The sequence below is a fragment of the Salmonella sp. NW645 genome (assembly GCF_051703725.1).
Taxonomy (GTDB): Bacteria; Pseudomonadota; Gammaproteobacteria; order Enterobacterales; family Enterobacteriaceae; genus Salmonella; species Salmonella enterica.
The window spans coordinates 171,747-228,625 of sequence record NZ_JAMMKR010000001.1 but is presented as its reverse complement, the minus strand read 5'-3'; the positions used below and the strand labels follow the sequence as shown (position 1 = coordinate 228,625).

General features: G+C 48.9%; 55 protein-coding genes and 6 pseudogenes (1 of these 61 only partly in view). 35 read left to right on the top strand and 26 right to left on the bottom strand.

What is annotated here, in order from left to right:
- From fabI to NA389_RS01110, 3 genes and pseudogenes are all read right to left on the bottom strand, one after another.
- Window positions 1–211, bottom strand: partial view of an enoyl-ACP reductase FabI gene (fabI, locus tag NA389_RS01120; protein WP_000506501.1) — the start only. 578 nt of this gene lie to the left of the window's left edge; only the first 211 of its 789 coding nucleotides appear in the window; it begins with the start codon at window positions 209–211; its stop codon lies beyond the left edge, outside the window.
- A gap of 117 nt (window positions 212–328) precedes the next feature.
- Window positions 329–607, bottom strand: a pseudogene (locus NA389_RS01115) (hypothetical protein).
- On the bottom strand, window positions 582–761 hold the full coding sequence (locus NA389_RS01110; RefSeq protein ID WP_031603249.1) for a hypothetical protein: 180 nt from the start codon (window positions 759–761) through the stop codon (window positions 582–584). Before NA389_RS01110 ends, NA389_RS01115 begins: the two are co-directional and overlap by 26 nt.
- Before the next feature lie 34 nt (window positions 762–795).
- On the opposite strand from NA389_RS01110, the gene steC reads away from it, so the two are divergent.
- A complete protein-coding gene (gene steC, locus NA389_RS01105) occupies window positions 796–2,169 on the top strand; it encodes an SPI-2 type III secretion system effector kinase SteC (RefSeq protein WP_001116920.1) in 1,374 nt (457 codons plus the stop codon).
- 465 nt (window positions 2,170–2,634) lie between these two features.
- Window positions 2,635–3,342 (top strand): EAL domain-containing protein, encoded by a 708-nt coding sequence (locus NA389_RS01100; RefSeq protein WP_001268410.1) that lies wholly within the window; start codon window positions 2,635–2,637, stop codon window positions 3,340–3,342.
- A gap of 15 nt (window positions 3,343–3,357) precedes the next feature.
- On the opposite strand, the gene sapF is transcribed toward NA389_RS01100, so the two are convergent.
- Genes sapF through sapC form a run of 3 tightly spaced genes read right to left on the bottom strand, consistent with a single transcriptional unit; the run spans window position 3,358 to window position 6,048 of the window.
- Window positions 3,358–4,164 (bottom strand): peptide ABC transporter ATP-binding protein SapF, encoded by an 807-nt coding sequence (gene sapF / locus NA389_RS01095; RefSeq protein WP_000230462.1) that lies wholly within the window; start codon window positions 4,162–4,164, stop codon window positions 3,358–3,360.
- A 1-nt stretch (window position 4,165) separates the two neighbouring features.
- Window positions 4,166–5,158, bottom strand: coding sequence for a peptide ABC transporter ATP-binding protein SapD (gene sapD, locus NA389_RS01090; protein WP_001128869.1), 993 nt, complete (start codon window positions 5,156–5,158; stop codon window positions 4,166–4,168).
- A complete protein-coding gene (gene sapC, locus NA389_RS01085) occupies window positions 5,158–6,048 on the bottom strand; it encodes a peptide ABC transporter permease SapC (protein ID WP_001146139.1) in 891 nt (296 codons plus the stop codon). Before sapC ends, sapD begins: the two co-directional genes overlap by 1 nt.
- Before the next feature lie 134 nt (window positions 6,049–6,182).
- On the opposite strand from sapC, the pseudogene NA389_RS01080 reads away from it, so the two are divergent.
- A pseudogene (locus NA389_RS01080) lies at window positions 6,183–6,537 on the top strand (Arm DNA-binding domain-containing protein); the annotation flags it as partial.
- Window positions 6,538–6,870: 333 nt separating this feature from the next.
- Here NA389_RS01080 and NA389_RS01075 read toward each other — a convergent pair.
- Window positions 6,871–7,593, bottom strand: a complete 723-nt coding sequence (locus NA389_RS01075) for a hypothetical protein (RefSeq protein WP_001605114.1) — start codon at window positions 7,591–7,593, stop codon at window positions 6,871–6,873.
- A 470-nt stretch (window positions 7,594–8,063) separates the two neighbouring features.
- Between NA389_RS01075 and NA389_RS01070 the strand changes: the two genes are divergently transcribed.
- From NA389_RS01070 to NA389_RS01050, 5 genes and pseudogenes are all read left to right on the top strand, one after another.
- The gene (locus NA389_RS01070) at window positions 8,064–8,246 is read left to right on the top strand and encodes a recombination protein NinG (protein WP_001096568.1); all 183 of its coding nucleotides are present in this window, start codon (window positions 8,064–8,066) and stop codon (window positions 8,244–8,246) included.
- A gap of 131 nt (window positions 8,247–8,377) precedes the next feature.
- Window positions 8,378–8,881: pseudogene (locus NA389_RS01065) on the top strand (pertussis toxin-like subunit ArtA); the annotation flags it as partial.
- 19 nt (window positions 8,882–8,900) lie between these two features.
- Window positions 8,901–9,326 carry a subtilase family AB5 toxin binding subunit gene (locus NA389_RS01060; RefSeq protein ID WP_000727928.1) on the top strand — a complete coding sequence of 142 codons (426 nt, stop codon included), beginning with the start codon at window positions 8,901–8,903 and terminating at the stop codon, window positions 9,324–9,326.
- 58 nt (window positions 9,327–9,384) lie between these two features.
- Window positions 9,385–9,555 (top strand): annotated as a pseudogene (locus NA389_RS01055) (putative holin); the annotation flags it as partial.
- A gap of 158 nt (window positions 9,556–9,713) precedes the next feature.
- A pseudogene (locus tag NA389_RS01050) lies at window positions 9,714–10,016 on the top strand (recombinase family protein); the annotation flags it as partial.
- 230 nt (window positions 10,017–10,246) lie between these two features.
- Here the strand turns inward: NA389_RS01050 and sapB are convergent.
- The 3 genes from sapB to pspF all read right to left on the bottom strand — a co-directional run bounded on the left by sapB (window position 10,247) and on the right by pspF (window position 13,950).
- Window positions 10,247–11,212, bottom strand: a complete 966-nt coding sequence (gene sapB, locus NA389_RS01045) for a peptide ABC transporter permease SapB (protein WP_000583298.1) — start codon at window positions 11,210–11,212, stop codon at window positions 10,247–10,249.
- A complete protein-coding gene (gene sapA / locus NA389_RS01040) occupies window positions 11,209–12,858 on the bottom strand; it encodes a peptide ABC transporter substrate-binding protein SapA (RefSeq protein ID WP_001241628.1) in 1,650 nt (549 codons plus the stop codon). Before sapA ends, sapB begins: the two co-directional genes overlap by 4 nt.
- A gap of 111 nt (window positions 12,859–12,969) precedes the next feature.
- Window positions 12,970–13,950 (bottom strand): phage shock protein operon transcriptional activator, encoded by a 981-nt coding sequence (gene pspF, locus NA389_RS01035; protein WP_001543112.1) that lies wholly within the window; start codon window positions 13,948–13,950, stop codon window positions 12,970–12,972.
- Between the two features lie 170 nt (window positions 13,951–14,120).
- On the opposite strand from pspF, the gene pspA reads away from it, so the two are divergent.
- The 8 genes from pspA to tyrR all read left to right on the top strand — a co-directional run bounded on the left by pspA (window position 14,121) and on the right by tyrR (window position 20,357).
- A complete protein-coding gene (pspA, locus tag NA389_RS01030; protein WP_000511000.1) occupies window positions 14,121–14,789 on the top strand; it encodes a phage shock protein PspA in 669 nt (222 codons plus the stop codon).
- Window positions 14,790–14,848: 59 nt separating this feature from the next.
- The gene (gene pspB / locus NA389_RS01025; protein WP_001274953.1) at window positions 14,849–15,073 is read left to right on the top strand and encodes an envelope stress response membrane protein PspB; all 225 of its coding nucleotides are present in this window, start codon (window positions 14,849–14,851) and stop codon (window positions 15,071–15,073) included.
- Window positions 15,073–15,432: an envelope stress response membrane protein PspC gene (pspC, locus tag NA389_RS01020; RefSeq protein WP_000508936.1), complete on the top strand. Its 360-nt coding sequence runs from the start codon at window positions 15,073–15,075 to the stop codon at window positions 15,430–15,432. Before pspB ends, pspC begins: the two co-directional genes overlap by 1 nt.
- A 22-nt stretch (window positions 15,433–15,454) precedes the next feature.
- Window positions 15,455–15,673 (top strand): phage shock protein PspD, encoded by a 219-nt coding sequence (pspD, locus tag NA389_RS01015; RefSeq protein ID WP_001097607.1) that lies wholly within the window; start codon window positions 15,455–15,457, stop codon window positions 15,671–15,673.
- 75 nt (window positions 15,674–15,748) lie between these two features.
- Complete coding sequence (pspE, locus tag NA389_RS01010; RefSeq protein WP_000913428.1) at window positions 15,749–16,063, top strand: thiosulfate sulfurtransferase PspE; 315 nt, start codon at window positions 15,749–15,751, stop codon at window positions 16,061–16,063.
- 149 nt (window positions 16,064–16,212) lie between these two features.
- On the top strand, window positions 16,213–17,610 hold the full coding sequence (locus NA389_RS01005) for a YcjX family protein (RefSeq protein ID WP_000825862.1): 1,398 nt from the start codon (window positions 16,213–16,215) through the stop codon (window positions 17,608–17,610).
- Window positions 17,607–18,668: a TIGR01620 family protein gene (locus tag NA389_RS01000; protein WP_001294472.1), complete on the top strand. Its 1,062-nt coding sequence runs from the start codon at window positions 17,607–17,609 to the stop codon at window positions 18,666–18,668. The genes NA389_RS01005 and NA389_RS01000 overlap by 4 nt, the downstream gene beginning before the upstream one ends.
- A gap of 147 nt (window positions 18,669–18,815) precedes the next feature.
- Entirely contained in the window at window positions 18,816–20,357 is a 1,542-nt protein-coding gene (gene tyrR, locus NA389_RS00995; protein WP_001235483.1) for a transcriptional regulator TyrR, read from the top strand.
- An 89-nt stretch (window positions 20,358–20,446) separates the two neighbouring features.
- Here the strand turns inward: tyrR and tpx are convergent, their stop codons facing one another.
- Complete coding sequence (gene tpx / locus NA389_RS00990) at window positions 20,447–20,953, bottom strand: thiol peroxidase (RefSeq protein ID WP_000084401.1); 507 nt, start codon at window positions 20,951–20,953, stop codon at window positions 20,447–20,449.
- A gap of 115 nt (window positions 20,954–21,068) precedes the next feature.
- Between tpx and ycjG the strand changes: the two genes are divergently transcribed.
- Entirely contained in the window at window positions 21,069–22,034 is a 966-nt protein-coding gene (gene ycjG, locus NA389_RS00985; protein ID WP_001258075.1) for an L-Ala-D/L-Glu epimerase, read from the top strand.
- On the opposite strand, the gene mpaA is transcribed toward ycjG, so the two are convergent.
- Complete coding sequence (gene mpaA, locus NA389_RS00980; RefSeq protein ID WP_000219102.1) at window positions 22,009–22,737, bottom strand: murein tripeptide amidase MpaA; 729 nt, start codon at window positions 22,735–22,737, stop codon at window positions 22,009–22,011. The two genes, ycjG and mpaA, sit on opposite strands and share 26 nt — an antisense overlap.
- A gap of 189 nt (window positions 22,738–22,926) precedes the next feature.
- On the opposite strand from mpaA, the gene NA389_RS00975 reads away from it, so the two are divergent.
- Window positions 22,927–24,540: a peptide ABC transporter substrate-binding protein gene (locus NA389_RS00975; protein WP_001216560.1), complete on the top strand. Its 1,614-nt coding sequence runs from the start codon at window positions 22,927–22,929 to the stop codon at window positions 24,538–24,540.
- A 96-nt stretch (window positions 24,541–24,636) separates the two neighbouring features.
- On the opposite strand, the gene NA389_RS00970 is transcribed toward NA389_RS00975, so the two are convergent.
- Window positions 24,637–25,566 (bottom strand): aromatic alcohol reductase, encoded by a 930-nt coding sequence (locus NA389_RS00970; RefSeq protein ID WP_000814357.1) that lies wholly within the window; start codon window positions 25,564–25,566, stop codon window positions 24,637–24,639.
- 119 nt (window positions 25,567–25,685) lie between these two features.
- On the opposite strand from NA389_RS00970, the gene NA389_RS00965 reads away from it, so the two are divergent.
- Together NA389_RS00965 and NA389_RS00960 are read left to right on the top strand one after the other, a co-directional pair.
- Complete coding sequence (locus NA389_RS00965) at window positions 25,686–26,591, top strand: LysR family transcriptional regulator (RefSeq protein WP_000359206.1); 906 nt, start codon at window positions 25,686–25,688, stop codon at window positions 26,589–26,591.
- A 275-nt stretch (window positions 26,592–26,866) separates the two neighbouring features.
- Entirely contained in the window at window positions 26,867–27,736 is an 870-nt protein-coding gene (locus tag NA389_RS00960) for an aldo/keto reductase (protein WP_000456775.1), read from the top strand.
- Between the two features lie 90 nt (window positions 27,737–27,826).
- Here the strand turns inward: NA389_RS00960 and bdcA are convergent, their stop codons facing one another.
- Entirely contained in the window at window positions 27,827–28,540 is a 714-nt protein-coding gene (gene bdcA, locus NA389_RS00955; RefSeq protein WP_000171958.1) for an SDR family oxidoreductase, read from the bottom strand.
- Window positions 28,541–28,617: 77 nt separating this feature from the next.
- Between bdcA and NA389_RS00950 the strand changes: the two genes are divergently transcribed.
- Both NA389_RS00950 and NA389_RS00945 read left to right on the top strand, forming a co-directional pair.
- Window positions 28,618–29,208, top strand: coding sequence for a TetR/AcrR family transcriptional regulator (locus NA389_RS00950; protein WP_000208472.1), 591 nt, complete (start codon window positions 28,618–28,620; stop codon window positions 29,206–29,208).
- A 127-nt stretch (window positions 29,209–29,335) separates the two neighbouring features.
- A complete protein-coding gene (locus NA389_RS00945; protein WP_001168013.1) occupies window positions 29,336–29,572 on the top strand; it encodes a YgdI/YgdR family lipoprotein in 237 nt (78 codons plus the stop codon).
- Window positions 29,573–29,785: 213 nt separating this feature from the next.
- Here the strand turns inward: NA389_RS00945 and NA389_RS00940 are convergent, their stop codons facing one another.
- Together NA389_RS00940 and NA389_RS00935 are read right to left on the bottom strand one after the other, a co-directional pair.
- On the bottom strand, window positions 29,786–30,895 hold the full coding sequence (locus NA389_RS00940; RefSeq protein WP_000275497.1) for a hypothetical protein: 1,110 nt from the start codon (window positions 30,893–30,895) through the stop codon (window positions 29,786–29,788).
- 389 nt (window positions 30,896–31,284) lie between these two features.
- Entirely contained in the window at window positions 31,285–32,142 is an 858-nt protein-coding gene (locus NA389_RS00935) for a GyrI-like domain-containing protein (protein WP_077905324.1), read from the bottom strand.
- Between the two features lie 291 nt (window positions 32,143–32,433).
- Here NA389_RS00935 and zirU point away from each other — a divergent pair, with 291 nt between their 5' ends.
- The 4 genes from zirU to NA389_RS00915 all read left to right on the top strand — a co-directional run bounded on the left by zirU (window position 32,434) and on the right by NA389_RS00915 (window position 36,840).
- Window positions 32,434–33,279 carry a two-partner-like secretion system exoprotein ZirU gene (zirU, locus tag NA389_RS00930; RefSeq protein ID WP_000273676.1) on the top strand — a complete coding sequence of 282 codons (846 nt, stop codon included), beginning with the start codon at window positions 32,434–32,436 and terminating at the stop codon, window positions 33,277–33,279.
- Between the two features lie 74 nt (window positions 33,280–33,353).
- Window positions 33,354–35,336 (top strand): two-partner secretion translocator ZirT, encoded by a 1,983-nt coding sequence (gene zirT, locus NA389_RS00925; protein WP_000232049.1) that lies wholly within the window; start codon window positions 33,354–33,356, stop codon window positions 35,334–35,336.
- Between the two features lie 26 nt (window positions 35,337–35,362).
- Window positions 35,363–36,187 (top strand): ZirS family two-partner secretion-like system exoprotein, encoded by an 825-nt coding sequence (locus NA389_RS00920; RefSeq protein ID WP_001666973.1) that lies wholly within the window; start codon window positions 35,363–35,365, stop codon window positions 36,185–36,187.
- Between the two features lie 95 nt (window positions 36,188–36,282).
- Window positions 36,283–36,840 (top strand): redoxin family protein, encoded by a 558-nt coding sequence (locus NA389_RS00915; protein WP_001062618.1) that lies wholly within the window; start codon window positions 36,283–36,285, stop codon window positions 36,838–36,840.
- A 104-nt stretch (window positions 36,841–36,944) separates the two neighbouring features.
- Here NA389_RS00915 and NA389_RS00910 read toward each other — a convergent pair whose 3' ends face one another.
- Window positions 36,945–37,283: an antibiotic biosynthesis monooxygenase family protein gene (locus NA389_RS00910; RefSeq protein WP_000051812.1), complete on the bottom strand. Its 339-nt coding sequence runs from the start codon at window positions 37,281–37,283 to the stop codon at window positions 36,945–36,947.
- Between the two features lie 27 nt (window positions 37,284–37,310).
- The gene (locus NA389_RS00905; RefSeq protein ID WP_000097259.1) at window positions 37,311–37,997 is read right to left on the bottom strand and encodes a B3/B4 domain-containing protein; all 687 of its coding nucleotides are present in this window, start codon (window positions 37,995–37,997) and stop codon (window positions 37,311–37,313) included.
- Window positions 37,998–38,040: 43 nt separating this feature from the next.
- On the opposite strand from NA389_RS00905, the gene NA389_RS00900 reads away from it, so the two are divergent.
- Complete coding sequence (locus NA389_RS00900) at window positions 38,041–38,643, top strand: helix-turn-helix domain-containing protein (RefSeq protein WP_000163368.1); 603 nt, start codon at window positions 38,041–38,043, stop codon at window positions 38,641–38,643.
- 85 nt (window positions 38,644–38,728) lie between these two features.
- Here the strand turns inward: NA389_RS00900 and NA389_RS00895 are convergent, their stop codons facing one another.
- Window positions 38,729–39,760 (bottom strand): mechanosensitive ion channel family protein, encoded by a 1,032-nt coding sequence (locus NA389_RS00895; protein ID WP_000493666.1) that lies wholly within the window; start codon window positions 39,758–39,760, stop codon window positions 38,729–38,731.
- 238 nt (window positions 39,761–39,998) lie between these two features.
- Between NA389_RS00895 and NA389_RS00890 the strand changes: the two genes are divergently transcribed.
- Entirely contained in the window at window positions 39,999–40,253 is a 255-nt protein-coding gene (locus tag NA389_RS00890) for a DUF2534 family protein (RefSeq protein ID WP_000605645.1), read from the top strand.
- A gap of 54 nt (window positions 40,254–40,307) precedes the next feature.
- Here NA389_RS00890 and uspE read toward each other — a convergent pair whose 3' ends face one another.
- The 3 genes from uspE to ogt form a co-directional block, all read right to left on the bottom strand.
- Window positions 40,308–41,255, bottom strand: coding sequence for a universal stress protein UspE (gene uspE, locus NA389_RS00885; RefSeq protein WP_001262138.1), 948 nt, complete (start codon window positions 41,253–41,255; stop codon window positions 40,308–40,310).
- Window positions 41,256–41,405: 150 nt separating this feature from the next.
- Window positions 41,406–42,158: a fumarate/nitrate reduction transcriptional regulator Fnr gene (gene fnr / locus NA389_RS00880; RefSeq protein ID WP_000611914.1), complete on the bottom strand. Its 753-nt coding sequence runs from the start codon at window positions 42,156–42,158 to the stop codon at window positions 41,406–41,408.
- A 195-nt stretch (window positions 42,159–42,353) separates the two neighbouring features.
- Entirely contained in the window at window positions 42,354–42,869 is a 516-nt protein-coding gene (ogt, locus tag NA389_RS00875) for a methylated-DNA--[protein]-cysteine S-methyltransferase (protein ID WP_000945034.1), read from the bottom strand.
- Between the two features lie 257 nt (window positions 42,870–43,126).
- Here ogt and smrA point away from each other — a divergent pair, with 257 nt between their 5' ends.
- The 5 genes from smrA (at window position 43,127) to dbpA (ending at window position 48,244) form a co-directional block, all read left to right on the top strand.
- Complete coding sequence (smrA, locus tag NA389_RS00870) at window positions 43,127–43,690, top strand: DNA endonuclease SmrA (RefSeq protein ID WP_001046799.1); 564 nt, start codon at window positions 43,127–43,129, stop codon at window positions 43,688–43,690.
- A 410-nt stretch (window positions 43,691–44,100) separates the two neighbouring features.
- Entirely contained in the window at window positions 44,101–45,255 is a 1,155-nt protein-coding gene (locus NA389_RS00865; protein WP_000945612.1) for a methyl-accepting chemotaxis protein, read from the top strand.
- Window positions 45,256–45,400: 145 nt separating this feature from the next.
- Complete coding sequence (gene zntB, locus NA389_RS00860; RefSeq protein ID WP_000387370.1) at window positions 45,401–46,384, top strand: zinc transporter ZntB; 984 nt, start codon at window positions 45,401–45,403, stop codon at window positions 46,382–46,384.
- Between the two features lie 275 nt (window positions 46,385–46,659).
- Window positions 46,660–46,842, top strand: a complete 183-nt coding sequence (gene ynaL, locus NA389_RS00855) for a proline-rich small protein YnaL (protein WP_015405931.1) — start codon at window positions 46,660–46,662, stop codon at window positions 46,840–46,842.
- Between the two features lie 28 nt (window positions 46,843–46,870).
- A complete protein-coding gene (gene dbpA, locus NA389_RS00850) occupies window positions 46,871–48,244 on the top strand; it encodes an ATP-dependent RNA helicase DbpA (RefSeq protein WP_000123694.1) in 1,374 nt (457 codons plus the stop codon).
- Between the two features lie 43 nt (window positions 48,245–48,287).
- Here the strand turns inward: dbpA and ttcA are convergent, their stop codons facing one another.
- Together ttcA and NA389_RS00840 are read right to left on the bottom strand one after the other, a co-directional pair.
- Window positions 48,288–49,223: a tRNA 2-thiocytidine(32) synthetase TtcA gene (gene ttcA / locus NA389_RS00845; RefSeq protein ID WP_001156214.1), complete on the bottom strand. Its 936-nt coding sequence runs from the start codon at window positions 49,221–49,223 to the stop codon at window positions 48,288–48,290.
- A gap of 51 nt (window positions 49,224–49,274) precedes the next feature.
- Window positions 49,275–49,481, bottom strand: a pseudogene (locus tag NA389_RS00840) (tyrosine-type recombinase/integrase); the annotation flags it as partial.
- A 429-nt stretch (window positions 49,482–49,910) separates the two neighbouring features.
- Between NA389_RS00840 and NA389_RS00835 the strand changes: the two are divergent.
- Window positions 49,911–51,743 (top strand): DUF4765 family protein, encoded by a 1,833-nt coding sequence (locus tag NA389_RS00835; protein WP_001223407.1) that lies wholly within the window; start codon window positions 49,911–49,913, stop codon window positions 51,741–51,743.
- Between the two features lie 274 nt (window positions 51,744–52,017).
- Window positions 52,018–52,356, top strand: coding sequence for an SMR family transporter (locus NA389_RS00830; protein WP_000159242.1), 339 nt, complete (start codon window positions 52,018–52,020; stop codon window positions 52,354–52,356).
- Window positions 52,357–52,408: 52 nt separating this feature from the next.
- Here NA389_RS00830 and uspF read toward each other — a convergent pair whose 3' ends face one another.
- The gene (uspF, locus tag NA389_RS00825) at window positions 52,409–52,843 is read right to left on the bottom strand and encodes a universal stress protein UspF (RefSeq protein ID WP_001082296.1); all 435 of its coding nucleotides are present in this window, start codon (window positions 52,841–52,843) and stop codon (window positions 52,409–52,411) included.
- Between the two features lie 481 nt (window positions 52,844–53,324).
- The gene (nifJ, locus tag NA389_RS00820) at window positions 53,325–56,849 is read right to left on the bottom strand and encodes a pyruvate:ferredoxin (flavodoxin) oxidoreductase (RefSeq protein ID WP_001193244.1); all 3,525 of its coding nucleotides are present in this window, start codon (window positions 56,847–56,849) and stop codon (window positions 53,325–53,327) included.
- Between the last annotated feature and the right edge of the window lie 30 nt (window positions 56,850–56,879).

The following is a 56,879-nucleotide window of genomic DNA, read 5'->3' as shown; positions in this document are numbered from 1 at the left end:
TACTGGCATCTTCAGCGACATCACACGGTAAAACGATGCTGGAACCCAGCTGGGCAGCAAATTCTTCTACGCGGCCTTTCAGTTTGTCGTTCTGGTAGGTGAACGCCAGTTCAGCTCCTTCGCGGTGCATCGCCTGTGCGATACCGTAGGCGATGGACAGTTTACTGGCCACGCCAGTGACCAGAATGCGCTTACCGGAAAGAAAACCCATAGCTTTAATCCTTATAGTCATTGCTTATTTTTTGCTTTTACGAACAATGGTTAACAGCAACTTTTCAACATTATTCGAAACTAGTCTGAAATTATATCCCACTCCTGGCCCCGTGTGTCACGCTATTTTTCCGCCGCTATCTCCGGCAGGTGACGTTCTAAAACCACACGGTAACGAAGTCCCTGAGGATTTTGAGCACTCCCCAGGGCCAAGCTAGAAGGCCCTACGGTGCAGTATACCAGCTGGTGTAAGGTTCGCCTCATCCAACCAGAGACACCGGGACGGATAGCAAGTACGCATAGCGATGCACCTTCCACCAGACAAATAAAGGTTCTGTAGGAAGCCTGAATATTCATCCGAATGGTTTTCCTCACCTATTAACGATGTTATGGACATGTAACTTTAACCAGCAAATGCTTAACAAAAATAATTTCTTTTTTAGGTGCTGAAGGTTTTCTCTATTTATTGATGCAGAGTAATACTGAATATGAAAAATTTTGGAAATCAGGTGATTACAGTAGTTACAAATCGGGTTTTTATATGTTTGCATGTGTATTATAATAAATTTTCAGAGGATGAGACATATGCCGTTTACATTTCAGATCGGAAATCATAGTTGCCAGATATCAGAAAGGTATTTAAGAGATATCATCGATAATAAAAAAGAGCATGTTTTTTCAACGTATGAGAAATTCATAGATTTTTTCAGGAATATATTTACCAGGCGAAGTTTAATTTCTGATTATAAAGAGATATATGATCTACTGTGCCAAAAAAACGAGCGTCCCGATATTTCGAAGCCTTTCTCGCTACGACCATTTTCGAGGCGAGATGAAGACTGTACACGATGGCGCCCCCTTCTTGGATATATTAAACTTATTGATGCCTCCAGACCTGAAACAATGGATAAATACACTGTAGAGGTATTAGCACATCAAGAAAATATGTTACTACTACAGATGTTTTACGATGGAGTATTAGTGACCGAGACGGAGTGTTCTGAACATTGCGTCGATTTTTTAAAAGAAACGATGTTTAATTATAATAATGGGGAAATTACGCTTGCCGCTTTAGATAATGATAACCAGCCGCCGAGCGAAGCAGGTAGTAATGGAGTCTATGAGGCTTTTGAGCAACGTTTGATAGACTTCCTGACCACGCCCGCCATGGCGTCTGGTGATGAGAGCGGCGATACTGATCAGACGGATGCATCACAACCAGCGGCAATAGAGGCGTTTATTAACTCGTCGGAGTTTAAAAAAAATATCCGCATGCATGATATTGAAAAAAATAAAATAGGTAGCGGAAGTTATGGGACAGTCTATCTGTTAAATGATGAGTTTGTTGTTAAGATTCCAATTAATGAGCGGGGAATAAAAGTGGATGTTAACTCTCCGGAACATCGTAATTGTCATCCTGATCGTGTCAGTAAGTATTTGAACATGGCCAATGGCGACAAGGATTTTTCTCGTTCGGCCATCATGAATATTAATGGTAAAGACGTTACGGTTTTAGTTTCAAAATATATTCAAGGTCAGGAGTTCGATATTGAAGATGAAGATAACTATCGAATGGCGGAGGCGCTTCTTGAATCCCGGGGGGTTTATATGCATGATATAGATAACTTAGGTAATATTCTGGTTAAAGAGGGGGTACTTTTCTTTGTGGATGGCGATCAAATCGTGCTGTCACAAGAATCCCGGCAACAGCGAAGCGTTTCTCTTGCAACAAGGCAACTGGAAGAGCAAATTAAGGCCCGTTACCTGATAAAATTAAAGCAGGCCGAGACCGAAGGAAATACTGAAGATATTGAATATTATAAGTCACTTATTACAGAGCTTGATGAGTTAATCGGAGAGGAAGAACAGACACCTGCGTCAGGAAGACGTTTTAAACTAGCCGCGCCGGAGGAAGGGACTCTTGTGGCTAAAGTATTAAAGGATGAATTAAAAAAATAGCATTTAGTTCCGTTCTTTTCTGCGAATCGCCGGGGTTCATTCGCTACAGATTTGCCGATCAATTATTGAGAGTTGCTATTCGTTTAAAGGTCGTTCAGGGGATCTGGACAGCCTGCAGCGGAGATGCAACTCGCAAGTACGGTTGGTGATGCCGCGCCGCCATAGTGGATGAAATGCCTCGCGATGGTGCAACAACATTAACTCGCCTTGATTTTTCCCCTCTACCTGGCAAGAAGACCCCGGCTTTACGGATGGTCTCATGCCGTCGTATTAGCGTTGTTCGGCGTAGTATGTAAATTTCCTTATAGCAATAGAAGAACATTCTCAAAACATAAAATTAGCAAGTTATCATGAAGTTAACATATATTGTTTTTTTCGATCATTTTTTATATATTGATCGTTTTTATTGATTGATTTGCGTTAAAAGCGCATTATCAGGGAGTTAAGATCAAGTGGAGTGGTCACATGCGCTATTTTTTTATGGCAGAGCCGATAAGGGCAATGGAGGGGGATTTACTGGGTGTCGAAATCACTACCCATTTTGCATCGTCGCCCGCTCGTCCGCTACACCCTGAGTTTGTTATCTCGTCATGGGACAATTCGCAGAAGCGCCGTTTTCTGCTTGATCTGTTGCGGACAATCGCGGCCAAACATGGCTGGTTTCTACGCCACGGCCTGTTCTGTATCGTAAATATCGATCGGGGTATGGCGCAGCTTGTCCTTCAGGACAAAGATATTCGCGCATTACTACACGCCATGCTATTTGTGGAGCTGCAGGTCGCTGAACATTTTTCATGTCAAGATAACGTCTTAGTCGATCCTTTAATACACGCGCTTCATAAACAACCTAATCCATTATGGCTGGGCGACCTGGGCGTAGGGAACGCAACCGCTGCGCCATTAGTTTGCGGGTGTTTTAGCGGCGTAAAACTTGATCGCAGCTTTTTTGTCTCACAAATTGAAAAAATGACGTTTCCGCTGCTTGTCAAACATATCCGGCGTTATTGTGACAAGATCGTGGTGGGTGGCCAGGAAAACACACGCTATTTGCCAGTGTTAAAAACGGCAGGCATTTGGGCAACCCAGGGCACGTTATTTGCTTCCGTTGCGTTAGAAGAGGTTGAAACATTGCTGTTGGGCAGTCGCATGAACACCCTCAGAGAATCGAACTGAGGGTATTTGTTTCGCTTAGCGATCCTTTCGCCATGCGTCAGCGGTCAGCGCCTCGCCAAAATGGCCTGCGATTAAACGACGGGTAAGCTCATGTAGCGGAGAGGCGAGCACATCGGCGGTGCTGCCGCGTTCAACCACTTCCCCCTGATGCATCACTAATACCTGATCGCTAATATGTTTCATCATGCCGATATGCTGCGTGACATAGATATAGGAGATGCCTTGTTTTTCCTGCAATTCAAGCATCAGATTGATGAGCTGCGAGCGCATGGACATATCAAGCGAAGCCAGCGCTTCGTCCGCGATAATGACTTTAGGGCGTAAAATCAGCGCGCGGGCCAGGCCCAGACGCTGTTTCTGCCCCGGCGCCAGCATATGCGGGTAGTAGCTCACATGATCGGGCAATAGCCCCACCATACGCATCGTCTCGACAATCTGTTTGCGCCGCTGTTCCGGCTCCAGATCGGTATTAAGGCGCAGGGGGAAGTCAAGGATCTGCGAAATACGTTGACGTGGATTCAGTGACGTTGAGGGGTCCTGAAAAATCATTCGAATACGTTGGCTTCGAAACGAATAGTCGCCGTAATGCAGGGGATGATCGTCAATAAGAAGCTCGCCGCTGGTGGGTTCAATCATGCCGGCCAGCATCTTTGCCAGCGTGGATTTGCCGGAACCGTTTTCGCCAATAATGGCCAGAGTCTGACGCTCACGAAGCGTAAAGCTTAATGGTTTCACGGCGTCGACGGTCTGGCGGCGAAACCATCCTGTCCGGTAGCGAAAGGTTTTACTCAGGTTGCGCACTTCAAGCAGAGTTTCCACCATATCACTCTCTCTCCATATTCAGCGGAAAATGACAGGCATAGAGATGATTTTTCGCGCCGGTTAAGCGTGGCGTGATAATGCATTCTCGTTGCGCGTAAGGGCAGCGCGGCCCCAGACGACAACCTATCGGTAACTGCTCCAGTAGCGGGATCGCGCCCGGCAGCGTATTCAGACGGCTTTTATGCGGCATCGCACTGCCAAAATCCGGAATCGCGCGGATAAGCGCCTGCGTATAAGGATGATGTGGCGTCGTCACCAGATCTTTACTTGGCGCGGTTTCTACCGTCTGGCCGCAGTATAAAACGTTGATTTTGTCAGCCCACTGACTCAGCATTTGCAGGTCGTGGCTAATCAACAGAATGGTGGTATTACTGTTTTGATTCAGTCGGGTCAGCAGGCGAAAAATTTGCGCCTGCGTCGTTGGTTCCATTGAGTTGGTGGGTTCATCAGCGATCAGGAGTCGCGGTTGATTCGCCAGCGCGATAGCGATCATGACTTTCTGACACTCGCCATCGGTCAGTTCATAGGGAAAACTGCGCATCGCGTCTTTATGATCTTTAATTCCCACCCGGTGCAGTAATTCAATAGCACGCCGTTTACGCCAGCCTAAACGCTGCCACCAGCGGCCTTTATAGGTCCAGGCGGGAATATTTTGCATTAGCTGGCGGCCGACGCGTTCGGAAGGATCAAGGCACGACTGCGGCTCCTGGAAGATCATCGACACATTATGCCCGACCAGCTTACGCCGTTCACGAGAGGAGAGGCGCAGCAGATCGATATCATCAAAACGCATACGGTCGGCAGTGACTCGCCAGTTGTCTTTCGCGACGCCGCAAATAGCTTTAGCAATCAAGCTCTTTCCGGAACCCGATTCACCTACCAGGCCGCGAATTTCGCCTTCGCTTAATGTCATACTGACGCGATCGACCGCTTTTACCCAACCTTCGCTGGTTTTAAATTCAATGGTGAGATTGCGGATATCCAATAACGGCATTATTCCACCCCCGCAATAATCGCACGACGAATCCCATCTCCGAGCAGGTTTACCAGTAAAACACTGAGCGTTATCGCCGCGCCGGGTAGCATAACGGTCCACGGCGCGACATAGATTAACTCCAGCGCATCCCCCAACATGGCGCCCCATTCAGGAGAGGGAAGCTGCGCGCCGAGATCTAAAAATCCCAGCGCGGCGATGTCCAGAATCGCCATCGACAGCGCCCGGGTAATTTCGGTGACCAGACCGGCGGTAATATTCGGTAAAATGGCGAACCACAGAATATTCAGTGTTGTCGCGCCATCCAGACGGGCGGCAATGACGTACTCTTTTTCCAGTTCATCATGCACCATGCTATAGACGGAACGTACCATTCGCGGCAACAGGGCCAGCCAGACGGCAAACATCGCGTGTGACAGATGTGGGCCGGCAAATGCCACGACGATAATCGCCAGCAAGAGCGAAGGGATGGAAAGCAGCGTGTCCAGAATATGGTTCAGCACGGCAGAGCGTAAACCGTGCGTCGCGCCTGCCACTACGCCGAGGACTAATCCACATAGCGTAGCCGCCAGCGTTACGATAAACGCGCCGCCGACTGTGGGCGCCGCGCCGCTTAACAGGCGGCTCAGCACATCGCGCCCCAGATCGTCAGTCCCCAGAAAAAAGGAGACTTCACCATAGCGTGACCAGGAGGGCGGCAGTAGCTGATAGCCCAAAAATTGCTGATCGATACCATAGGGCGCGATCCAGCCGCCAAAAATACACAACAACGCCAGACCGGCGCATCCATACAGGCCCACCATCGCAGGCGCGTCGCTATAAAATTTACGCCAGGCAGTGCGCAGGGCGCCTGGCGGGCGCTTTTCGCTGTAGACGCTATCGTAAGGCATATTTACTCGTTTTATTTTTGTTTACCATGCTTTATGTCTTTTTAAATTTTTAAACATTATCAATTCGTTATCGAGCGTTGGTGTTTTAATTTTGTGCACTTTGAGGTTATCAATTATGCAAAATGTGTAAACTAATGTGCATATCCTCTCATGGAGTGTACACATTGCTTGCCGATACAAAATTAAGAAAGGCTCCTGCAAAAAAAGAGACCAAATCAAGGTCATCTCAGACGCTCATGGTCTCAATGTCAGGCTCTCTACATCCGGCAGTATAACATTCTTTTACCGATACAGATGGAACGGGAACGCTGCTCAACTGACGATTGGCGATTATCCAACCATATCACTATCTCATGCCAGGGAACGCCGTCAGTACTTTAGATCATGGTTAACTGAGGGACTCGATCCTCGTCGCCAGATGGTACTGGAGAAGAAGAAAAAAACAGAAGCGTTAACCGTAAAAGAACATACGACTACTGGGAGAAGTTTTAGCACTGTACGGAATTTGGGCCAGGGTCATTAAGACCGACAGTGGCGGCTGGCGCCAGTTCGGAGTATGGCGCGATCAGGATGTTGCGGTATTAGTCTCTGGGAGGTTCACAATAAGACAGATCGGAATACTCCGGCATGGGGTGTTGCGTCTTAAACCGCTGCAGCGGGTCAGCAGGGGGAATTATATTTATTAGCTCAGATGTGAGCTGACAGTTACCGATTATTTATACAGTAACTGTCAGTTTACAATATCGCAAAAACATTAACAAAAATATAATTTTGATGATAACCCCTTGATCTACCCAAAAGTAATAGAGCTGAGTTTATGATTTAATCTATAGGACTTTCCAGCGTTACTCTTACGGACTTTCTTTTTACAGTGATAGTTGGCGGGATCGTCGTGCTTCTAAGATGTGTAAATGGGATTTCACCAGCATAAAATACACCAGCACCATGGTAACCAGAAACTTTGACATCTATGTAGCCTCTACTCCAGATCTCATTAGCAACCCTCTCTATAAAAGTATCACGTTCTCCAAACACCATTCGTTCAAAGAAACCAGCATTTCTATTCGCTTTATCTATGTCCTCCTTTTTAAAACTATTAGGCTCTCTTTTATCTGCGGAATAACAACTACTAATCCTTATATCCTTTATAACCTCTAAAACTTTATTAGCAACCAGAATATCAACCAGTTGTTTTGCAGAAAAAACAGAGTCGCCACTGGCTAGAACATTAGTGCCTGCTGCACCATGACCGGTAATATAGACCTTTTTAAACGCACTTAATGTGATCTCATCTAGTATGAGGTTTTCTTGCTGCCGTGCAACAATACCTACAGCTGCTCCGCAATTTACATCATTAGTGTATTGTTGCAGATCAATGTGACTCGAAAGAGTTTTATAATGAGTGCTGATTGTTTTTTCAAATTCGGACGCTGCGTCTTTACTTATAAAAACACCAGGATATAAGTGCTTCCCAGAAAAAACTCTGGATATTTGTTGTCCCAGCATATGCAGGCAAGCCGATTTGTTGAAGCCTTTCTCTCCCATTACTAACAAGAAACCACTTTTTTGCTCAACCTGTGAAATATTATAAGCAATATTAGCTACCCTAATAATATCTTTGGCTAGGTTAGTTGCGCCATTTCCGAAGTGGCAGTGCCGGGGGCTGTCCCTCTAATATTGAGAATCGCGGCAGAAATAGGTTTCATCATATTCACCTCTCATGTAGTGATAATGGTTATTATGTGATATTTACTTTTTAATATTTATTTGTTATCACTTACCTGCTGTCCAGTCAATATTAATACATGATTACGCCTATTTTTACATTAATTTTACTGGTGCGGGATTGTATGATCTTGTTATTACTCAACGTAAGCCTCTGTTTATATATAATAAAATTGGAGAAATCTGTTGACTGTATTTTATTTACATTAATATAAATATGCTATGAATTATTACGCATGCATAATCTAACGTTATTAGATGCTATATCCGTAACCGGGTCTGAGGTGAGCATGGCTAAATTACCGCGCCGTAAATGCAAAGTTTGCCGGGAATGGTTTTCTCCTGCTTACAGCAACGTTGTCTGGTGCTGTCCTGAACATGGCGCTATCTACGCGCTGGAACTGCGTGCCAGGCGTATCAGGGATAAATACCAGACGGATAAAGCCGAACGCCAGGCGAACGCCGCAGTTTAAGGATAGGCATTGTGTGATTACGGGGATTTTCGTGCCCGTAAACCAGGGAGGTTTGTTTTTCTAATTTTATCCAGCGAGACGTAAAGTATGACTGAGCTATGGTTAGCACTCGGTTTAACACATTAGGTGGTTTGCCTGATAGTTTCTGTGGGAGGGGGTATGATAAAAAAGTAATATTATTTTTAGTGTTTTTCTGATTATGCAAGTGCCGTTGATTTTGTATATCGTGTTGACTCGAGACCTTCAGATGTGATTTTTCGGGATGGTTTTGCTTCGCACGGTAATAACAGGAATCTTCAGCAACATATAAGAGATGACTCCTGTGCATCCGGTAGTCGAGACAGTACTATATTGCGACTATCTCAGATATTAATGAGTCTTATAATATAGCACGATTATATTACTCCAGAGCAACATTTAGCGGCAGGTTGTACAGATACAGAATCCGTGCAGACAATAGTTTCTACAGCCTTCCGCCGTCTGTTGCTTATATTGAGTTATGTGGTATCCAGTTTGGTCATTTTGAGCGAGTGATGATGCGGTTACAAAGTGAGTATGTATCTGTAAATTCTATCCCAATTGAAAATATCCATGAAGCAGTTGAGCTTGTTTACGAGAGAAATGCAAGTATGGTAAATATTGTTGGAGTGGATTATGAAAAAGAAATTAAAGGTTCTGACTCTTGCTCTTGCGTCATTATCCAGTGTTTGTTATGCAGCTATGGCTGATTATGATACGTATGTGAGTAATGTTCAGATTAAAAACCTGTCTTATGGTGTGTATACGTCAGGGGATAAGGAAACTCAGTTTTTTTGTATCGAACTGAAGCGCGGGAGTGAGGCTATTAGTGTCAATGCCATGTGTAAAGTGGATGTGTACGGGAATCATAAACAGGGGTTTGATAACATGCTAAATATAGCAAAGTATTATTATACAACAGGGGGGGATGTAAGGATATATTATAAAGAGAATGTTTGGCGCGACCCCGATTTCAAAAGTGCATTCTCTTCCAGGGAATTAATTGCGATAACTACTTGTAGCTCATCAAGTTATTGTATGGGGCCTATGTTGACAAATTAAATGTTGCTGGGTATTAAACGCTCTAAAGAACAGGCTTAATCTTGTTGGTGAGACGATTATGTCTGAACCTTTATCAGGTTCCTGTATGGCTGTAGCGATCTGTGGGGCAACGATATTTAGACTGTTTACTGGAGCGGATTTTGGGATTGTATTTTGAGCATTTGCGGGAACGTTGTTCGTGGCAACAATGCCGCAGATACTGTCACCCCAAAGCACTCCTTCAAGCTTCTGACAATTGTGGGTGGTTTGTTTGATGGAGTGCCTCTTAAGATTAGAACTCTCACCATAAAGGCTGCGCATTTACGTGGCCTTTTTCGTATTCAGCCTCACGGGAAACACTCACTACGCGCTTTGTTGGATAAATCCAGCCCGTGAAGCCTGCTCCTTTTAGTCAGGACGTTATCAGAAGGGGACACACTGGTTGTATGGAAGCTTGATCGCCTGGGTCACAGTATGCGTCATCTGGTCGTTCTGGTAGAAGAATTGCGCGAACGCGGCGTTAATTTCCACAGCCTGACCGACAGCAGCATAGACACGTCGACGCCAATGGGGCGATTCTTCTTTCATGTCATGGGCACACTCGATGAAATGGAACGTGAATTGATTGTGGAAAGAACCCGCGCTGGACTGGAAGCGACAAGGGAGAGGGGGTGTAATGGTGGCCGACGACCGAAACTAACATTGGAACAATAGGCGCAGGCCGGGCGTTTGATTGGGGCTGGCGTACCGCGACAGCAGGTAGCGATACGTAGTGAAACCCGGAGGCGCTGATACAGAAGATAAATCTCCGGCAATCATCATCGAAGCATGGACTGCCGGAGAAAGTAGAAAACAAAGTGTATATATTTGTGTACTAAAAAACGAACTTATCACAAAAATAAAAGCATAACTTTTTGATTTAATGATATTTTTATTGTTTCTTATCGTAAGGCATACCATTCCTTATGTTTCAGAGGGTTAGCCATAGCACCCAAAATATCGGAAATCACATTGACCACAATAACCAGCGACCCAATGACCATCACGCCAGCGGAAATAGCGGCATAGTCCTGCTGACGAATGGCGTGAATTAACCATCGTCCCAGCCCTGGCCAGCTGAAAACCATTTCGGTAATCATCGCCAGCGTTAACATGGTTGAAAACTGCAGGCCAAGACGGGGAATGACCGGCGGCAGCGCATTATGCAACACGTGACGGCGTAAAATCGTAAAGCGCGACAAGCCGCGCGTGGCCGCCGCTTTAACGTAGTTCTGATCGTAGACCTCAATAGTGCTGATTCGCATCAGGCGGATCACTTCTGTGGTCGGCGCGACGGAAAGCGTGAGCACCGGTAAAACCATATGTCGTATGGCGCTCATCACCATTTCATCGCGCCACGGCGAATCTGAAATCCAGGCGTCAATGATGGCGAAACCGGTAACCGGTTTAACTTCATAAAGTAGGTCAAATCGCCCGGATACCGGCAGCCACCCCAGCGTGAGCGAAAAGAACAGTGTGAGCAGAAGCGCCAGCCAGAAAACCGGAATTGAGAAACCTAATAGCGCCAGCGCGCTGATAAAACGATCCGGCCATTTGCTACGCGTCACGCCAGCCAGCATCCCGACCGGGATGCCGACCATCAGCGCAAAACCAAAGGCGAGAATGCACAGCTCCATCGTGGCGGGAAACACCTCTTTAAGCTGTTCGGAGATCAGCTGGCCGTTAATGCTGGACACGCCAAAGTCCCAGTGCAGCAGACCGTTGAACCAGAAAACCCAGGCATTCCATAATGATGCGCCTTGTAGCGGCGCGTGCGGCGTAAAATAGCTCAGGCTAAAGCCGATAAAGGTCAGGAAGAATAGCGTCACCAGCAACAGCAATAACCGACGCAGGGTGAAGATAATCATGGTTTTTTCACCTCTTCGTGTTTTTCGCGGGAGACGCCGGCAAAAGACGCATTGCCGAACGGGCTTAACACCAGCCCTTTAATATCGTAGCGGTAAGCCTGCAGGCGTAGTGATGATGCCAGCGGCAGTATCGGCAGCTCTTTCTCCAGGATATTCTGCGCTTCCTCATACGCTTCTATGCGCGAAGCCAACTGCTGCGACGACAGTGCTTTACGCAGCACGCTGTCAAATTCAGGGTTACACCAGTGGGCGAAATTGGTTTGCGAATTGATGGCTGCACAGCTTAACAGCGGTCTGAAAAAGCTATCCGGATCGTTGCTGTCCGTGGCCCAGCCGGATAAGGTCAGATCGTGATTCATATCCATCAGACGCGCCTCCTGAAAACGACCTTCAACCGGTACAATGACCACTTTTACGCCAACCTGCGCCATATCCGCCTGAATAAGCTCCGCCGTTTTTAGCGGACTTGGGTTCCAGGCCTGAGAACTGGTCGGCACCCAGAGATGCAGCGTAAGATTCTCAATGCCCAGCGCTTTTAGCTGTTCGCGCGATTTTTCCGGATTGTACTCCGTAATTTTGGCATCGTTATCGTAAGCCCATGAGGCTCTCGGTAAAATGGAGGCTGCGGTTTCTGCCGTGCCGTAATAAATCGACTGCATCAGGCGCTGGTTGTTGATCGATAAGGCCAGCGCATGGCGCACTGCGGGATTATTCAACGGCGGCTTATCGGTGTTAAAGGCCAGATAGGCGATATTCATCCCCGGGCGCAACGTCAGGCGCAAACGCGGATCGTCGCGTAAAATAGTTAGCTGGCTGGCGGCGGGCCAGGCCAGAACATCGCATTCACCGGTCAGTAATTTTGATAAACGCCCGGTACCGCCGGAGCCTAAATCCACTACTACTTGCGGCATCAGCGGTTTGCCGCGCCAAAAACCATCGTGGCGCTGGAGACGAATAAACTGCCCGGCACGGTACTCCGAAAGCTGGAAAGGCCCGGTGCCGACCGGTTGGCGGTCAAGCAGTTCCTGACGATCTTTTCGGCTAAGCTGCGCGGCGTACTCAGCGGACATAACGGAAGCGTAGTGTGTGGCCAGATGCCATAAAAAGGAGGCGTCTGGCTGCGTCAGGCGAAACTCAACGGTGTTATTGTCCAGCTTACGCACGCTTTTTACATTGTCGGCGAACTGTAGGCTATCAAAGTAGGGGAAGCTACTGCCGTTGATGTTATGCCACGGATGTCGACGATCGAAAATCCGCTGAAAGGTAAAGACAACATCATCAGCATTGAGTTTTCGGGTCGGCGTAAACCAGGCGGTTTTTTGAAAGGAAACGTCGCGGCGCAGGTGAAAACGGTACGTTGCCCCGTTATCCAGCACCTCCCAGCTTTCTGCCAGCTCTGGGACTAAACGATAAGTATAGGGATCGACATCCAACAGGCGGTCATATAACTGGGCGGCCAGGGTATCGACGATGAGGCCGCTGCTCGCTTTTTGCGGATTAAAGGTGTTGACCTGCCCGCTGACACAATACACAAAGCCGCTATCGCGAATATCTGCACTCGCAGTTTGTTCGGGCGCAGTCGCAGCCGTAGCCTGACTACTCAGTAGACCCGCTATCACGATCAGAGACGATAAAACCAGGCGCATAATAGTTAAGTTTTTGAAGTTCAATTTGCAAAGTGTATCGCACTTCGGCCCGCCACGTAAAAATGTCGGTGGATAACTGGCGTAAATGTCGTCAATTAGCCGGAGAAATAGCTAAAGCTGATGCTTTTTAAGCAAGGCGCGAAACTGGTGGTAGGTGAGTGCCAGCAAATCGGCGGCTCGTTTCTGGTTAAATTTCGCCTGCTGTAAGCTACGTTGCAGCAGCGCTTTTTCCTGTTGCAGTTGAAACTCCCGCAACTTGAGCGGCAGGTCGGGCGTGGCGGTTGCCGATGGCAGGGCGGGCGCGGGCGGTTCGGCGGGATGGCGTTGAAAAGGATCGATAACAATTTCATCCAAAGGATGTTCACTACTGCCGTGGCGATACACTGAACGTTCGACTACGTTTTTCAGCTCGCGGACATTACCCGGCCAGGCGTAATGCAACAACGTTTCTTTTGCCCGATCGGTAAAACCGGGAAATAAGGGCAGACGTAGTTCACGACACATCTGAATAGCAAAATGCTCGGCCATCAGCATGATATCGCTCTGGCGTTCGCGCAGCGGCGGCAGTTGTACAACATCAAAAGCCAGCCTATCGAGCAGATCGGCACGAAATGTCCCTTCCTTCACCATGGCGGGTAAATCGGCATTGGTGGCGCATACTAATCGCACATTAACCTGTAACGGCTGGCTGCCGCCGACGCGCTCTAGCTCGCCATATTCAATCACCCGCAGCAGCTTTTCCTGTACCAGCATCGGCGCTGTCGCCAGTTCATCCAAAAACAGCGTGCCGCCATCGGCGCGTTCAAAGCGACCGGGATGACGTTTTTGCGCCCCGGTAAAAGCGCCCGCTTCATGACCAAACAGTTCGGAGTCCAGCAGATTTTCGTTAAGCGCCGCGCAGTTAAGCGAGATAAGCGGCCCCTGCCAGCGTGAAGAGAGATAGTGCAGGCGATTGGCGATAAGTTCTTTACCCGTACCGCGTTCGCCAATAATCAGCACTGGCTTATCCAGCGGCGCGAGCCGGGAGACTTGTTCCAGTACTTCAAGAAAACGGTTTGCCTCGCCGAGCAGGTTATCTTTAAATTCAGCCATGATGAAAATCGCCACTTGTTAGTGTTTTTCACCACTTTATCCTTTTTTGCTGGCGAGGTAAAACGAAACAATTTCTTTATTATCAGTGATATGAAAAGTTGGCACGCAAATTGTATTAATCATGTAGCAGGGCATCGCCCGTTATCAGAACATTATGTGAGGATTGAATTATGGGTATTTTTTCTCGTTTTGCCGACATCGTGAACGCCAATATCAATGCGTTGTTGGAAAAAGCGGAAGATCCGCAGAAGCTGGTGCGCCTGATGATTCAGGAGATGGAAGATACGCTGGTGGAGGTTCGCTCGAACTCCGCGCGTGCTTTAGCGGAAAAGAAACAGTTATCCCGTCGTATTGAACAGGCTACGGCTCAGCAGACCGAGTGGCAGGAAAAAGCGGAACTGGCTCTGCGCAAAGATAAAGACGATCTGGCGCGCGCCGCATTGATTGAAAAACAAAAGCTGACCGATTTAATTGCTACGCTTGAACAGGAAGTCACGCTGGTGGATGACACGCTGGCGCGCATGAAGAAAGAGATTGGCGAGCTGGAAAACAAACTCAGCGAAACACGCGCTCGCCAGCAGGCGCTGATGCTGCGTCATCAGGCGGCGAGTTCTTCCCGTGATGTCCGTCGTCAGCTTGACAGCGGCAAACTGGATGAAGCCATGGCGCGGTTTGAATCCTTTGAACGTCGTATCGATCAAATGGAAGCGGAAGCGGAAAGCCATCGTTTTGGTAAGCAGCAATCGCTGGACCAACAGTTTGCCAACCTGAAAGCCGATGATGAAATCAGCGAGCAGCTGGCGCAGTTGAAAGCCAAAATGAAGCAAGATAATCAATAATGACAATGGCGGCGCCGATACGCGCCGTCGCTCATCAGCTTTAGGTGTAAGGAGAACGCATGAGCGCGCTATTTCTGGCCATCCCGTTAACCATTTTTGTGTTGTTTGTGTTACCGATTTGGCTGTGGCTGCATTACAGCAACCGCGCCGGTCGGGGAGAACTGTCGCAAAGCGAGCAGCAACGCTTACTGCAACTCACAGACGACGCGCAACGTATGCGCGAGCGCATTCAGGCGCTGGAAGACATTCTTGATGCAGAGCATCCGAACTGGAGAGAGCGCTAATGGGTGGAATCAATCTGAATAAAAAACTATGGCGTATGCCGCAAAAGGGCATGTTGCGTGGCGTTTGCGCTGGGATCGCCGACTACCTTGATGTACCGGTAAAACTGGTGCGTATTCTGGTCGTGCTGTCGATTTTCTTTGGGCTGGCGTTTTTTACCGTAGTGGCCTATATCGTTCTGTCTTTTGTACTGGACCCTATGCCGGATAATCTGGCCGCAGGCAAACCGCAGCCGACCAGCGGCGAACTGCTGGATACCGTAGACAGAGAGCTTGCCGCAGGCGAAAAGCGTTTGCGAGAAATGGAACGCTACGTCACGTCAGATACGTTCACACTGCGTAGTCGTTTCCGTCAACTTTAAGTGTTATATCGGGAAGGTGAAGATGAATACTCGCTGGCAACGCGCCGGGCAGAAGGTGAAGCCCGGCTTCAAAATAGCAGGTAAGCTGGTTCTGTTGACCGCGTTACGCTACGGGCCTGCCGGCGTGGCGGGATGGGCGGTAAAATCCGTCGCCCGTCGTCCGCTAAAAATGTTGCTGGCGTTTGCGCTGGAGCCAGTACTTCGTAAGGCGGCGAATAAAATTTCGCAGCGTTACAAATAGCGAGTCTGGTCATAATATTTCGTTAAGCTCTGGCGTATAGTGTGTGCGAAATACATTACGTGTCAGGACGGGAGTATGTTGAAAAAAGGAATATTTGCGTTAGCGTTATTCATAGCCATGCCGCTTTATGCCGCAGAATACTGGATAGATGTCCGCATTCCGGAACAATATCAACGAGAGCATATTCAGGGCGCGATTAATATCCCATTGAAGGAGATTAAATCTCATATCGAAACGGTAGTTCCAGACAGGAACGATACGGTAAAGTTATATTGCAACTCCGGGCGACAGTCGGGCATGGCAAAACAAATGTTGCTTGATATGGGGTATACGCACGCGATGAATATGGGCGGCATCAGTCGTCTTGATATGCCGAAAGTAAAAAAATAGATAATCTATTGCTCAATACTCATACTAACCGCGGCGCTTAATGCGCCGTTGTTGATCTCTCCGGGTAGTTGATAATAACGTTTTTGCACATATCTATAACGCAGGCTCGTTATTATTTTTTTCTTCTCTTCAGGCTCAACAGGATGTCAATGAAGCGACTTAAAACTGAACTCAACGCGCTGGTCAATCGTGGGGTAGACAGGCATTTGCGACTTGCCGTAACCGGGTTGAGCCGCAGCGGCAAAACGGCGTTTATCACGGCGATGGTTAACCAGTTGCTTAATGTCCACGCGGGCGCGCGCTTACCGTTGCTCAGCGCGGTACGCGAAGAACGCCTGCTTGGCGTAAAGCGCGTGCCTCAACGTGATTTTGGTATTCCCCGTTTTACCTACGACGAGGGGATACTTCAGCTTTATGGCAATCCTCCCGCCTGGCCCACACCGACGCGCGGCGTGAGTGAGATTCGGCTGGCGTTGCGCTATCGCTCAAACGACTCGCTGCTGCGCCATTTTAAAGATACCTCGACATTGTATCTGGAGATTGTGGACTATCCAGGGGAATGGTTACTCGATCTGCCCATGCTGGCTCAGGATTATTTAAGCTGGTCCCGTCAGATGAACGGCTTGTTACAAGGACAACGCGCTGAGTGGGCCGCAAAATGGCGGCAACTTTGCGACGGACTCGATCCGCTGGCGCCCGCCGATGAAAACCGGCTGGCGGAGATTGCCGCCGCCTGGACGGATTATTTGCATCAGTGTAAATCGCAGGGATTGCACTTTATTCAGCCTGGACGGTTTGTTTTGCCGGGCGATATGGCGGGTGCGCCAGCGTTGCAGTTTTTCCCGTGGCCGGATGTGGACGCCTTCGGCGAGTCAAAACTGGCGCAGGTGGATAAGCAGACCAACGCTGGAATGCTGCGCGAACGCTTTAACTACTATTGCGAAAAAGTGGTCAAGGGGTTCTACAAAAATCATTTTCTACGCTTTGATCGCCAGATTGTGCTGGTCGACTGTCTGCAACCGCTTAATAGCGGGCCGCAGGCGTTTAATGATATGCGTCTCGCTTTAACGCAGCTGATGCAAAGTTTTCACTATGGTCAGCGGACTCTGTTTCGCCGCTTGTTTTCGCCGGTGATTGATAAATTGCTGTTCGCCGCGACGAAAGCCGACCATGTCACCCTCGACCAACATGCCAATATGGTGGCCTTGCTCCAGCAGCTTATTCAGGATGCCTGGCAAAATGCCGCGTTTGAAGGCATTAGTATGGATTGCCTGGGGCTGGCGTCGGTACAGGCGACCACCAGCGGCGTGATTGAGGTCAACGGCGAAAAAATCCCGGCCTTACGTGGAAACCGTTTGAGTGACGGCGCGCCGTTAACCGTGTACCCCGGCGAAGTGCCTTCGCGTTTGCCGGGGCAAGCGTTTTGGGATAGTCAGGGTTTTCAGTTCGAAGCCTTTCGTCCGCAGGTGATGGATGTTGATAAACCGTTACCGCATATTCGTCTGGACGCTGCGCTGGAGTTTTTAATAGGAGATAAGCTGCGATGAGCGAGCCGTTAAAACCGCGTATTGATTTTGCAGAACCGCTAAAGGAGGAGCCTACGTCGGCCTTCAAAGCGCAGCAAACTTTCAGCGAAGCGGAGTCGCGTACATTTGCGCCTGCAGCTATCGATGAGCGCCCGGAAGACGAAGGCGTGGCAGAAGCGGCGGTCGATGCCGCGCTGCGTCCCAAACGCAGCCTGTGGCGTAAAATGGTGATGGGAGGGCTGGCGCTGTTTGGCGCGAGCGTGGTCGGGCAAGGCGTACAGTGGACAATGAATGCCTGGCAAACTCAGGACTGGGTCGCTTTAGGCGGCTGTGCCGCAGGCGCGCTGATCGTTGGCGCTGGCGTGGGATCGGTGGTCACGGAGTGGCGGCGATTATGGCGCTTGCGCCAGCGGGCGCATGAGCGGGATGAAGCGCGTGAACTGTTACATAGCCATAGCGTCGGGAAAGGTCGCGCATTTTGCGAAAAACTGGCGCAGCAGGCGGGGATTGATCAATCACATCCGGCATTACAACGTTGGTATGCCGCTATTCACGAAACGCAAAACGACAGGGAAATCGTCGGTTTGTATGCGCATCTGGTACAGCCGGTACTTGACGCGCAGGCGCGACGTGAGATTAGCCGTTTCGCCGCGGAATCGACTCTGATGATCGCCGTCAGCCCGTTAGCGTTGGTGGATATGGCATTTATTGCCTGGCGTAATTTACGCCTGATTAACCGTATCGCAACGCTGTATGGCATTGAACTTGGTTATTACAGCCGCCTTCGTCTGTTCCGTCTGGTGTTGCTGAATATCGCGTTCGCGGGAGCCAGTGAGCTGGTGCGTGAAGTCGGTATGGACTGGATGTCTCAGGATCTGGCCGCACGCCTGTCCACGCGCGCGGCACAGGGGATTGGCGCAGGTCTCCTTACCGCTCGACTGGGAATAAAAGCGATGGAGCTATGTCGACCATTGCCGTGGATCGATAACGATAAACCACGTCTCGGTGATTTTCGTCGTCAGCTTATCGGTCAGCTAAAAGAGACGTTACAAAAGAGTAAGTCGTCGCCTGAGAAATGACCTTCCACAGGGCGCTGACTGCCTGGCTTTACGCCGCAGCGCCCGTTTTTCCGCCATGCTGTCAATATTTGTTGACAGAATCCTTCCTGCCAGCCGAATAGTGGCTTATCATCTATTTAATGGTTCATTATTCAGGTGAAGGTTCCCATGCGTCTGGAAGTCTTTTGTGAAGACCGACTTGGTCTGACCCGCGAATTACTTGATTTACTGGTGTTACGTAGCATTGATTTACGCGGAATCGAGATTGATCCCATTGGGCGAATTTATCTTAATTTTGCTGAGCTGGAATTCACCGACTTCAGCAGCCTGATGGCCGAAATCCGCCGTATTTCCGGCGTAACGGATGTCCGTACCGTTCCCTGGATGCCGTCCGAACGTGAACATCTGGCCCTGAGCGCGCTGCTTGAGGCGTTGCCGGAGCCGGTGCTCTCATTGGATATGAAGAGTAAAGTGGAGATGGCGAACCCGGCGAGTTGTCAGCTTTTTGCCCAGATCCAGGAGCGAATGCGGCACCATACCGCCGCACAATTAATCAACGGCTTCAATTTTCAGCGCTGGCTGGACGGTAACCCGCAAAGCTCCCATAACGAACATGTCGTGATCAACGGGCAAAACTTCCTGATGGAGATTACGCCGGTACATTTACAAAACGAAAATGACGAATACGTGTTGACCGGGGCGGTCGTGATGTTGCGTTCCACGATTCGTATGGGGCAGCAGCTACAGAATTTGTCCACGCAGGATCTGAGCGCGTTTAGTCAGATTATTGCCGTGAGCGCAAAGATGAAGCACGTCGTTGAGCAGGCGCGCAAACTGGCGATGCTCAGCGCGCCGCTGCTGATTACCGGCGATACGGGAACCGGCAAAGATCTTTTCGCCTATGCCTGTCATCAGGCAAGCCCTCGTTCAGCGAAGCCGTATCTGGCGCTCAACTGCGCTTCAATCCCGGAAGATGCGGTAGAAAGCGAACTATTTGGCCATGCGCCGGAAGGTAAAAAAGGCTTTTTTGAACAGGCGAATGGCGGCTCGGTGCTGCTGGATGAAATTGGTGAAATGTCGCCGCGTATGCAGGCGAAGCTGCTACGTTTTCTCAATGATGGTACGTTCCGTCGCGTCGGCGAAGATCACGAAATTCATGTTGATGTCCGCGTTATCTGCGCCACGCAGAAAAATCTGGTGGAGCTGGTGCAAAAAGGACTGTTCCGCGAAGATCTCTATTATCGACTTAACGTTCTGACGCTTAATTTGCCGCCGTTGCGCGATTGTCCGCAGGATATTATGCCGTTGACCGAACTGTTCGTGGCGCGTTTTGCCGACGAACAGGGCGTTCCGCGACCGAAACTTTCTGCCGATCTGAGTACGGTCCTCACTCGTTACGGCTGGCCGGGTAACGTTCGCCAGCTTAAAAATGCGATTTACCGGGCGCTGACGCAACTGGAAGGGTATGAGCTGCGTCCGCAGGATATCCTGCTGCCTGACTACGATGCCGCGACGGTGGCAGTCGGCGAAGATGCGATGGAAGGTTCGCTGGATGACATTACCAGTCGTTTTGAACGTTCTGTCCTGACCCAGCTTTATCGTAGCTATCCGAGTACGCGTAAACTGGCGAAACGGTTGGGGGTATCGCACACCGCGATTGCCAATAAGCTGCGTGAATATGGTCTGAGCCAGAAGAAGGGTGAAGAGTAGAAAAAAAGAAGGCCTCTGGATAGAGGCCTTCTTGTGACAAAAGAGCACCGCCTGTAGCACTGACAAACGTAGCGCCAGCAGTCGCTGGCTTATGCCTTCAGGACATTAAGCGCGGCGTCGTAATCCGGCTCGTGGGTGATTTCATCCACCAACTGGCTGAAAATAACGTTGTCGTTTTCGTCAAGCACGATGACTGCGCGCGCCGCCAAACCTTTCAGCGGGCCGTCAACGATTTCGACGCCGTAGTTTTTCAGAAACTCGTTATTACGCAGAGTGGAAAGCGTAATAACGTTGCTCAGGCCTTCCGCGCCGCAAAAACGCGACTGTGCAAAAGGCAGGTCAGCAGAAACGCACAATACGACGGTATTCTCCACTTCTGTGGCCAGTTGATTAAACTTACGAACTGATGCGGCGCATACGCCAGTATCAATGCTTGGGAAAATATTCAGCACTTTGCGTTTGCCTGCATATTGGCTGAGGGAAACGTCAGACAAATCTTTTGCGACAAGAGTAAAAGCCTGTGCTTTGCTACCAGCCTGCGGAATAACGTTGGCAACGGTGACCGGGTTACCCTGGAAATGTACAGTCTGTGACATAATTATGTTCCTATTTACTTATAGTTAACGTCGAAATCCAGTTTAAGTCATTATTCATTAACACGGCAAATACTATTTGTAGCAAGCCGCGTCCGGCGCTATCAGAGGGGAAGAGATGAGATCTGTTAAGGTATATGAGGAAACCTGGCCGTTGCATACGCCTTTCGTTATTGCGCGTGGTAGCCGAAGCGAAGCGCATGTTGTCGTTGTCGAACTGGAAGAAGAGGGCGTAAAAGGCATCGGGGAATGTACGCCATATCCACGCTATGGTGAAAGTGATGCCTCGGTCATGGCGCAAATCATGAGTATTGTGCCTCAGTTGGAAAACGGGCTGACTCGCGAAGCATTGCAGAAACTGTTGCCGGCAGGCGCGGCGCGCAACGCGGTGGATAGCGCCTTATGGGATTTGCAGGCCCGCCAGCGGCAGCAAAGCCTTGCCGGGCTGCTCGGCGTGACGCTGTCCCCGGTTTTTACTACCGCGCAAACGGTAGTGATAGGCACGCCGGAACAGATGGCAGCCAGTGCGGCGGCACTATGGGAAAAAGGGGCGACGTTGCTGAAAATCAAACTCGATGCTCGTCTGATTAGCGAACGTATGGTGGCGATCCGCGCGGCGGTGCCGGAGGCGACGCTCATTGTGGACGCCAATGAATCGTGGCGTCCGGAGGGGCTGGCGGCGCGTTGTCAGTTACTGGCGGATCTGAATGTCGCGATGCTGGAGCAGCCGCTGCCCGCGCAGGATGACGCCGCCCTGGAAAATTTTATTCATCCGTTGCCCATCTGTGCAGATGAGAGCTGCCATACTCGCAGTAGTCTGAAAGCCCTGACGGGGCGCTACGATATGATTAACATTAAGCTGGATAAAACCGGCGGTCTGACCGAGGCGCTGGCGCTGGCAACGGAGGCGCGGGAGCAAGGATTCGGCCTGATGCTGGGCTGTATGCTCTGTACATCAAGAGCGATTAGCGCCGCGCTGCCGCTTATGCCGCAGGTGAGCTTCGCCGATCTTGATGGCCCAACATGGCTGGCGGTTGATGTTGAGCCCGCGCTACGCTTTACGACGGGTCAACTCCATCTTTAGGATGCCAGCGGAGCAGATTCGACATAGCCAGCAGGTATTTTTCGCTGGCTTCATCGGCAGAAACAGGGGGAAACTCGGCGGTAATGCAGTGCAGGTTGAGGTCGGCGCACCAGCTGCCAAACGAACCGGGCGTTTCGTAACCAACGCTGGTCACCAGCGGCAACGCAAACGCATCGGCCAGCCACTCGCCTAGCTCGCTGCGACGTGGATCTTCAATGCAGGCTAGGGGATCGTGAAAAGAGACGACCCAGGCGGGTTGGAGTTGATGTATTAACTGGCAAAGCGCCTGGGTTTCCGGTTCTGAGCCGGGATGGTCGCCGGTTAGCAGCACGACATCACGCTCTTGCGCGCGGCTATTCCAGCGATAAACTGTTTCACCCGCTTTCCAGTTGGCGGCGGGAAAGTTACGGTTTAAATCAATGCCATTTGCATTTGCCCTTAATCCTAGTTGACAGCCATCAGGATTAACGGCAAGTACGACATGATGACGGCGAAGGGAAGGATTTAAGGTGCGTAACGCACAGGAGAGCGTCACCACGGATGAGGTTTCATCCCCGTGGGTGCCAGCCAGTATCAGGCCGCTTTCGCGATCGGCGGCAGGCGCCGGAAACCAGATTAGCGGTGCGCCTAGTAGCGAACGTCCATAATGTTCAGTGCCTGGCGGAAATGCGCCGCGCTCGGCACGGGGGCGGGTGACAGTCATACATGTTTCCCGAAGCTGAGACCAGTAGGGTAATCATCGTAGTGTTGTGTAAAACCCGCCGATTATCAAATGGTTTCTATTTACCCTCTTGTATGGCGCGATATCAACTTTCTGGCGGAAGATAATTGCATTTCTTTCTGCTGAAACAAATAATTACGTTGTTATTTAACTCATCTTTGAGGAACTTCTATGAGGCATTCTGTTTCAGTAACCTGTTGTGCGCTGTTGGTTAGCAGCTTTTCCCTGGCATATGCTGCGGATGTTCCCGGTGGAACGGTACTGGCAGAGAAACAAGAACTGGTGCGTCATATCAAAGATGAGCCCGCTTCGTTAGATCCAGCGAAAGCCGTTGGGCTGCCTGAAATTCAGGTGATCCGCGATCTGTTTGAAGGGCTGGTTAACCAGAACGAAAAGGGTGAAATTATCCCTGGCGTCGCCAGCCAGTGGAAGAGCAATGATAATCGTATCTGGACGTTTACGTTGCGGGATAATGCGCAATGGGCCGATGGAACGCCGGTGACCGCCCAGGATTTTGTCTATAGCTGGCAACGTCTCGTTGATCCCAAAACGCTTTCCCCCTTCGCCTGGTTTGCCGCTCTGGCTGGCATCACTAATGCGCAAGCCATTATCGACGGTAAAGCCACGCCGGATCAGCTTGGCGTCAGTGCCGTGGACGCGCACACTTTGCGTATTCAGCTTGACAAGCCGTTGCCCTGGTTTGCCAGTCTGACCGCCAGTTTTGCCTTTTATCCGGTCCAAAAAGCGAATGTTGAAAGCGGTAAAGACTGGATGAAGCCGGGAAAACTGATCGGCAATGGCGCGTATGTGCTTAAAGAGCGCGTGGTAAATGAAAAACTGGTGGTCGTGCCTAATACGCATTACTGGGATAACGCGAAAACGGTACTGCAAAAAGTGACATTTTTACCCATTAACCAGGAGTCGGCTGCGACGAAACGTTATCTTGCCGGTGATATTGATATCACCGAATCTTTCCCTAAAAATATGTACCAGAAATTATTGAAGGATATTCCAGGGCAAGTTTATACGCCGCCGCAATTAGGGACTTATTATTATGCGTTTAATACGCAGAAAGGGCCGACGGCGGATTCCCGCGTTCGTCTGGCGCTAAGTATGACCATTGATCGCCGTTTGATGGCGGAAAAAGTCTTAGGTACCGGTGAAAAACCGGCCTGGCATTTTACACCGGATGTCACGGCAGGATTTAAGCCCGATCCTTCACCGTTTGAACAAATGAGCCAGGAAGAACTTAATGCCCAGGCGAAAACATTGCTGCGTGCAGCAGGCTACGGATCGCAGAAGCCGCTTAAATTAACCCTGCTTTACAATACCTCAGAAAACCATCAGAAAATCGCGATTGCGGTGGCGTCAATGTGGAAGAAAAATCTGGGGGTGGATGTGAAATTGCAAAACCAGGAGTGGAAAACGTATATCGACAGCCGGAATACCGGTAATTTTGATGTTATTCGCGCCTCCTGGGTGGGTGATTACAACGAACCGTCGGCTTTCTTATCCTTATTAACGTCCACGCATACGGGGAATATTTCACGCTTTACTAATCCGACTTATGACAAAATCCTGACGCAAGCGACGATGGAAAATACCGCCGAAGCGCGTAACGCGGATTACAATGCAGCGGAGAAAATTTTAACGGAACAAGCGCCTATAGCGCCTATTTATCAGTATACCAATGGCCGGTTAATTAAACCGTGGGTAAAGGGATACCCCATTACTAACCCGGAAGATGTGGCCTATAGCCGTACGATGTATATCGTGAAGCACTGATGCGTACTGGTTTCTTGTTAACGCAAGGTAGCCACGCCCGCCGCCTGATGCTGGCAGAAGGCATGGGAATTAAGCGATCGCCTGATGCCGCCGTTCTCATTGGTGTGTTTTCAGCCAGGCGGCAATATCCTGTGTCGGCAGATGATGTTGTGCATTCCAGGTGTCACTCATCGGCCACCACATACCGTCACCACGCGCAAAGGCGACGCGATAGCGCAGCATTGGGTCATGCGGATGTAAACGGAGCTGCTCCTGTAAGTCAGGTAGCGTCAATACGCCTCGGGTAAAAGTTTGCTGCGTCACGCGTTCGACCGTTTCCGCCAGTTTTGCATAAGAGGTCGTTTCCCCCGCGACAAAGACGACTTCGTTAGTGATACGCGGCTGATGCAGATAAATTTCAGTGGTCAGGCGACCAATATCCGCAGGCGACGTGACGGTGACCTGCATTTCCCATCCGCCGAGGGCATTGATGGTTTTTTTGGCTAAGTTGACCACATCAAAGGCCGGTTCGAAGAGAAAAGAGGTAAATATACCGGTTGAAACAATCACCCACTCTGTGACGTTTTGCTCGCGCAAAAGCGTCCTGACGTCATACTGTTCGTCCCACACCGGCTGGCCGCTGCCTTTGCCGACCACATCGTAATTCACGCCAAACTGCCAGGGGAAATAGCGCTTAACGCCCGCCTCCAGTACCGCGCGGGTGATTTTTATCTGGGTACCCGCACCGGCGACAAACCCCATACAATTGATGATCGTATCAAAACCGCGGAATTGATCTTTTAACGCTGCAACCGAACTGCCCGCGATGTCGACCGGGATAAACCGCGCACCGGCATCTGCCAGTTGTTGATGAATGCTGGAACGTCGTTTGCTCTGTTTATCCCTGGATTGCCCTGACACAATAACGCTAACGGAACCATTACGCTGTGTGACCGCCGGAACCAACGACGCCAGCACTGACGCCCCCAGTTGTCCCGCGCCCAGCACCAATACTTTTTCACCTACCTGATTATTGGATTGTTTCATTTGCCCCTCTCTGTGTTGGTTCACCTGTAGATTAAAGATTACGTCAGGGTTCTGCGTTCGATAAGACGCCGAAGACGGGTTAGACTGTTCTGATAAATGGGATAATTGGCGGGGGGAAAATGGACAAGCTGGAAGCGATGCAGGTCTATGTTTGCGTAGTGGATACCCATAGTTTTATCAGAGCCGCCGAAGTGCTGGGCGTGCCGCGCTCAACGGTATCGCGGGTGGTTAAAGAATTGGAATCCTGGCTTAAGATTCAGCTTTTGCAACGTACAACCCGCAAACTTAGCGTGACCGCAGAGGGGCGGCGTTACTACGAAGAGTGCAAAAGAGTACTGGCAGATATCGCGGCCATGGAGTCGTCATTTCCCGGCCGGGCGGCACAACCCAAAGGGCGTTTTAAAGTAGGGATGCCGCAATCTCTCGCCCGGCATTGCATTATTCCCACGCTCCCGGCCTTTTTGCGCCAGTATCCGGAGCTGGAGCTGATACTTTGTTCCAGCGATAGCGTGGAGGATATTATCCTGCAAGGGTATGACTGCGTGATTCGGGCCGGCAGGATCGATGATTCCACCACGCTGGTTGCCCGTCCACTTGCCAGCTTTAACTGGGTGATAGCAGCATCGCCCACTTACATTGAGCGTTACGGTAGCCCTGAAAATTTAGATGATCTGCAAAAACACCATGCGGTCGGCTACCTGAACCACCGCACCGGGCGTACCACCGACTGGTTTTTTACGCGTGAGGGGAAGGATTACGCGATGCGGGTGCAGGAGACGCTGGTTGTCGATGATACGGACGCTTATATTCAGGCCGGAATACAGGGGCTGGGGTTAATTCGCGTCGCCAGCTATCTGGTTGCGCCGTATCTGCACAGTGGGGCGCTGGTGACCTGCATGGACAACCATTCTTATGATTTGCCGCTTGCGCTGGTCTATCCGCAAAACAGGTTTCTGCCGCCTACGGTACGCGCTTTTTATGACTGGTGCAAAACGGCGCTGAGCCAGCCGGAGTCTCTTCGCTAAAAAATATTATTCCGGATATCGCATTGCCTGTTCAGAAAACTTTTTCACAGACGGTCCAAATGACGGTACTGGTTTTGACGCATAAGTAAAAGGCTTTATCAAACAGGTGCTACACGGCGAGGATATAGCAAGCACTGAACGTTTGGATGCAATAAAAAATCTGTACAACTGTTATTAATGAACTTTTTGTATAAAAATAATCGGATTTAACAATACTCATTGTACCTGTCTTTTGCTCTTATCATGGCGTCTTTACAACGAAAGGGTGCTTTAGCGTGGAATATTCAATATTAAGTAACAACCTTAAAATGCCTATGGTGGGTTTTGGCGTTTTTAAGGTAACCGACAAAGAAGAATGTCAGCAGTCAGTGTTAAGCGCTATTCGCAGTGGTTATCGTCTTATCGATACCGCTGCGGTATACGGCAATGAAGATGCCGTTGGTGACGCTGTTCGTGAAGCCATCGCGACAGGCCTGTGTACCCGTGAGGAGTTATTTATTACTTCTAAACTGTGGGTGCAAGATATGGCTAACTACGATCTGGCCAAAGCAGGTATTGAAGCGTCGCTGAAAAAATCCGGGTTAGATTATTTTGATCTCTATTTATTGCATCAGGCAATGGGCGATTATTTTAGTGCGTGGCGCGCGCTGGAAGACGCTTATGAAGCCGGTAAACTAAAAGCCATTGGCGTGTCCAACTTCTATGCGCATGTGTTAGCCAACTTCTGTGAAACCGTCAGAATTACGCCAATGGTAAACCAGGTCGAATTGCATCCATACTTTGCACAACCCGCCGCGCTGGAAACCATGAAGCATTATAACGTTCAGCCTGAAGCGTGGGCGCCGTTAGGCGGCGGGAGACATAAACCGTATGAAAATGTCATGCTTCAAAGGATTGCCGATGCCCATCAAAAAACCATCGCGCAAGTTGTCCTGCGTTGGAACGTGCAGCGTGGCGTCACGGTTATTCCTAAATCCACTCGACAGGAACGTATTGAAGAGAACTTTGCCATCTGGGATTTCTCACTAACGGATAACGAAATGGCTCAAATCAACGCCCTTGATTTAGGCTACGTTGGCGAAGCGGTGAAGCATTTTAATCCTGAATTTGTTCGCGGTTGTCTTGGCGTTAAAATCCACGATTGATCCCGGCGCTTGCAGATGTTTTCTCGCATGAACAGCTTCTAACACGGTTGCCGGAGCGTAGACGGCAACCGTGTGATATTCGCCTGGCCGTCAGGCGCCGAAGGCACCATCGATGGTGTGCATCGCGCCGGTGACGAAAGAGGCTTCCGGACCGGCAAGCCATGCCACCATTCCAGCCACTTCTTCAGGTCTTCCGTGTCGTTTGATCGCCATGAAACTGTGCATCAGCTCTTTCATGGGGCCATCTTCCGGATTGATGTCGGTATCAATGGGGCCTGGCTGCACCACATTTATCGTAATCCCGCGGGGGCCAAAATCACGGGCCAGGCCGCGCGCCAGCCCTTGCAGGGCTGATTTACTGGCGGCGTACGCGGCCATTCCCGGTACGGGCATCCGATCGCCATTCACGGAACCGATAATAATAATGCGTCCACCTTCCGGCATGTTGCGGGCTGCTTCGACTGACGCATGGTAAGGCGCATGGATATTAATACGGAACAAACGATCTATCGCATCGCTATCTTGTTCCAGCGCATCGCCGAAGAGAGCCACGCCCGCATTGACGACCAGAATATCCAGTGGTCCGTACTCACGCACGAGGCTGATGATGGCATCACGATCGGCGCTATCCGTCTGGATGGCGGTGCTTCCAGTTTCCGCTGCCAGTTTTTCGGCGGCTTCACGCGATCCGGCGTAGCTGAAAACGACCGATGCGCCGTCAGCGCTAAAGCGTCGTACAATAGCCGCGCCGATACCACGACTTCCCCCTAAAACCAGTACAGATTTGTTGCGAAATAGCGTCATCAGGATGTCCTTTATGATATTGTAGTAGCCACTACAATATGCGCAATGAAATCATGCCGTCAAGGAGTTATGTAGTAATGACTACAAAACATAGCCGAACGCCGGGTCGCCCTCGCCAGTTCGATCCGGAGCAAGCCATTGAAACCGCTCAACACTTATTTCATTCGCGCGGCTACGACGCGGTGAGCGTAGCGGATCTGACAAAAGCGTTCGGGATCAATCCTCCCAGTTTCTATGCGGCGTTTGGCAGCAAGCTGGGGCTGTATACTCGCGTATTAAAACGTTACAGGATGACCGACGCGATTCCGCTCGGGGCGCTTCTGCGTCACGATCGCCCGACCGCGAAGTGCCTTATCGATGTGCTAATGGAAGCGGCAAGACGTTACGCTGCCGATCCTGATGCCACCGGATGTCTGGTTCTGGAGGGCGCTCATTGTAACGATAAACCGGCACGAGAGGCCGCCTGCGAGTTTTACATCGCTGCTGAAAACCTGATTCGCACTTATGTCGCCATGCGGTATCCGCAAGAGGCTGACCGGATGACTGACTTTATGGGGACGCTAATGGCGGGACTTTCCGCCAAGGCGCGAGCGGGGTATAGCCTGGAGCGTCTTCAGGAGAGTGTACTTCTGGCTGGAGATGTGCTGGAGCGATTACTGCCGGATTAACGCAGCGCATCAAAAAACCTGAGCCAATCAGTACGGGCAAACAGGGAGCAATAGCCCTAATCATCCATCTTGCCGTTGCGGTATTCGGTAAAGTACATCAAAAATAGAGGTGTCAGGGAAACGAGAGATGCAAAAATGTAGTCTTATTACGGTACTTAGCTTATCAGTGTTGATGCTAGCCGGATGTACAACGACCTATACCATGACGACCCGGACGGGAGATATTATTGAAACGCAGGGTAAGCCGGAGGTTGACACCGCAACCGGAATGACGAAATACGCTGATGCTTATGGTTATCATCGCGTCATTAAAACCAGTGAAATAGTGCAGACGACAGAAGGCGCATCGAAGCTGGACTGGTAATGCGCTAAAGCAGTTGGGAGGCCGTGTCCAGTATGGGTACCGGACTGTTTCTGGGCCTGAATTGAATAGAGTGCCTGTATAGCCGAATACAGGGTCTCAGCTTGATTTGTGTCGTCAGTTATTTGGTTTTTCCCTGTATAGTGAAGATAAACAGTACTCATGGCTAACGGTCTGTTTTGGATTGCTAACTATCCCGGATTCTGCGCGTTTTATTTAGTCACAACCATGGTTAAGAATATTTTGGGTCAGACTTACACGCCGGGTATTAAGATAATCCGTCGCATAGAGAGCTTGATCGGCATCATTCGGTTCAAGAAGAAACGGCGTGACTTTAGGTATGAGATCAGCAAACAGGTTATATTGATCCACAGAGGCAAAATGCTGGGTAGCGCTGGCCCAGGGCATTCGCATCAGCTCCGCGTAAGAAGGGGATAGTTGAACAGGCAAATCAAATTCTTTCAGATTAGCAAGCATCTCCTTACTCATATAAAATGTGACCCTGTTTCGCGAAAAGGTGTTAAGTACTGCCTTCAGTCGTTTAACTTTTGCTTCTTTACTCATGCTATTATCAAAAAAACGTGGTGAAAGCATAATAGCAATCGATGCGTTTGATGAAATAACATTATGTAGTGGTTTCAGGGCTACAACAATCTGATCGTTTGTGAAGATACGCTGCGTACCAGAGGAGGTAGTATAGTTTCCACCCAGCCAGATCACATAATCCGTTGTTTTGAGGGGAAGCGCTTTTTCCGGTATATTACCCCTGTCAGGTGCCACTGTTTCAATTGCTAGTGAGTCTTGTCCCCAGACATTATTTACTTTAGAACTCAAAAAATTATATTCTGAAATGTTCCTTAGTTTTAGTAGAGTTATCTGTGAGCGGGTAAAAAAGAGATTGAATCTCACTTTGTTCTGCAATTGCCGAAGTAATCTGAGCGCGTTCTGATCGATCAGATGACTATAAAGACCAACAGTTTTTCCGGAAAGTATTGCTGAGGCATTGTTCGCAAGAAGCATTTCTTTTATAGCTCCTTGCCCAATAATCAGTACGCAACTGTATTTTTCTGGTCTGATTTTATCTATGGGGATATCGGTAAGATTGACCAGGTCAGGAGTGCCATGCCGCCAATTATCATGAATGACTGTGGCTCCGGAGGCGTCTCCTCCGGCTCCCCTGGTGATAATAAGAGGAGGGGGGGTACTGGCATGTGCGATATACGAAAAACAAGCTACCATTGCTAGCGCTGTGTTTCTGATGGTTGTATACATATCGTCTGCCCTGATTTCGAAAATATGAATAATGTCTCCTCTTATAATGTACATCAAAAAGAGAACATTTTAATTAAACGTTATCTCAACGAGATAAAAGGTTAGCACAGGAAAGTATAGAGAGAATGTAATCATACCAACATTATAGATGTGGGAGCATGAAGGCCCCGCAAGCCGCCCGGCCAGCATACTCCCATTAATAGTTAAAGTATGGACTTTGCTTTTACCGTAAACTGTAGCCAATATTACCTGATCACTACACCGTACAGTACTGTCAGAAACCTGGCTCCGGTGTTGCGTGACAACAAGTTATTTTCTCAATCCTTTCAAAATGTTAACTTATTTAATAGTCACTTATTTTATCAGAATCAATACTGAGAGTTTTATTACCGCTCTGAAAAGAGAAGGCTTTTCAGATGAAATACGTGGATGGTACGAAGTCATTACAGTACAGGGATATAATAATAAAGATCGACAATGGATTCATTATTCTGTTGCTTTTGGACGGATGCCAAATGGAAGTATTCAATATCTTCTCCTTCTCTCCTGATAAGATTCAGTTTTGGCAATATACACATATATATTGTATTGGAAAATTGTTGATATTTTTCCTTATGACCAACGAAATGGAATTTTGCATATTTACCACATTTTATTACCCTCGACATGGGCATTTTGCCTCCATCGACGGAATTATGTTCCATACCAAAAAAACTGCTTACGGCGATGACCTGGTCATTGGTATTATCTGGCTTAAAAGACGAGAGACAATACACATTTTCGCCCCACGTTCTGAGCGTCTCATGAATGATTTTCCATTTTATAGGCGACGCTTTTTTAGGAAGGTCATTTGTTGCGATCTGATGAGATGTTTGAAATCCGAAAATTTCTTTTGACGTAAGCTGACAAATTTCGAACTGATAATGCTCATCACAGTCAAGCCAGTAGGGAGGCCGTAGGTTTCTGAGATCCCAGAAATCAGCCTTGCGATAGTTATTGGGATTGACACCAAATGTTTTTTTGAACTCTCGACTATAGGACTGCACTGAATCAAACCCCATTCTGAACGCGATATCTGTGACCGACTGAGAGGTCAGCTTTAGCAGAGTGGCGCTTCTGCTCAACTTGCGTTGTCTGATATATTTTCCGATAGAGACTCCACACTTTTCTTTAAAAAAATCCTGCAAACTCCTTCGCGAATAACCTGTTATAACAACCAGCTTTTCAATATCAATCCTCTCTTCAATATTTTTTTCTATTTGCTCTAATACTGAGATTATTATGGCTTTTTTCATCATCATTCCTCTTTATTGAAGCCGAAAATATAAATATTTAAGGTATTTGACATACTGTGTTATTAAACTAGTGGGGTTGTTAGCTTTTCTGGCAAAACAAGAAATATTTAAATTTCTTGACGTTTTTGAATAAACTTTACACTTGGAGATCGGTTTTTGCCAGTAAAGCTAAGTAATTAGCATGGCGAAGGGCATAATTTCACAAGGGGTTAAAATGATTGAATAACCCTGAATTTTTAGCTCGTGAGATTATAAATCTCGTAATTATTTCTAATGATTAAATAAAAGGGAATTGTTTTGTACTTCAAAAAATCTTTATTAGCGTTAGCGATTTGTGCATCCGTGGTCTCAGTAGAGGCGGTGGCGAATACCAGAGCCAATGATATGGCTTCTTCTGCTACACCTGCTTCTGTTGGTCACCGTCCTGTGGCAACTACTAATGCAAAAAAGATAGAAGTGTCTGGGGAACTGACGACCGGTTCAACCCTCCAGATAGCGGATGTTTTTATTAGGGATGAGGATGGGGATCCCTTATCGCTGGATAAAATGAATAATGCCGACGATATTAAATGGTACCTGGTGGATAATGAGGCTGCCGATCCTTCTGGAACCCCGGCGGCAACCGGGACGGCTTTTACCATTCCTGCTGATGCAGGCGGTAAAAAAATTAAAATCGTTTACCGGATTAAGACGGCAACGGGGACGCCGGATAGTGCATTCTTGCCTGCCACTGTCTTATTAACTTCTTCATCTTCTGGCGTGGGCGGCGACTCCGCCGCAGACGGTACGATTTCTAATAAGCTACGTTCTGTCACTATCAATGTGGTGAATGAAAGTGGTAAACCAACTGATGAACTCAACGGTACCAATGACGCCAACACCCCAGTGGTGGGCGGCACCCTTGAAGCGGTACTGGAATGTGCCGCCACAGCGGCGGCTGAGTGTGAGGTCAGTAATTATAACTTTACCTGGCAGATGGCGGATGCCGGGACACCAGATAAGTTCACCGATCTGAATAATACCAACGCTGAAAAACATAAATATATTATTAAGGGAACTGAGCAGAATAAACTGTTCCGTGTCCACGTTACGCCTAAAACGACGAAAGCCACGCCGGAGAATAAACGCGCTATCCGTCGCTGATGGTTATCGCCAAATAAACATCTTATTTTAATACTCCCTCTGCCAGGCAGGGGGATATAGCAGGAGACAATAAAGTGGTTTTTTCTAAAAAACCCATTACTAAATATATAACCTGGGCCATTGTTACCAGTCAGATTTCACTCCCGGTCATCGCTGATAGCGATAATGAAATTCAGTCGTGGATTGCGGGGACGGCATCGTCTATTTCTCCGCATCTGCAGGAGGGGACGCTGGAGGATTATGCCAAAGGAAAAATAAAGGCATTACCAGGGCAAGCCGCTAATCATTTGGTGAACGAGGGGATGAAGAGCGCTTTTCCGGCGATTATTTTCCGTGGTGGCGTCAATCTTGAAGATGGCGCGAAATATCGCTCATCAGAGTTCGATATGTTTATTCCCGTCGAGGAAACAACATCGTCTTTACTCTTTGGCCAGCTTGGCTTTCGCGACCACGACAGCAGCAGTTTCGATGGCCGCACCTATGTTAACGTTGGTGTGGGTTATCGCCAGGAGGTCAATGGATGGCTGCTCGGCGTCAATACATTTCTGGATGCCGACATCCGTTATTCCCACTTACGTGGCGGCATTGGCGGGGAAGTTTATAAAGACAGTCTGGCCTTTTCCGGCAACTATTATTTCCCTCTCACCGGCTGGAAAACGTCAGCAGTTCATGAATTACATGATGAGCGTCCGGCATATGGCTTTGATCTGCGAACAAAAGGCACGCTTCCCGATTTTCCCTGGTTCAGTGGCGAGCTGACATATGAACAGTATTACGGGGATAAAGTTGATCTATTGGGTAACGGTACATTAAGCCGGAATCCCCGCGCCGCAGGTGCGGCTCTGGTCTGGAATCCTGTCCCCTTGCTTGAGGTCAGAGCAGGATATCGGGACGCCGGTAACGGCGGCTCGCAGGCAGAGGGCGGTCTGAGAGTCAACTATTCCTTCGGTACGCCGTTACATGAACAGCTTGATTACCGCAACGTTGGGGCGCCGTCAAATACGACTAATCGGCGTGCCTTTGTCGATCGTAATTACGATATCGTCATGGCGTATCGGGAGCAGGCCAGTAAAATCCGCATTACGGCAATGCCAGTGTCAGGCCTGTCCGGGACGCTGGTGACATTAATGGCGACGGTAGATAGCCGTTACCCGATTGAGAAGGTTGAGTGGTCGGGTGATGCGGAGCTTCTCGCCGGGCTCCAGCTTCAGGGGAGTCTGGGCAGCGGCCTTATCCTTCCACAACTTCCGCTGACGGCGACCGACGGTCAGGAGTATAGCCTTTATTTAACGGTGACTGACAGCCGGGGTACTCGCGTGACCTCCGAGCGTATCCCGGTAAGGGTGACACAGGATGAGACCAGTTTCCGTTCCTGGATAAATGTTATCAATGACGATGTTCAGGTTGAGGATGGCAACTTTGTTGTCAGTACGCCGCTTCCCGCCGGAGAAGAGGGGAAGGTTATTGAGTGGCACTACGTGCGCGAGCGCTCTGAAGAGGAGTGGGCGTCGCTCAAACCACGTAATATTAAGTATCAATCAGATACGCCGGGTCTGGCATTTAAAGCGCTCGGTGGTAGAGAGCGTGACGGCCATTGGGTTGAACGGGTTCTGGTGACCCATATCGGCGATGATGCCCGCTCGCTCAAATTACATATTGAAGCAAGCGGACCAGACGATAAACATCCGGTGAAGGGTACCGTACTACTACAAGCGCAGTCAGACAGTATTGCGCAGAAGGTCACTTCTGTGGAGGTGCTTTTTACGCCGGGTACTGAAGAAGCCAACGGAAGCGTTACCGCGCCAGTCGTCGGAACGGAAATGCGAGCCAGAACGCTTTGTATAAATAACACGGACTGTACTGATGCGTTTAATTATCAGTGGGAAATCTCGGATGAAATGAAATCCTGGCAATCCGTACCGGGGGCGACAAAAGCCACCTGGCTTATCCCTTATAGCCTTAACGGGGAATCGCTACAGAATAAATATATTCGCGTCAGAATTATTTCTGATAAAGAAAATGCTAAGAGTTCTACCGCAGCATCTGATGCGAATTAATGTTTTAAAAAGGATCAACAGTGCGTATGTCGAAACATAATCTTATTATCTATAGCCTGCTTCTGGCGGCTGCGCCGATAAGCGTCTTGGCGGATTCGTCGACAACGTCCGCGGCAACCGTCGGGATGTTTTCTCCTCCTACGGCGCCGAGCGTTGGGCACAGGCCTAGTTCGCCGTTGAGTGATTATGGGTTGGAATTGAATGGGTATTATGGATATTTTGAATCATATATACCTATACCAGGCATGCTTTTAAAAGCAAGAATGGTTGGGAGAGTCAGTGATCTTGATTCTGAAAAATATCAAGCTAATGAAACGGCTACCACAGTATGTACGTATTATCGCGTTGAGAAAGATGACTCACAGCATGAGCTTCTACGTGAAAAGCCGTGTAAATATGAAATTGTTATCAGCGAGGATAATGTAGGTTCGAAGATAAGAATTGAGCATTATAACGAAACAGATATGGTCTCAGCACCAGGATATACGCCTGTGCCGATGGTTTCTGAACTCCATTCTATTGAAACAAAACGTATAGTTAAATTGAGTAAAGATTTATCTGTCATTAGTGCAGATAAATCTTTACTGATGCCAGGAGAGAGTGCTGTTGTGAAAATTATTGTTAAAGATATAAATAATAACCCCATATCTAATCTCAATCTCCAGTGTGGGCATTTTTCAACAGGAAGTTGGAATAGTCGATGCGATATCAAAGCCGGGGGTAATCCCGGAGAGTATCTTCAGACGGTAACTTATAATGGAGGTTCAAATGGAGAGTTGAAATTGACATATGAATATTTTGGGGAATTGATTAAAGATAAATTTACTATCTCCGGGACAATAAAAAAGTAGAGTAAAAACAGCAATGAATAATGGGTTGGCTTTTATTTCACTGCTCTTATTATGGATGTTGACTTGGTTCTTTAGTAGATTGCTAAATAATTATTATGGCTAAAATAATACAAACGTTAAAAGGAGAACTTTTTATGACACCAGCAACAACACAAGATTATATCTCATTGGGTCAGGAACACGCTGTCACCTTTGGCAAAACGCAGCTGACCCTCAAACCCGGTATACTGGCTGAAGGCAAACCATTACCCTGCACAAAGGGGCTGGTGAGCCATAATTTATTACCGGGTTACTGTATCCCGGGGATAAAAAAGCGGATTATTGTCGTCCCGTCACTGGATACGCCGGTTTGTGAATGGCAGGTAAAAGACTATAGTGACCGCCTTAAATCAGCGGGTAGCCACTCAAACCGGGCGGTATATGTGCTGAGTATGGATACGCCATTTGCTCAGGCCCGTTTTATTCGGGAACATGATATTCATCCCGGCATAACCTTTTTTTCTGACTACGCTTGCCGCCAGTTTTTGGATAATTCCGGGCTGAAAATTAATGAGCTCAGTATTTTTGCCAGAGCGTTGATAGAGTGCGATGAAAACAATGTGGTTACGCGTGTTAGTGTACCACGAGATATCACTCATCTTCCTGTTTACTAATCACTTATATCAGCACGCCCCTGCACAGAGAACCGAATAACCGGCAATGCAGGGGCGCAGGCATTCTCTTGTGTGCCCCCACATTTAATACATATACTATTGCATCACGCATAAGGAACTGAAAATGATGCCAGCGGATGGGGCAGGTTAACGTTATGGCACCCCTGAATTTCTGCAATAATCGTCTGGTAACCGGAAAGCCACTTATGACTTTGTGATTTGGCCTGCTGGTGCTGTAAATTATTTATCAATAGCTCCATTGATTCGCGGGTCTGCCAGTAATAATTATTAACCATTCTTCCGCTGGCGGCATCGGTATAGCTTTCCATCCCAATATAGCCATCAATAGACTGCGTATAGCGCTCAATCCAGCCATCCAGTTGATAAAACTCTTCGTCGTACTCTTTTTTTTCGAAAATAAAACTTGTCAGAAACAGCGACATGGTATTTCTCCTGTTACGCAATATCAATCAGACACCCATCAACGTGGATTCAAAACGTAAACCTGGCATCATTTTTTCAAGGCCGTCAGTCAGCATGTTTCCTGCCGCGTACAATTCATCAACCGGCATTTCCGGCAAGCTTTCAAGGATAAACCACATCGCTTTATCTGAAGCGCTTAGTCGGGTACGTACTCCCTGACGCCAGTTCCAGCGCCGACAGGTGACGCCTCTGTCATCGCGCCAGATAACTTCGCCCGGTTCTGGCGACTCGGTGACGGGTTGTCCTTCTTTCAGGGTATCAAATGTTTCACTTCCGTCTGCGAAAACCAGCCGCGGCGATCCACAATAAGCCGCGCTATTTTCGCCGCCTACCGGTACGGCATAGCGCAGGCTCACGGCGTTATAAAGGTCAACAACCGGGTCCAGCGACGCCATTGTTCCATCCTTCAACACGCGTTTTCGTAGCGCTTCAGCCGAGCAGGGGGGGCGCTTTGGTTTTGCGCCGAATGCTTTAAACACTGCATTCCAGGCGTCTATATGCGCCTGTGCCCACGCCGGTTGTCCGTTGATTACGGCCTGACAGGCCTCTTTTAACGCGATTTCTCCGACCTGCGCATCGCGAACCGGAGCGGCAATAACATTAATACTTAATGCACGAAAGCCGGGAGCGATACGGGCCAGTTCCGGGCTGATTGACGGTAACATAGAAGACATCGCATAATCCTGTAATGACTATTTTCTTCTATGATATCGACCAATGACCAAAAAAGTCAACTTATCGACCACGGCGGGCGCCGACGTCAGCACGATAAATGAAGCTGTTTCCCAACGTATCAAACAATTTCGTAGCCAAAAAAAGATGTCGCTGGATGAGCTTGCGCGGCGTTCCGGCGTCAGTAAAGGAATGCTGGTGGAAATTGAAGGCTGTAAAGCCAATCCAAGCATTGCGCTATTATGTAAGATCGCGGCGGCAATGGGAGTGTCCGTGGCGGATTTTGTCAACGTCGCCAGCGAGCCGATGGTCCATCTTATCGACCGGGATGCTATTCCGGTGTTGTGGCGCGGCGAGAAAGGCGGCAGCGCAAAACTGATGGCGGGAACCAGCGGGCCGGATATGCTGGAACTCTGGCAATGGATAATGCATCCTGGTGAACAGTTTGAATCGGCAGGGCATCCAGCAGACACCTGTGAATTACTGTTTGTTAATCAGGGAACACTGACATTAACAGTCAACGGTAGACGCTTTATTATTCGGGAGGGCTGCTCCGCTGTAGCCAGAACCGACATGCCTCATGCCTACGTTAACGACACTAATGAGGTGCTTGAATTTACCATGACGGTGAATGAAAAGAGCCGTTGATCACCGTGAGGAAGGCGCTAACAACCCGTCATCCGGACAGAGAAGCCTCGGTGCCCGATAAGCGTTATCGGGCACCGGCTATCTTTTATTTTGTCGCAGGCGCGGTCTCCGGGTCATCGATATAGAGCGTCTGGCTTGGGAAGGCGAAGTCAGCGCCGTTTTCCTGGACAATCGCAATAATTTTCAGGTAAACATCCTGCTGTACGGCAAGCCATTCCTGCCATACTGTTGTTTTGGTAAAGCAATACACCATAATATTCAGCGAAGAGTCGGCGAATTCATTAAAATAGACCAACAGCGTCTGTTTCTGATCGATATCTCTGTGCGCCTGCAACATGTTTCTGATAGCGTCAACAATGAGGCCAATTTTGTCGGCATCTTCGTAACGTAATCCAATAACCGTTTTTATTCGACGGTTGGTCATCCGTCCCGGATTCTCAACGCTAATGGATGAAAAGACGGAATTAGGCACGTACAACGGGCGGTGGTCGAATGTGTTAATTCGCGTAATTCGCCAGCCGATTTCGGCGACCGTACCTTCGATATTTCTGTCAGGAGAACGAATCCAGTCTCCGATACTGAAGGGGCGATCGAAATAGAGCATAATACCGGAGAAAAAATTGCTCAGGACATCTTTGCCCGCCATACCAACAGCGATACCGCCGATACCGCCAAAGGTCAGCAGACCGGACAGACTCATGCCAAAATGTTCGCCATACAATAAGACAATCGCGACAATAATGGTTATTTTTATGACCCGTGCCAGAATACGGGTACTGGTGACATCTCTACCTTTATTGACCTGTGCTTTTTCAAATTGGTTAATAATCAGGAAAAGTTTTATCGTCAGAATAAGCGCAATGAGCGAGGTGCAGATAAAATCAATGACCCCGGAAGAGATAAAACGCAAATTATAATCTTCAATAGCATTATTCAGGATGCTCCCGATGGTCCCAATAATAATCGCGTAAATAAAAAACTGTGCCGCATGGAACGTGAATCCTTTCTTCCACTGTACGTTACGGCTGAGCCAAAATCTCACGACCAGCAACGCCATGCCGCAACTGAAAAGTATCGCCAGATTAAATGCGTTTTTGAGAAAAAATTCAGTGAACATTATTGTTTTCCGCTCCTTCCTACGATAACAGCTCAGAATGACCTGATTAACAGGTATTTTACCCAGGATAAACGCGTAGATCATCGATAAGTAAAAAGAAGAAATAGTGCTATTAGCTTTAATCTCAGTGGTTTACTTTTTATGTAAATACAATGTCACGTTTTATAGGGCAGACATCGCGTGATTGTCATGATATTGTTGCCATCAGGTAACAAAGCCATCTGTAAAGGACAATACTATGATCATGATGAAGCTGAAATCGGCGAAGGGGAAAAAATTTCTGTTATGCCTGCTGGCAGTGTTTATCGTTGCGGCATCGGTGGTAACGCGCGCGACTATCGGCGGTGTGATTGAGCAATATCATATTCCACTGTCCGAGTGGACAAGCTCTATGTATGCCATTCAGTCGGCAATGATTTTCGTTTACAGTCTGGTGTTCACTATTCTGCTGGCGATTCCTTTGGGGATCTATTTCCTCGGCGGAGATGAGTAACAGGAATAGGGTATTGGCCGGATGGCAGTGCCATCCGGCAGGACAGAAGAGGGATTAATCGTCCTCGTCGTCCAGTTCAACCGGTGTTTGATACTCATCAGGCTTAATGACTAACAGGTCGCAGCGCAGATGGTCAATGACCTGTTCGGCCGTGTTCCCCAGAAACGCGGCTGAGAGTCCGGTACGTCCAACGGTGCCAAGCACAACGATCCCCGCCTGGAGATGTTCGGCAAGATCCGGGATAACTTCTTCCGGCAAACCTTTTTCTACATGCGTAACTTTTTCATCGATGCTGAATTTCTGGCGCAGCGCTTTCATCGCCAGTAAATGCTGGCCTCTGATGGCGTCGTTATACACGCTGGGATCAAATTCCGGCAGCTCAATGGCAATATTGATTGGCGTAACGGGGTAGGCGCCGACCAGGTGTACTTCGGTATGATTAACCTGCTCCGCCAATTGTAAGGTCTCTTTTACCAGCTTTTCGTTGAGAGCATTGTGATAGGGCTCTTCGCTTGCCAGGTTCACGGCGACCAGGGCTTTGCCGCCCTCTGGCCACGGCTGATCTTTGACCATCCACACGGGGCTTGGGCATTTACGCAGCAAATGCCAGTCGGTAGGGGTAAAAATGACCGCTTCCAGTCGATCGTGCTGATGCGCCATTTTCAACACCAGATCGTGACTGCCGGCGATAACCTCCTGGATGATGGCCTCAAAGGGACGATTGTGCCAGACCACTTTAATTTCAATGGGGACACCGGCTTCAAGATAATATTTCGCCTGCTCACGTATCCAGGCTGTGCGTTGACTTATTACGCCCTGACGCATTGCGGTGCGTTCGTCAGGAGAAAGCAGGGTCGTCATCTCATACGAGAAATCGTAAATAGGCAGGAAAGCTTTAATTTTGCCGCCAATCCGTTGATGCAAATAAACTGCTCGCCGTAATGCGGGTTGGTCGTCCTGATTGGGATCGATGACCACCAGCATATTTTGATACATAGCCATACAGGGTCTCCTTACAACTGTCATCGCAGTTTGTAACTAAAGAGTAACTCAAATATGGTGAATGAAACAGAGGAAGCGCTTCTGCCAGATCAATAAATGAGAAAAATTTAACGATATGGCAGAAGATAACATCAATGGTTTAGCTGACGTTTAAGCGACGTTGCGGGTATGACCGGCGAGGGCCGCCAGCGCATCGCTGTTTTCAATAGTAATATACTTACCTTTCACCGCCAGCATACCGCTTTTCTGGAAACGCCCCAGCAGACGGCTAATGGTTTCGACCGTTAAGCCAAGATAGTTGCCGATATCGCCGCGGGTCATCGTCAGGCGGAATTCACGCGGTGAAAAACCACGCTGCGCAAAGCGGCGGGACAGGTTGTAAATAAACGCAGCCAGACGTTCTTCGGCGTTCTTCTTCGACAATAACAGGATCATATCCTGATCGCCTTTAATTTCACCGCTCATCAGACGCATCATTTGCTGACGCAGGTTAGGCATTTTGCCGGACAGGTCATCCAGTGTCTCAAAGGGTATTTCACATACCATTGAGGTTTCCAGCGCTTGTGCAAAGCTCGGATGATGACCGCTGCCAATGGCGTCAAAACCCACCAGGTCGCCTGCTAAATGGAATCCAGTAATCTGCTCATCGCCTTGCTCGGTAATGGTGTAGCTCTTAATCGTTCCGGAGCGGATAGCATAGAGCGATTTCAATTCATCACCTGCTTTAAACAGAGTTTGCCCTTTCTGAATGGGCTTTTTGCGCTCGATGATATTATCAAGCTGATCAAGCTCATGCTCGTTAAGTGTGAACGGGATGCAAAGCTGGCTGATACTGCAATCCTGGCAATGGATAGCACAACCGCCAGACTGAATGCGCCGTATAATTCGCTTTTCCGGGATCATAGGTCTGCTCAAGCCGTAATTGATATTTGTCAATTTTAACATCTTTTTGGTGAGCGCGTAAGTCTGAGCTATCCCGGAGAAGGAATAATTCAAGTATAAGTTTGATGAATACTTTTATCTATTTGAAAATACGTAATTTATTTGTTGTTGCTTTACATAAAAGTGTGACCGATAAGGCACTTTTTGCCTGTATATTCATAATAAAAGATAGCCTTCATGGCGTAATAGCCACTCTTTTCGCTGCACGCCACCGGCGTATCCGGTCAGAGTGCCGTTACGCCCGATGACGCGATGGCAGGGAACAACAATACTGATGGGGTTAGCGCCATTCGCAGCACCGACTGCGCGTGCGGCGCCCGGTCGTCCCAGTTGCGCCGCCAGTTGACCATAGTGCATCACCTGCCCGCAGGGGATAGCGCGCAACGCCTGCCATACTTCCCGTTGAAAAGGTGTGCCCCCCGTTGCGGTTTCCAGGGTATCAATTACGGCGAGATTGCCTGCAAAATAATCTGCAAGCTTATCGCTGAGTCCACCGGGGTTAGTCGCAGAAAGGCGTTCATAGCCTTCGTGACGGTAGTGGATATTTAGCAGTTGCTCCATACGATCGCGGTACTGTTCCCACTCAATGGCCCGCAGTCGAAACTGCTCATCGCAAACCACCCATAACGGTCCTAATGGCGTGGCTATCTTCTCTTCAAGTAATCTCAGCATCCGTTCTCTCACATCGTCTTAATCTAACGTAAGAGACAAGATATCATGCCAGGAATACCCGCAACCATACTCCTTAAAAGATAGTCAGGGATAACACATTTAGCGACAGTAATATCGTTGGCGGAGAAAAAGGGAGCCGGGCGAGGCGGTTAATTGCCTGACATTGTCGCTGTTATTGGAAATAACTGTAAACCGTTGTCGGTATAACAGGGCACGGTTATGATAACGGCAGTCGCAAAAACGCTGGAGGATGAACCATGAACCTTGACGATAAAGCGCTGTTTCTTGACGCCATGGAGGATGTCCAGCCGCTGAAACGCCATACTGATGTACACTGGCAGCCAACGCGTAATCTTAAAACGCCCCAGCGTATCGACACGCTTCAGCTTGATAATTTCCTGACGACGGGCTTTCTGGATATTCTGCCGCTGAATGAACCGCTGGAGTTTCGTCGGGAAGGATTGCAGCAGGGTGTCATCGACAAGTTACGCAGTGGGAAATATCCTCAGCAGGCCAGCCTCAATTTGTTACGCCAGCCGGTCGAAACGTGCCGAAAGATGCTGTTTCGTTTTATCCTGGAGGCGCAAAAGGAGGGGTTGCGTAATGTCCTGATCATTCATGGTAAAGGGCGAGAGGCGAAGTCGCATGCCAATATCGTCCGAAGCTATGTGGCCCGCTGGTTGACAGAGTTTGAGGATGTACAGGCTTATTGTTCGGCGCTGCCGCACCATGGCGGCGGCGGGGCATGTTATGTCGCGTTACGTAAAACGGTGCAGGCTAAACAGGATAACTGGGAGCGCCATGCGAAGCGTAGTCGGTAAATCGTTGCCGCTGGCGGGCAGGACCGCCAGCGCAAGCTCGCGCGAACCCGATTTTATGCCTGATATAACGCCTCATCCAAACGCTAAGGATTCTGCAAGAGAACGGGCGATAACGCTGTCCGCGGTAATAACACGCAGAAACAGTCATTCGCTTATTTAAGCGTCTATTAAAATATACTGGCTTTCGACTTAACTATTAAGCAGAAAATGGTGATAAGTACATCACTTGTCAATATGGATGGATGAATATCCTGGCATAGCGAATATAGGTAATTTTATCTGTTGCACTAAGGGAAATGGCGATGGTCTGGTATTGAATATGGAGAATGTCAAAGAAACGAATGGCAATAGATATCTGAAATGCTATAAAAATAAAACCTGTCTCCTATCCTGGTTGTAGGCCGTCAAAAATGTTGAGAAATATCAGCGTCAGGACATGCATTATTCTATTTATGGTATGTACGTTTCTTTTGGTGGATACTTTACAAATAGCTTTTCTGCACGATCTCCCTATTTTAATTACGTGTAATATCATTTATCTGATCTCGGCATTACTGCTTTGGTGGTATATGACCTGCTATCTGGTAGTGCCGATTAATACCGTGAAGAAAAGTATTGAAGAGGTCGCAGCAGGAAACTTGTCTATTCATATCTCCGAATTTGGCAATAATTGCGCCGGACGACTCATCCCCGGGATTAATAGCCTGTCGGAGAATATTTCCGCGCTGGTACGTGAAATCAGATCCTCTTCGCAAACGGCAATGACCCTTTCCGAACAACTGGCGGCGCGCAGTATGTCGCTATCCGTAAAGACGGAACAGCAGTCGGCCTCGTTAATTCAAACTGCCGCCAGTATGGATGAAATGGCGGCGAGTACCAAAAACAATGCGGATAATACCCGAATGGCGAGCATACAGGCGGATTGTGCAACCCAATGCGCCCGTAAAGGCGGTGAATTAATGGGGCGGGTTACAGAAAATATGCGTTCTATTACCGACTGTGCCTCGCAGATGACGGAGATTATTTCATTGATTGACGGTATCGCATTCCAGACTAATATTCTGGCGCTTAACGCGGCGGTAGAGGCTGCGCGGGCGGGCGATCATGGAAAAGGTTTCTCCGTGGTGGCCGGGGAAGTGCGTAATCTGGCGCATCGTAGCGCCGAGGCGGCAAAAAGCATCAAGGCGCTGATCGACGTTACGCATGACAATGTGCGGCAGGGGGCCGCCATAGTGCAGGAGGCTGAAAAAAATATGCAGGAGATTGTTGACGGCTCCGGGCAATTAAACGTGCTGATGAATGAAATTTCCACCACCACGCGGGAGCAGGAAAAGGGCATTAACCAGATAACCCTGGCGTTGAGCGATCTGGAAAGCGCAACCCATAGCAATGTCTTAATGGTTGAAGCGCTATCTGCTTCTTCGGATGTTTTAAAGGCGCAGGTGATCGAGTTACAGACTAAAACCGACAAATTTCGTTTAAGCCAGCCGGGTTACAGTGAACATGCGCTGACGCGCTCTCATGTATCATCTCTTTCGACCATCACCAGGCGCGGCCAGGCCTGATAATACATGTTTGGTAAGCGCCTGTTGCTAAGGCGCTTTTTCCGCACGTTCCCGTCATTCTTTTTGCGCAATGAGAAAATGAGAGATTGCTTAACCTTTCCCGAAAGCTAGACTAACGGCATGAGAGTTGTAACGTGGAGGCTCTGTGGAAGCCATTAAGGGATCGGATGTGAACGTGCCGGATGCCGTTTTCGCATGGCTACTGGATGGTCGTGGTGGAGTAAAACCGCTCGAAGATAATGATGTGATCGATAGTCAGCATCCCTGTTGGCTACATCTTAATTATACCCACCCGGACAGCGCCCGCTGGTTGGCTTCAACGCCTTTACTCCCCAATAACGTGCGTGATGCGCTGGCTGGTGAAAGCTCGCGCCCGCGCGTAAGTCGTTTGGGGGAAGGGACGCTCATTACGCTGCGCTGTATTAATGGCAGTACTGACGAGCGCCCGGATCAATTAGTGGCAATGCGTTTATATATGGACGAGCGATTCATTGTGTCTACCCGTCAGCGAAAGGTTCTGGCGCTGGACGATGTGGTCAGTGATTTGCAGGAGGGCACCGGGCCCGTAGATTGCGGCGGCTGGTTAGTGGATGTGTGCGATGCGTTAACCGATCACGCCAGTGAATTTATTGAAGAGCTACACGATAAAATTATCGATCTGGAAGATAATCTTCTCGACCAGCAAATCCCACCGCGCGGTTTCCTCGCATTGCTACGTAAACAGCTAATTGTTATGCGTCGCTATATGGCGCCGCAGCGCGACGTCTATGCCCGGCTTGCGAGTGAACGGCTGCCGTGGATGAGCGACGATCACCGGCGCAGAATGCAGGATATCGCCGACAGGCTGGGAAGGGGGTTGGATGAAATTGACGCTTGTATCGCGCGTACTGGCATCATGGCGGATGAAATTGCCCAGGTGATGCAGGAGTCTCTGGCGCGCAGAACTTATACCATGTCGCTTATGGCGATGGTTTTTCTGCCCAGCACCTTTTTAACAGGGTTATTTGGCGTTAACCTGGGCGGTATTCCTGGCGGCGGATGGCGGTTCGGCTTTTCTCTGTTTTGTATTCTGTTAGTTGTCCTGATCGGTGGTGTTACTTTATGGTTGCATCGCAGTAAATGGTTGTAACAAAAGCGCTTTTCAGACCATTTCGTATGAAAAAACGCCGAGAAATTTGAGCGAAGTCAATAAACCATCTACCTATTCGGGGCAATATCTCTCTCGCAGGTGAATGCAACGTCAAGCGATGGGCGTTGCGCTCCATATTGTCTTACTTCCTTTTTTGAATTACTGCATAGCACAATTGATTCGTACGACGCCGACTTAGATTAGTCGGCTTTTTTTTGCCTGTAGAATATCTGCGTCTACCCTTTAAGAGTCTGAATGACATTCTGGAGGGTAATATGAGCTGTCTTTTGACCTTATTATATCTACACTCGTCCTTGTCGGACCCGATTCCCACTGACCCTGTTCCCATTCCTGAGCCGCTTCCCCGTCCTCAGCCGATGCCCGACCCGCCGCCGGACGAAGAACCGATTAAAATGTCGCATCAAACGCGCGGATCTGCGAGGATACGCGCCTGCTGACTATGAGTCGTTACCGCGAGAGTAAATTGTGACCGCTTTTTCAACCCTGAATGTTTTGCCCGCCGCCCAGCTCAATAACCTTACTGAGCTGGGCTATCTTGAGATGACGCCTGTTCAGGCCGCAGCATTACCCGTCATTCTGGCGGGAAATGATGTGCGTGTGCAGGCCAGGACCGGTAGCGGCAAAACGGCGGCGTTTGGTCTTGGGCTCTTGCATCGAATTGATGTCACTCTGTTCCAGACACAGGCATTAGTGCTGTGTCCGACGCGGGAGCTGGCGGATCAGGTTGCCGGAGAGTTACGTCGCCTGGCCCGTTTTCTGCCAAATACCAAAATTCTGACCTTGTGTGGCGGGCAACCCTTTGGCGCACAGCGCGACTCGCTTCAGCACGCTCCGCATATCATTGTCGCGACGCCGGGGCGCCTGCTGGATCATTTACAAAAAGAAACCGTATCGCTGGATGCGCTGCACATTCTGGTAATGGATGAAGCAGACCGAATGCTGGACATGGGATTCAGTGACGCCATTGATGAGGTGATCCGCTTTGCGCCTGAGACGCGCCAGACGTTATTGTTTTCAGCAACCTGGCCTGACGCCATTGCGGCGATTAGCGGTCGTGTACAGCAGCAGCCAATACGTATTGAAATCGATACGGTAGATGCGCTACCGGCTATCGAACAACAGTTCTTCGAAACGTCTGCGCATGAAAAAATTTCGCTGCTACAAACGTTGCTTAGCCAGCATCAGCCAGCGTCCTGCGTGGTGTTTTGCAATACCAAAAAAGATTGTCAGGCCGTTTGTGATGCGCTTAATGCGGTAGGACAAAGCGCGTTGGCGCTCCACGGCGATCTGGAACAACGCGACCGCGACCAGACGTTGGTGCGTTTTGCAAATGGCAGCGCGCGCATTCTGGTTGCCACCGACGTTGCCGCGCGAGGGTTAGACATTAAATCGCTCGAACTGGTGGTTAACTATGAGCTGGCCTGGGACCCGGAGGTGCATGTCCATCGTATTGGCCGTACGGCGCGCGCGGGAAGTAGCGGTCTGGCGATCAGTTTCTGCGCGCCGGAAGAGGCGCAGCGGGCAAATATTCTTTCAGAAATGCTGCAACTCAAACTGAACTGGCTGAATGCGCCCGCCCGGCAGTCGTTGCTCCCTCTGGCCGCAGAGATGGCTACCCTATGTATTGACGGCGGCAAAAAAGCGAAAATGCGTCCGGGAGATATTTTAGGCGCGCTGACCGGCGATATTGGATTAGACGGGGCGGATATCGGCAAAATTAACGTGCATCCCATGCACGTTTACGTCGCCGTACGTCAAGCAGTAGCGCAAAAAGCCTGGAAGCAGTTGCAAAACGGAAAGATCAAAGGCAAGTCATGCCGGGTACGGCTATTAAAATGATCGATAGTATGGCGTCTCAGCGGAGTGCTGAGACGCCTGCAGATTATTTCACTTCGATAACATCAAGCCGCAACGCCTCTAAGGAGGTGTCATCTTCTTCCGGCTGCCAGCCAGCGGGCTGCAAGGGAATCTCTTCACGATCGAACGCTAAATCGCCGCCGTCGACGGCCTCGGAACCGTGAGTGATCCCTTTGAAATCGAACAGGTTAGTGTCACAAAGGTGAGACGGCACGACATTCTGCATGGCGCTAAACATCGTCTCGATCCGTCCAGGATAGCGCTTATCCCAGTCGCGTAGCATGTCGGCAATCACCTGGCGTTGCAGGTTGGGTTGCGAACCGCACAGATTACAAGGAATGATAGGAAAGGCTTTGGCCTCAGCAAAACGGACAATATCTTTCTCGCGGCAGTAAGCCAGCGGGCGGATCACAATATGTTTGCCGTCATCGCTCATCAGCTTCGGCGGCATCCCTTTCATTTTTCCGCCATAGAACATATTCAGAAACAGGGTTTGCAGAATATCGTCGCGATGGTGGCCCAGGGCGATTTTGGTCGCGCCTAATTCAGTCGCCGTACGATACAGGATACCCCGACGCAAACGCGAGCACAGCGAGCAGGTGGTTTTTCCTTCCGGAATCTTTTCTTTCACAATGCCATAGGTGTTTTCTTCGACGATTTTATATTCTACGCCCAGCTGCTCAAGGTAGGCTGGCAGGATATGCTCCGGAAAACCTGGCTGCTTTTGATCGAGGTTGACGGCGACCAGTGAAAAATTGATCGGAGCGCTTTGCTGCAAATTACGTAAAATTTCCAGCATCGTATAGCTATCTTTGCCGCCAGAAAGGCAAACCATAATGCGATCGCCTTCTTCAATCATATTAAAATCGGCAATCGCTTCGCCAACGTTACGGCGCAGGCGCTTTTGCAACTTGTTCAGGTTGTATTGTTCTTTCTTTGTATTCTTTTGAATTTCTTGCATTATTTCAGTTCTCTGGTACTAAATGGGGCAAATTGGGGGCAAACTTTGCAACTACGATAACCGCGCATTCAACATCGCTACCTGTTCGTCGTTCATGTCATCAATCCACATACCGTAAATTTCATACACCATCTGCGCAGTTTCATGCCCCATTTGGCCGGCTATAAATGCCGGGTTCGCTCCTGCCGTCAACAGCCAGCAGGCAAAAGTATGTCGCGTATGGTACGGATTACGGCGACGAATGCCAGCACGTTTTAATAGAGATAGTACCTTCGGATATTGTCAACTGTATACATCATGCAGCCAGGTCCGTTAAGAAGTGACGGGCTCAACTGAAATTCAGGCGCTGCTGCGTCCTGATGATGGTACGTTTCAAGTGGTTCCGTGGGGTGAACCGGGACAGGTGTAAAATGATATTCGGCACACCCTTTTTGCTCTTTTATTGGTGATATAAAATACGGTATCAGTATTTTATTATCTACTAAGATAGTGCAGAGTGTTTAATTATCGTTGGGTAAGATCAGTTTACCGTATACTATTTAAAATTTTCTTGCCTATTCTGGTGGTCGTATTGAATTAAAAATAGCCTGTTTCATATGTACAGTTCAGACAAATTATTTGCGATGAGAATTGCTACCTGATATCTACATCTTATGATGTATACCATAATTCTGGCTGGAGAACGTAATGCGTATAACAGTAAGTGATATATCAACCAGAGAATCACAGCGGACGGTACAGATACAAGCTATCAGAAGTTGGGATACCATACCGTACCTTTCAATGTTGGATGGACTTTATCAGGACGATATCTTTCATGAGCAAATATCTAATTTACCAGAAGAATATATTAAGCTGGATGAGATGGCCAAAGATGAAGAAAAGAACAGCTTAAATATTTATGAATTCTTCTTTGAGCCAACACATGAAATTATATGTGAAGAAATCCAATCAACATTGGATTTTTATTATTCAAATAGCGCAACCTTCCGTAGGCTGGTTAATTATAAAGTAGAGCGCAGTATCAATGACGATGTAGATACCAATAAATGCGAGGTAAAGATATCTCTAAATTACAGTTACGAAAATATTGATGGGGGGCGAGGATGTTTATCGCTTCCATTTGATCAAAACGGCTATCCAATCCCCCCTGACTTTCACAACTGTGTAAATGGAATCACATCAAAAAAATTGTTGTTAGATCTATTTCTAAAACATATTTTGCACGATCATTTAAATGCAAGCGGTGAAGTTGCAAACGTTTACGCCAATGTTATTTATAAAGAGATTGATCCCGCTGCAATTGCACATACATCGTCGTGTTTTTCTCAGGTAACGATGAGTGGTGAACATGAGCTATTTAATGTAGATAGCGTAACTGTTCCACCTAAAAGCACTGAGCAAATTATATTTGAGGGAAAGGAAATTCAAAAGCAAATTTTCTTATCTTCTCATAGCCGCAATCATCTTCAGCCAGTAACCATTCATAAAATGGACAGGAGTATTAAAAACATTGCAGTAACTGGTTTGTTATTATCATCAAGATTAGCAGTAACATCTGGTGATTATAGGATAAAAAATGGTAATTCAGAGGGTGAGAATGATTTTTTACCCGTTAAAGAATTACAGAGATATGAAAGGGCTCTCCCGGAGGATCATCCTGCCCCAACTACGGAGCCTAACCTGGCAGGTAAGGTGTTAGATGGCCTATTTGAACACGTTACATCTATGGCAGGGGGACGCTACAGAAAACAAGCCTCATATCCACCGCTGTCATCGGAAGCGCCTAATACGATAAAATATGGCGACAGAGAGCTCGTTTTAACTAAAGAACCCGGTTCAGAAACGTATCAGGCAACCTGTTCGGATAGCGGAAAAAATTCAGCCATGACATTTTACCGATCTTCTGATGGAAGATTTTATCAGGCGTCAGGGCTGAAAGGTGGGGGGCTTATTCGCCATATTGATAAGCCTTATTCAGAGTTAAGAGAAGGAGACACGGGTTATGATGAAGAGCTTCTGGATATTACGGATGATTCCCCCTTACTGGAAGATATACTGGCCTCTCTGTCAGAAGATTTATACCCTACATCAGAAGAAAATGTACAAAGTATTTATAAGAAATACCAGAGTGGGGATGCTGCAGCAGGGGAGACTGAAGTTGTATTATGCCGAGGTACAATAGGTCCGCAGGCTGAAAATATTGTTAGTTTTAAAACAGCAGGCGGTATTGAGGGGGGCGATGTAGAGGTATTGCCTGTCTCTGCTGAAATAGCCAAAGAGCAGGTTCGAAGTGGAAGAATCGTACCTGAATATACCACCGATCTTAGTGTTGCCGACAGGTTCAGCAGGGAGCATTATCTTATTATCGTTAGGGTAAAAGTCAAATATCTTACACGAGGTAGTGTCAGTGAAAGTGGCTGGGTTATGCCAAAAAACACACCAGTGGACCCTGTTGGTATAATTGACAGGACATATGGTAAAGCAGAAAATACGGGGCAGGCAAACGCTTCTAAGTAATCATAAATCCTGAACAAGTTTATTGTTGTTATCTCTCGTGTATGAAAGATTGCTTTTATACTTTAAATAATTCGAGTTGCAGGAAGGCGGCAAGCGAGCGGATCCCCAGGAGCTTACTCAAGTAAGTGACTGGGGTAAGGGAACGCAGCCGCAGCACATGCAACCTGAAGTATGTTATGGCAAGATACGCAATGGTTCAAAAGCGTCTTTATTCTGTCATCCGTATTAATTAAGATGTCATCACGCTCAGAAAAATATCGGAACGAAGAGATGTATGACTAAAGAAGCTGTAATCTTTCTATTTATCGCCATCGTGGTAGAAGTTATCGCCACGATCTCATTAAAATTATCGGATAGTTTTACGCGTCTGGTACCGAGCCTCGTTACCATCATCGGATATTGTATCGCGTTCTGGTGCCTTACCATCCCAATGCGAACCATCCCTGCTGGTATCATTTATGCCATTTGGTCTGGGGTAGGGATTGTTCTTATTGGATTGATAGGATGGTTGTTTCTTGGCCAAAAACTGGATGTGCCGGCTATTATTGGCATGTTGCTTATCATCTGCGGCGTAATCGTAATCAATCTGTTTTCAAAAAGCGTCAGTCACTAGGCGATGATGATGGTTGATTTGAGCCCGCACTCTCTTATGCGGGCTCGGGTATTTAGCGCACCACCAGTACGGAGCATTCCGCATGACGCACAACGGCTGCGGCGTTGGAACCCAACAGATAGGTAGTAATATCCGGGCGATGCGAGGCGATAATCACCATATCGGCCGGTAATTTTTTTGCCATTTCCAGAATCTTATCTTTAGGAGAGCCTTCTGCAACGTGCGCCTGCACGCGGTCCGCAGGAAGGTTGAATTTCTTGATAATCGCTTCCAGTTGAGATTTGGCTTCGGCTTTCAAATCGTCCATTGCGGGGAGCTCTGCTGAATAAGCCAGTCCCAGTGAAGCGTAATAGGGCAAAGACGGGATTACAGTCAAAAAGTGCACTTTAGCGTCGTCAATCTTTGCTTCGGCTTCAACATGTGAAATCACGCGTTGAGTTAATTCTGAATCTGAAATATCGATGGGTACAAGAATCGTTCTGTTCATAAAACCTCCTGTTTAAGTATCCACTGAAATTCTACTCCCTAAAGGCACTTTATGTACAATGACATACGTCACATTTTAGGTGCTGCTCCACGATACTCTGCGGGGACTACCAACAGGGGAGGACGGCGTAATATTAAGCGCATTCCCCGTAAATAATCAGCGAGTTGACGTTAAAACGTTATTTCTGCCTTGTCAGGAAAGACCTAAAAAGAGATGTTACCGTTTAATTCAATAATTAATGAAATAATTCGCAGTGAAATAGATATAATTTATACGAATGCTTTTGGGAGTATTATACGAAATAAAAATTATACAATATCATTCGGTTACGATATTCTACGCCTGTTATATGCCTTTATTGTCACATATTCATTTTGTCGCTGGGCCATTGCGTTAACCTTTGCTTTCCAGCGTATAAATTGACAAGCCCGAACGGATGTTCGGGCTTTTTTTGTTTCCAGGTTAATCCTTAGAATATTTTTTAATCTGCGCCGGGTTTTTCCGCTTTTCCTGCCAGCAAGGCAAGAAAGTCATAGCGTTTTTGCAAATCCAATGCGGCATCTTGCCATAATTGTTCAGCTACTTCAGGCTGTTGCGCATTCAGGCGACGGAAACGCTGTTCATTAAGCAACGTTTCCGCCAGGGCATCAGACGGTGGCCGAGAGTCCAGCGCCAACGGCGGCTTGCCTTCATCCGCACGGCGGGGATCAAAGCGGTATAACGGCCAGAAACCGGTCGCCGTTAACTGGCGCATCTGGTCATGGCTTAGCGCCAGATCGTAACCATGTTCCTCACAGGGGCTATAGGCAATGATCAGCGACGGTCCTGGCCAGGCTTCGGCCTCCTGGATGGCTTTCACCGTCTGGTTTAACTGCGCGCCCAGCGAAATTTGCGCGACATAAACATGACCATACATCATCATGCTGACGCCAAGATCTTTACGGGCTTTACGCTTGCCATGTTCGCCAAACTTAGTGACGGCGCCAAGCGGCGTCGCCTTCGACGCCTGGCCGCCAGTATTGGAATAACACTGCGTATCCAGAACCAGAATATTGACATTCTCCGTCAGGCTTAACACATGGTCTAAACCGCCAAAGCCGATGTCGTATGCCCAACCATCGCCGCCAATCAGCCAGATTGATTTTTCTACCAGCGCATCAGCATCCTTTAACAGTTCCTCTGCGCCCGCAACCGATTTCAGATGTTGGCGTAATGCGGCGACCTGTTCACGCCGAACGTCAGGCGTTGCTTTGGCATGCAGCGCATCGTTTAATTCCGCCGGAATGCGATCGGCGAATTGCGCCAGTAAACGCATGACGCGCGCCCTGTGCTGATCCACACTCAGACGGAAACCGAGGCCAAATTCCGCGTTATCTTCAAATAACGAATTCGCCCATGCCGGGCCGCGTCCGTTGGCATCGGTGGTATAAGGCGTTGAGGGCAAATTACCGCCGTAAATAGAGGAACACCCCGTGGCGTTAGCGATTAACATTCTGTCGCCATATAACTGAGTCAGCAGTTTAATATACGGCGTTTCACCGCAGCCGGAACAGGCACCGGAATATTCAAACAGCGGTGTAATGAGCTGCGACGTGCGGATATCAATCCGTTCCAGTTTGCTGCGATCGATTTCCGGTAAGTCGAGGAAAAAGTCATAATTCACTTTCTCTTCTTCCACATGCTCAAGGCGCGACATCATGTTAATCGCCTTGATCTGTGGATTTTGCCGATCTTTAGCCGGGCAGACCTCTACGCATAAATTACAGCCAGTACAGTCTTCCGGCGCGACCTGCAGCACATATTTCTGGCCGCGCATATCGCGGGACTTCACGTCCAGCGAATGCAGACTGGCTGGCGCGTTCTCCATCGCCTGCGGGGAAACGACTTTCGCACGAATTGCCGAGTGAGGGCAGGCGGCGACGCAGTGATTACATTGTGTACACAGTTCCTCTTTCCAGACAGGAATCTCTTCGGCGATATTGCGCTTTTCCCAGCGGGTGGTGCCCATCGGCCATGTTCCGTCCGGCGGCAGGGCGGAAACAGGCAGTGCGTCGCCGAGGCCCGCCAACATGGCGGCGGTAACGGTTTTCACGAAATCCGGCGCGGCGTCGGAGACGACCGGCGGGCGATGCGCGCTGTGCGGATTAACCGCCTGCAACGGCACTTCCGCCAGCGATGCCTGCGCCAGCGCCAATGCCTGCCAGTTACGCTCAACCAGATCCTGACCCTTGCTGCTATAGCTTTTGGCAATCGCGCCCTGCAGCTCAACCAGGGCGCTATCGCCCGGAAGAATATGCGTCAGGTGGAAGAAAGCCATTTGCATGACGGTATTGATGCGGGCGCCAAGTCCACATTCGCGGGCGATTTTCGCCGCGTTAACCACGTAAAAACGCGCCTTTTTCTGATTCAACACCGCCTGAACTTCTTGCGGCAGACGCGACCAGACCTCGTCAGCGCTGTACGGCGTATTAAGCAGAAAGATACCGCCGGGCTTCAGACGCTCCGCCATCTGATATTTATCGATAAACTGTAATTGATGGCAGCCGACAAAATCCGCCTGAGCAATTAAGTAAGCGGAACGAATGGGTTTTTCGCTGACGCGCAGGTGCGATACCGTGAGCCCGCCAGCTTTTTTAGAGTCATAAACGAAATAACCTTGCGCATACCACGGCGTAGAATTACCGATAATTTTAATATTATTTTTCGTGGCGGATACGCTGCCGTCGCTTCCCAGACCGTAAAATAACGCTTCAAGTTTAGCGCTGCCGGGCAGGGTATTTTCCGGTAATGGCAGCGAGAGATTAGTGACGTCATCATAAATGCCCACCGTAAACCGTGGTTTGGGTTTCGCGCGGCTGAGTTCATTAAAGACCGCCAGTACGCACGCCGGGCCGAACTCTTTGGATGATAGCCCATAACGGCCGCCAATGGTGCGCGGTAATGTTTCGCGCTCGCCATTATTAAAGGCCTCCGCCAGTGCGGTCATCACGTCCAGATAAAGCGGCTCGGCCTGCGCGCCAGGCTCTTTGGTGCGATCGAGCACGGCGATAGCGCGAACGGTTTCCGGTAATGCCTGTAACAAGTGTTTGGCGGAGAAGGGGCGGAACAGACGGACTTTCAGAACGCCGACCTTTTCTCCGCGTATCAGTAGCTCGTCCACGACCTCTTCGCAGGTGCCGAGGGCGGAGCCCATCATAATGATGACGCGTTCAGCCTGGGGATGGCCATAATATTCAAATGGCTGGTACTGGCGGCCTGTAGCGTCGCCAAATGCCTTCATCGCCTCTTCAACATGATCATAAACGGCGTTGTACCACGGATTGGTCGCTTCGCGAGACTGGAAGTAGGTGTCCGGATTCGCTGAAGTTCCACGAATCACCGGATGTTCCGGATTCAGCGCGCGGGCGCGGTGAGCGTCGATCTCCGCCTGCGGCATCAGGTTCAGAATGGTTTCATCCGTTAGCGGTATAATTTTGTTGATTTCATGCGATGTACGGAAGCCATCAAAAAAATGAATAAACGGAACGCGGCTTTTCAGCGTAGCCCTGTGTGCGATCAGCGCAAAATCCTGCGCTTCCTGAACGCTGGCGGCACATAACATCGCGCAGCCTGTCTGGCGGACCGCCATCACATCGGAGTGGTCGCCAAAAATAGAAAGCGCGTGCGTGGCGACGGTGCGCGCGGCAACGTGCAGTACAAACGGCGTGAGCTGCCCCGCCAGTTTATACAGCGTTGGAATCATCAGCAGCAGCCCCTGCGATGATGTAAATGACGTAGAAAGCGAACCGGTTTGTAACGCACCGTGAACGGCGGCGATCGCTCCGCCTTCCGACTGCATCTCTACCACACGCGGCGTATCGCCCCAGACATTTTTAAGCCCATTACCGGCCCAGGCATCCGCTTGTTCAGCCATTGTTGAACTGGGCGTAATCGGGTAAATGGCGATAACCTCGCTGGTACGGAACGCCACCGACGCTACTGCGCCATTACCGTCAATTGTTTGCATATGACACCCTTACATTGCGCAAAAAAGAGG

What these genes read in the sequence shown, in the direction of transcription:
- NA389_RS01110 (WP_031603249.1), bottom strand. Translation starts at nt 761, where the DNA reads ATGCAAACATATAAAAACCCGATTTGTAACTACTGTAATCACCTGATT.
- steC (WP_001116920.1), top strand. Translation starts at nt 796, where the DNA reads ATGCCGTTTACATTTCAGATCGGAAATCATAGTTGCCAGATATCAGAA.
- NA389_RS01100 (WP_001268410.1), top strand. Translation starts at nt 2,635, where the DNA reads ATGCGCTATTTTTTTATGGCAGAGCCGATAAGGGCAATGGAGGGGGAT.
- sapF (WP_000230462.1), bottom strand. Translation starts at nt 4,164, where the DNA reads ATGGTGGAAACTCTGCTTGAAGTGCGCAACCTGAGTAAAACCTTTCGC.
- sapD (WP_001128869.1), bottom strand. Translation starts at nt 5,158, where the DNA reads ATGCCGTTATTGGATATCCGCAATCTCACCATTGAATTTAAAACCAGC.
- sapC (WP_001146139.1), bottom strand. Translation starts at nt 6,048, where the DNA reads ATGCCTTACGATAGCGTCTACAGCGAAAAGCGCCCGCCAGGCGCCCTG.
- NA389_RS01075 (WP_001605114.1), bottom strand. Translation starts at nt 7,593, where the DNA reads ATGGGAGAGAAAGGCTTCAACAAATCGGCTTGCCTGCATATGCTGGGA.
- NA389_RS01070 (WP_001096568.1), top strand. Translation starts at nt 8,064, where the DNA reads ATGGCTAAATTACCGCGCCGTAAATGCAAAGTTTGCCGGGAATGGTTT.
- NA389_RS01060 (WP_000727928.1), top strand. Translation starts at nt 8,901, where the DNA reads ATGAAAAAGAAATTAAAGGTTCTGACTCTTGCTCTTGCGTCATTATCC.
- sapB (WP_000583298.1), bottom strand. Translation starts at nt 11,212, where the DNA reads ATGATTATCTTCACCCTGCGTCGGTTATTGCTGTTGCTGGTGACGCTA.
- sapA (WP_001241628.1), bottom strand. Translation starts at nt 12,858, where the DNA reads ATGCGCCTGGTTTTATCGTCTCTGATCGTGATAGCGGGTCTACTGAGT.
- pspF (WP_001543112.1), bottom strand. Translation starts at nt 13,950, where the DNA reads ATGGCTGAATTTAAAGATAACCTGCTCGGCGAGGCAAACCGTTTTCTT.
- pspA (WP_000511000.1), top strand. Translation starts at nt 14,121, where the DNA reads ATGGGTATTTTTTCTCGTTTTGCCGACATCGTGAACGCCAATATCAAT.
- pspB (WP_001274953.1), top strand. Translation starts at nt 14,849, where the DNA reads ATGAGCGCGCTATTTCTGGCCATCCCGTTAACCATTTTTGTGTTGTTT.
- pspC (WP_000508936.1), top strand. Translation starts at nt 15,073, where the DNA reads ATGGGTGGAATCAATCTGAATAAAAAACTATGGCGTATGCCGCAAAAG.
- pspD (WP_001097607.1), top strand. Translation starts at nt 15,455, where the DNA reads ATGAATACTCGCTGGCAACGCGCCGGGCAGAAGGTGAAGCCCGGCTTC.
- pspE (WP_000913428.1), top strand. Translation starts at nt 15,749, where the DNA reads ATGTTGAAAAAAGGAATATTTGCGTTAGCGTTATTCATAGCCATGCCG.
- NA389_RS01005 (WP_000825862.1), top strand. Translation starts at nt 16,213, where the DNA reads ATGAAGCGACTTAAAACTGAACTCAACGCGCTGGTCAATCGTGGGGTA.
- NA389_RS01000 (WP_001294472.1), top strand. Translation starts at nt 17,607, where the DNA reads ATGAGCGAGCCGTTAAAACCGCGTATTGATTTTGCAGAACCGCTAAAG.
- tyrR (WP_001235483.1), top strand. Translation starts at nt 18,816, where the DNA reads ATGCGTCTGGAAGTCTTTTGTGAAGACCGACTTGGTCTGACCCGCGAA.
- tpx (WP_000084401.1), bottom strand. Translation starts at nt 20,953, where the DNA reads ATGTCACAGACTGTACATTTCCAGGGTAACCCGGTCACCGTTGCCAAC.
- ycjG (WP_001258075.1), top strand. Translation starts at nt 21,069, where the DNA reads ATGAGATCTGTTAAGGTATATGAGGAAACCTGGCCGTTGCATACGCCT.
- mpaA (WP_000219102.1), bottom strand. Translation starts at nt 22,737, where the DNA reads ATGACTGTCACCCGCCCCCGTGCCGAGCGCGGCGCATTTCCGCCAGGC.
- NA389_RS00975 (WP_001216560.1), top strand. Translation starts at nt 22,927, where the DNA reads ATGAGGCATTCTGTTTCAGTAACCTGTTGTGCGCTGTTGGTTAGCAGC.
- NA389_RS00970 (WP_000814357.1), bottom strand. Translation starts at nt 25,566, where the DNA reads ATGAAACAATCCAATAATCAGGTAGGTGAAAAAGTATTGGTGCTGGGC.
- NA389_RS00965 (WP_000359206.1), top strand. Translation starts at nt 25,686, where the DNA reads ATGGACAAGCTGGAAGCGATGCAGGTCTATGTTTGCGTAGTGGATACC.
- bdcA (WP_000171958.1), bottom strand. Translation starts at nt 28,540, where the DNA reads ATGACGCTATTTCGCAACAAATCTGTACTGGTTTTAGGGGGAAGTCGT.
- NA389_RS00950 (WP_000208472.1), top strand. Translation starts at nt 28,618, where the DNA reads ATGACTACAAAACATAGCCGAACGCCGGGTCGCCCTCGCCAGTTCGAT.
- NA389_RS00945 (WP_001168013.1), top strand. Translation starts at nt 29,336, where the DNA reads ATGCAAAAATGTAGTCTTATTACGGTACTTAGCTTATCAGTGTTGATG.
- NA389_RS00940 (WP_000275497.1), bottom strand. Translation starts at nt 30,895, where the DNA reads ATGTACATTATAAGAGGAGACATTATTCATATTTTCGAAATCAGGGCA.
- NA389_RS00935 (WP_077905324.1), bottom strand. Translation starts at nt 32,142, where the DNA reads ATGATGATGAAAAAAGCCATAATAATCTCAGTATTAGAGCAAATAGAA.
- NA389_RS00920 (WP_001666973.1), top strand. Translation starts at nt 35,363, where the DNA reads ATGTCGAAACATAATCTTATTATCTATAGCCTGCTTCTGGCGGCTGCG.
- NA389_RS00915 (WP_001062618.1), top strand. Translation starts at nt 36,283, where the DNA reads ATGGCTAAAATAATACAAACGTTAAAAGGAGAACTTTTTATGACACCA.
- NA389_RS00910 (WP_000051812.1), bottom strand. Translation starts at nt 37,283, where the DNA reads ATGTCGCTGTTTCTGACAAGTTTTATTTTCGAAAAAAAAGAGTACGAC.
- NA389_RS00905 (WP_000097259.1), bottom strand. Translation starts at nt 37,997, where the DNA reads ATGTCTTCTATGTTACCGTCAATCAGCCCGGAACTGGCCCGTATCGCT.
- NA389_RS00900 (WP_000163368.1), top strand. Translation starts at nt 38,041, where the DNA reads ATGACCAAAAAAGTCAACTTATCGACCACGGCGGGCGCCGACGTCAGC.
- NA389_RS00895 (WP_000493666.1), bottom strand. Translation starts at nt 39,760, where the DNA reads ATGTTCACTGAATTTTTTCTCAAAAACGCATTTAATCTGGCGATACTT.
- NA389_RS00890 (WP_000605645.1), top strand. Translation starts at nt 39,999, where the DNA reads ATGATCATGATGAAGCTGAAATCGGCGAAGGGGAAAAAATTTCTGTTA.
- uspE (WP_001262138.1), bottom strand. Translation starts at nt 41,255, where the DNA reads ATGGCTATGTATCAAAATATGCTGGTGGTCATCGATCCCAATCAGGAC.
- fnr (WP_000611914.1), bottom strand. Translation starts at nt 42,158, where the DNA reads ATGATCCCGGAAAAGCGAATTATACGGCGCATTCAGTCTGGCGGTTGT.
- ogt (WP_000945034.1), bottom strand. Translation starts at nt 42,869, where the DNA reads ATGCTGAGATTACTTGAAGAGAAGATAGCCACGCCATTAGGACCGTTA.
- smrA (WP_001046799.1), top strand. Translation starts at nt 43,127, where the DNA reads ATGAACCTTGACGATAAAGCGCTGTTTCTTGACGCCATGGAGGATGTC.
- NA389_RS00865 (WP_000945612.1), top strand. Translation starts at nt 44,101, where the DNA reads ATGTTGAGAAATATCAGCGTCAGGACATGCATTATTCTATTTATGGTA.
- ynaL (WP_015405931.1), top strand. Translation starts at nt 46,660, where the DNA reads ATGAGCTGTCTTTTGACCTTATTATATCTACACTCGTCCTTGTCGGAC.
- ttcA (WP_001156214.1), bottom strand. Translation starts at nt 49,223, where the DNA reads ATGCAAGAAATTCAAAAGAATACAAAGAAAGAACAATACAACCTGAAC.
- NA389_RS00835 (WP_001223407.1), top strand. Translation starts at nt 49,911, where the DNA reads ATGCGTATAACAGTAAGTGATATATCAACCAGAGAATCACAGCGGACG.
- NA389_RS00830 (WP_000159242.1), top strand. Translation starts at nt 52,018, where the DNA reads ATGACTAAAGAAGCTGTAATCTTTCTATTTATCGCCATCGTGGTAGAA.
- uspF (WP_001082296.1), bottom strand. Translation starts at nt 52,843, where the DNA reads ATGAACAGAACGATTCTTGTACCCATCGATATTTCAGATTCAGAATTA.
- nifJ (WP_001193244.1), bottom strand. Translation starts at nt 56,849, where the DNA reads ATGCAAACAATTGACGGTAATGGCGCAGTAGCGTCGGTGGCGTTCCGT.